General features: G+C 64.6%; 56 protein-coding genes and 1 tRNA gene (1 of these 57 cut by a window edge). 21 read left to right on the forward strand and 36 right to left on the reverse strand.

Annotation, left to right across the window (positions count from 1 at the left end):
• Window positions 1-202 precede the first annotated feature (202 nt).
• Window positions 203-1,273 (forward strand): transporter, encoded by a 1,071-nt coding sequence (locus tag ACLL97_RS20165; protein WP_411282278.1) that lies wholly within the window; start codon window positions 203-205, stop codon window positions 1,271-1,273.
• On the opposite strand, the gene ACLL97_RS20170 is transcribed toward ACLL97_RS20165, so the two are convergent.
• From ACLL97_RS20170 to ACLL97_RS20205, 8 genes are read right to left on the reverse strand one after another with little or no spacing between them, the layout of a single operon-like run.
• On the reverse strand, window positions 1,257-2,828 hold the full coding sequence (locus ACLL97_RS20170) for a Na+/H+ antiporter (RefSeq protein ID WP_411282279.1): 1,572 nt from the start codon (window positions 2,826-2,828) through the stop codon (window positions 1,257-1,259). The genes ACLL97_RS20165 and ACLL97_RS20170 overlap by 17 nt on opposite strands.
• 17 nt (window positions 2,829-2,845) lie before the next feature.
• Complete coding sequence (locus tag ACLL97_RS20175; RefSeq protein ID WP_411282280.1) at window positions 2,846-4,012, reverse strand: hypothetical protein; 1,167 nt, start codon at window positions 4,010-4,012, stop codon at window positions 2,846-2,848.
• Window positions 4,009-4,926 (reverse strand): cysteine synthase A, encoded by a 918-nt coding sequence (cysK, locus tag ACLL97_RS20180; RefSeq protein ID WP_411282281.1) that lies wholly within the window; start codon window positions 4,924-4,926, stop codon window positions 4,009-4,011. The genes ACLL97_RS20175 and cysK overlap by 4 nt, the downstream gene beginning before the upstream one ends.
• Window positions 4,927-4,970: 44 nt before the next feature.
• Window positions 4,971-5,813 carry a serine O-acetyltransferase gene (locus ACLL97_RS20185; RefSeq protein WP_411282282.1) on the reverse strand — a complete coding sequence of 281 codons (843 nt, stop codon included), beginning with the start codon at window positions 5,811-5,813 and terminating at the stop codon, window positions 4,971-4,973.
• A 10-nt stretch (window positions 5,814-5,823) separates the two neighbouring features.
• Entirely contained in the window at window positions 5,824-6,360 is a 537-nt protein-coding gene (locus ACLL97_RS20190; RefSeq protein ID WP_411282283.1) for a methyltransferase, read from the reverse strand.
• A gap of 56 nt (window positions 6,361-6,416) precedes the next feature.
• Window positions 6,417-8,597, reverse strand: a complete 2,181-nt coding sequence (locus tag ACLL97_RS20195; protein WP_411282284.1) for a hypothetical protein — start codon at window positions 8,595-8,597, stop codon at window positions 6,417-6,419.
• A 55-nt stretch (window positions 8,598-8,652) separates the two neighbouring features.
• Entirely contained in the window at window positions 8,653-9,213 is a 561-nt protein-coding gene (locus ACLL97_RS20200) for a hypothetical protein (RefSeq protein ID WP_411282285.1), read from the reverse strand.
• Window positions 9,210-10,766, reverse strand: coding sequence for a S41 family peptidase (locus ACLL97_RS20205; RefSeq protein WP_411282286.1), 1,557 nt, complete (start codon window positions 10,764-10,766; stop codon window positions 9,210-9,212). Before ACLL97_RS20205 ends, ACLL97_RS20200 begins: the two co-directional genes overlap by 4 nt.
• Before the next feature lie 196 nt (window positions 10,767-10,962).
• On the opposite strand from ACLL97_RS20205, the gene nhaA reads away from it, so the two are divergent.
• The 3 genes from nhaA (at window position 10,963) to ACLL97_RS20220 (ending at window position 14,154) form a co-directional block, all read left to right on the forward strand.
• The gene (gene nhaA, locus ACLL97_RS20210) at window positions 10,963-12,135 is read left to right on the forward strand and encodes a Na+/H+ antiporter NhaA (RefSeq protein WP_411282287.1); all 1,173 of its coding nucleotides are present in this window, start codon (window positions 10,963-10,965) and stop codon (window positions 12,133-12,135) included.
• Window positions 12,136-12,148: 13 nt separating this feature from the next.
• Entirely contained in the window at window positions 12,149-13,018 is an 870-nt protein-coding gene (locus ACLL97_RS20215) for an HAD hydrolase family protein (protein WP_411282288.1), read from the forward strand.
• Between the two features lie 71 nt (window positions 13,019-13,089).
• Window positions 13,090-14,154 carry a glycosyltransferase family 2 protein gene (locus ACLL97_RS20220; protein WP_411282289.1) on the forward strand — a complete coding sequence of 355 codons (1,065 nt, stop codon included), beginning with the start codon at window positions 13,090-13,092 and terminating at the stop codon, window positions 14,152-14,154.
• 29 nt (window positions 14,155-14,183) lie between these two features.
• On the opposite strand, the gene ACLL97_RS20225 is transcribed toward ACLL97_RS20220, so the two are convergent.
• Both ACLL97_RS20225 and ACLL97_RS20230 read right to left on the reverse strand, forming a co-directional pair.
• A complete protein-coding gene (locus ACLL97_RS20225) occupies window positions 14,184-15,461 on the reverse strand; it encodes a cation:proton antiporter (RefSeq protein WP_411282290.1) in 1,278 nt (425 codons plus the stop codon).
• Window positions 15,461-16,801: a hypothetical protein gene (locus ACLL97_RS20230; protein WP_411282291.1), complete on the reverse strand. Its 1,341-nt coding sequence runs from the start codon at window positions 16,799-16,801 to the stop codon at window positions 15,461-15,463. The genes ACLL97_RS20225 and ACLL97_RS20230 overlap by 1 nt, the downstream gene beginning before the upstream one ends.
• A 229-nt stretch (window positions 16,802-17,030) precedes the next feature.
• On the opposite strand from ACLL97_RS20230, the gene ACLL97_RS20235 reads away from it, so the two are divergent.
• The 4 genes from ACLL97_RS20235 (at window position 17,031) to ACLL97_RS20250 (ending at window position 21,135) form a co-directional block, all read left to right on the forward strand.
• Window positions 17,031-18,083, forward strand: coding sequence for a hypothetical protein (locus tag ACLL97_RS20235; RefSeq protein ID WP_411282292.1), 1,053 nt, complete (start codon window positions 17,031-17,033; stop codon window positions 18,081-18,083).
• Window positions 18,084-18,240: 157 nt separating this feature from the next.
• On the forward strand, window positions 18,241-19,773 hold the full coding sequence (locus ACLL97_RS20240; RefSeq protein ID WP_411282293.1) for a SulP family inorganic anion transporter: 1,533 nt from the start codon (window positions 18,241-18,243) through the stop codon (window positions 19,771-19,773).
• On the forward strand, window positions 19,770-20,417 hold the full coding sequence (locus tag ACLL97_RS20245; RefSeq protein ID WP_411282294.1) for a carbonic anhydrase family protein: 648 nt from the start codon (window positions 19,770-19,772) through the stop codon (window positions 20,415-20,417). The genes ACLL97_RS20240 and ACLL97_RS20245 overlap by 4 nt, the downstream gene beginning before the upstream one ends.
• Before the next feature lie 25 nt (window positions 20,418-20,442).
• On the forward strand, window positions 20,443-21,135 hold the full coding sequence (locus ACLL97_RS20250; protein WP_411282295.1) for a TetR/AcrR family transcriptional regulator: 693 nt from the start codon (window positions 20,443-20,445) through the stop codon (window positions 21,133-21,135).
• Between the two features lie 325 nt (window positions 21,136-21,460).
• Here ACLL97_RS20250 and ACLL97_RS20255 read toward each other — a convergent pair.
• Window positions 21,461-21,531: transfer RNA gene (locus ACLL97_RS20255), tRNA-Cys, on the reverse strand.
• Window positions 21,532-21,655: 124 nt separating this feature from the next.
• On the opposite strand from ACLL97_RS20255, the gene ACLL97_RS20260 reads away from it, so the two are divergent.
• From ACLL97_RS20260 to ACLL97_RS20270, 3 genes are read left to right on the forward strand one after another with little or no spacing between them, the layout of a single operon-like run.
• Window positions 21,656-22,135 (forward strand): MarR family winged helix-turn-helix transcriptional regulator, encoded by a 480-nt coding sequence (locus tag ACLL97_RS20260; protein ID WP_411282296.1) that lies wholly within the window; start codon window positions 21,656-21,658, stop codon window positions 22,133-22,135.
• 58 nt (window positions 22,136-22,193) lie between these two features.
• Window positions 22,194-22,856 carry a nitroreductase family protein gene (locus ACLL97_RS20265; protein WP_411282297.1) on the forward strand — a complete coding sequence of 221 codons (663 nt, stop codon included), beginning with the start codon at window positions 22,194-22,196 and terminating at the stop codon, window positions 22,854-22,856.
• 11 nt (window positions 22,857-22,867) lie between these two features.
• Entirely contained in the window at window positions 22,868-23,500 is a 633-nt protein-coding gene (locus ACLL97_RS20270; protein WP_411282298.1) for an LON peptidase substrate-binding domain-containing protein, read from the forward strand.
• A 59-nt stretch (window positions 23,501-23,559) separates the two neighbouring features.
• Here the strand turns inward: ACLL97_RS20270 and ACLL97_RS20275 are convergent, their stop codons facing one another.
• Genes ACLL97_RS20275 through ACLL97_RS20295 form a run of 5 tightly spaced genes read right to left on the reverse strand, consistent with a single transcriptional unit; the run spans window position 23,560 to window position 27,562 of the window.
• Window positions 23,560-24,327 carry a hypothetical protein gene (locus tag ACLL97_RS20275; protein ID WP_411282299.1) on the reverse strand — a complete coding sequence of 256 codons (768 nt, stop codon included), beginning with the start codon at window positions 24,325-24,327 and terminating at the stop codon, window positions 23,560-23,562.
• Window positions 24,324-25,247 (reverse strand): ABC transporter ATP-binding protein, encoded by a 924-nt coding sequence (locus ACLL97_RS20280; protein ID WP_411282300.1) that lies wholly within the window; start codon window positions 25,245-25,247, stop codon window positions 24,324-24,326. The genes ACLL97_RS20275 and ACLL97_RS20280 overlap by 4 nt, the downstream gene beginning before the upstream one ends.
• 11 nt (window positions 25,248-25,258) lie before the next feature.
• On the reverse strand, window positions 25,259-26,122 hold the full coding sequence (locus ACLL97_RS20285; RefSeq protein ID WP_411282301.1) for a hypothetical protein: 864 nt from the start codon (window positions 26,120-26,122) through the stop codon (window positions 25,259-25,261).
• Entirely contained in the window at window positions 26,119-27,027 is a 909-nt protein-coding gene (locus tag ACLL97_RS20290; RefSeq protein ID WP_411282302.1) for an ABC transporter ATP-binding protein, read from the reverse strand. Before ACLL97_RS20290 ends, ACLL97_RS20285 begins: the two co-directional genes overlap by 4 nt.
• A 40-nt stretch (window positions 27,028-27,067) precedes the next feature.
• On the reverse strand, window positions 27,068-27,562 hold the full coding sequence (locus tag ACLL97_RS20295) for a hypothetical protein (RefSeq protein WP_411282303.1): 495 nt from the start codon (window positions 27,560-27,562) through the stop codon (window positions 27,068-27,070).
• Window positions 27,563-27,699: 137 nt separating this feature from the next.
• Between ACLL97_RS20295 and ACLL97_RS20300 the strand changes: the two genes are divergently transcribed.
• Together ACLL97_RS20300 and ACLL97_RS20305 are read left to right on the forward strand one after the other, a co-directional pair.
• A complete protein-coding gene (locus ACLL97_RS20300; RefSeq protein ID WP_411282304.1) occupies window positions 27,700-28,935 on the forward strand; it encodes an EAL and HDOD domain-containing protein in 1,236 nt (411 codons plus the stop codon).
• A gap of 154 nt (window positions 28,936-29,089) precedes the next feature.
• Window positions 29,090-29,695 carry a hypothetical protein gene (locus ACLL97_RS20305; RefSeq protein ID WP_411282305.1) on the forward strand — a complete coding sequence of 202 codons (606 nt, stop codon included), beginning with the start codon at window positions 29,090-29,092 and terminating at the stop codon, window positions 29,693-29,695.
• A 7-nt stretch (window positions 29,696-29,702) separates the two neighbouring features.
• Here ACLL97_RS20305 and ACLL97_RS20310 read toward each other — a convergent pair whose 3' ends face one another.
• On the reverse strand, window positions 29,703-30,338 hold the full coding sequence (locus ACLL97_RS20310) for a hypothetical protein (protein ID WP_411282306.1): 636 nt from the start codon (window positions 30,336-30,338) through the stop codon (window positions 29,703-29,705).
• Window positions 30,339-30,697: 359 nt separating this feature from the next.
• On the opposite strand from ACLL97_RS20310, the gene ACLL97_RS20315 reads away from it, so the two are divergent.
• The gene (locus ACLL97_RS20315) at window positions 30,698-32,920 is read left to right on the forward strand and encodes a glutamine synthetase III (RefSeq protein WP_411282307.1); all 2,223 of its coding nucleotides are present in this window, start codon (window positions 30,698-30,700) and stop codon (window positions 32,918-32,920) included.
• A gap of 111 nt (window positions 32,921-33,031) precedes the next feature.
• Here ACLL97_RS20315 and ada read toward each other — a convergent pair whose 3' ends face one another.
• Window positions 33,032-34,120, reverse strand: a complete 1,089-nt coding sequence (gene ada / locus ACLL97_RS20320; RefSeq protein WP_411282308.1) for a bifunctional DNA-binding transcriptional regulator/O6-methylguanine-DNA methyltransferase Ada — start codon at window positions 34,118-34,120, stop codon at window positions 33,032-33,034.
• A gap of 145 nt (window positions 34,121-34,265) precedes the next feature.
• Here ada and ACLL97_RS20325 point away from each other — a divergent pair, with 145 nt between their 5' ends.
• Window positions 34,266-34,661, forward strand: a complete 396-nt coding sequence (locus tag ACLL97_RS20325; RefSeq protein ID WP_411282309.1) for a luciferase family protein — start codon at window positions 34,266-34,268, stop codon at window positions 34,659-34,661.
• A 9-nt stretch (window positions 34,662-34,670) separates the two neighbouring features.
• Here ACLL97_RS20325 and ACLL97_RS20330 read toward each other — a convergent pair whose 3' ends face one another.
• Entirely contained in the window at window positions 34,671-35,276 is a 606-nt protein-coding gene (locus ACLL97_RS20330) for a hypothetical protein (RefSeq protein WP_411282310.1), read from the reverse strand.
• Between the two features lie 140 nt (window positions 35,277-35,416).
• Between ACLL97_RS20330 and ACLL97_RS20335 the strand changes: the two genes are divergently transcribed.
• The 3 genes from ACLL97_RS20335 to ACLL97_RS20345 are packed head-to-tail and all read left to right on the forward strand — an operon-like array spanning window position 35,417 to window position 38,276.
• Complete coding sequence (locus ACLL97_RS20335; protein WP_411282311.1) at window positions 35,417-36,625, forward strand: amidohydrolase; 1,209 nt, start codon at window positions 35,417-35,419, stop codon at window positions 36,623-36,625.
• Window positions 36,622-36,810, forward strand: coding sequence for a DUF3311 domain-containing protein (locus tag ACLL97_RS20340; protein WP_411282312.1), 189 nt, complete (start codon window positions 36,622-36,624; stop codon window positions 36,808-36,810). Before ACLL97_RS20335 ends, ACLL97_RS20340 begins: the two co-directional genes overlap by 4 nt.
• The gene (locus ACLL97_RS20345; RefSeq protein ID WP_411282313.1) at window positions 36,807-38,276 is read left to right on the forward strand and encodes a sodium:solute symporter family protein; all 1,470 of its coding nucleotides are present in this window, start codon (window positions 36,807-36,809) and stop codon (window positions 38,274-38,276) included. The genes ACLL97_RS20340 and ACLL97_RS20345 overlap by 4 nt, the downstream gene beginning before the upstream one ends.
• A 22-nt stretch (window positions 38,277-38,298) precedes the next feature.
• On the opposite strand, the gene ACLL97_RS20350 is transcribed toward ACLL97_RS20345, so the two are convergent.
• The 11 genes from ACLL97_RS20350 to ACLL97_RS20400 form a co-directional block, all read right to left on the reverse strand.
• Window positions 38,299-38,706, reverse strand: coding sequence for a VOC family protein (locus tag ACLL97_RS20350; RefSeq protein ID WP_411282314.1), 408 nt, complete (start codon window positions 38,704-38,706; stop codon window positions 38,299-38,301).
• A gap of 59 nt (window positions 38,707-38,765) precedes the next feature.
• On the reverse strand, window positions 38,766-39,092 hold the full coding sequence (sugE, locus tag ACLL97_RS20355) for a quaternary ammonium compound efflux SMR transporter SugE (protein WP_411282315.1): 327 nt from the start codon (window positions 39,090-39,092) through the stop codon (window positions 38,766-38,768).
• Window positions 39,093-39,123: 31 nt separating this feature from the next.
• Window positions 39,124-40,314 carry a dipeptidase gene (locus ACLL97_RS20360; RefSeq protein ID WP_411282316.1) on the reverse strand — a complete coding sequence of 397 codons (1,191 nt, stop codon included), beginning with the start codon at window positions 40,312-40,314 and terminating at the stop codon, window positions 39,124-39,126.
• Between the two features lie 9 nt (window positions 40,315-40,323).
• Window positions 40,324-40,653, reverse strand: a complete 330-nt coding sequence (locus ACLL97_RS20365) for a hypothetical protein (protein ID WP_411282317.1) — start codon at window positions 40,651-40,653, stop codon at window positions 40,324-40,326.
• Between the two features lie 30 nt (window positions 40,654-40,683).
• Window positions 40,684-42,357 carry an amidase gene (locus ACLL97_RS20370; RefSeq protein ID WP_411282318.1) on the reverse strand — a complete coding sequence of 558 codons (1,674 nt, stop codon included), beginning with the start codon at window positions 42,355-42,357 and terminating at the stop codon, window positions 40,684-40,686.
• A gap of 10 nt (window positions 42,358-42,367) precedes the next feature.
• Entirely contained in the window at window positions 42,368-43,510 is a 1,143-nt protein-coding gene (locus ACLL97_RS20375; protein ID WP_411282319.1) for a cystathionine gamma-lyase, read from the reverse strand.
• Entirely contained in the window at window positions 43,507-43,704 is a 198-nt protein-coding gene (locus ACLL97_RS20380) for a Trm112 family protein (RefSeq protein WP_309669902.1), read from the reverse strand. The genes ACLL97_RS20375 and ACLL97_RS20380 overlap by 4 nt, the downstream gene beginning before the upstream one ends.
• Window positions 43,705-43,719: 15 nt before the next feature.
• On the reverse strand, window positions 43,720-44,247 hold the full coding sequence (mog, locus tag ACLL97_RS20385; RefSeq protein WP_411282320.1) for a molybdopterin adenylyltransferase: 528 nt from the start codon (window positions 44,245-44,247) through the stop codon (window positions 43,720-43,722).
• Window positions 44,248-44,510: 263 nt separating this feature from the next.
• Window positions 44,511-44,744, reverse strand: a complete 234-nt coding sequence (locus ACLL97_RS20390) for a GxxExxY protein (protein ID WP_411282321.1) — start codon at window positions 44,742-44,744, stop codon at window positions 44,511-44,513.
• Window positions 44,745-44,864: 120 nt separating this feature from the next.
• Window positions 44,865-45,449, reverse strand: coding sequence for a phosphoglycerate mutase family protein (locus ACLL97_RS20395; RefSeq protein ID WP_411282322.1), 585 nt, complete (start codon window positions 45,447-45,449; stop codon window positions 44,865-44,867).
• An 18-nt stretch (window positions 45,450-45,467) separates the two neighbouring features.
• Entirely contained in the window at window positions 45,468-45,695 is a 228-nt protein-coding gene (locus ACLL97_RS20400) for a hypothetical protein (protein WP_411282323.1), read from the reverse strand.
• A gap of 130 nt (window positions 45,696-45,825) precedes the next feature.
• Here ACLL97_RS20400 and ACLL97_RS20405 point away from each other — a divergent pair, with 130 nt between their 5' ends.
• The gene (locus tag ACLL97_RS20405; protein WP_411282324.1) at window positions 45,826-47,295 is read left to right on the forward strand and encodes an aminopeptidase P N-terminal domain-containing protein; all 1,470 of its coding nucleotides are present in this window, start codon (window positions 45,826-45,828) and stop codon (window positions 47,293-47,295) included.
• Window positions 47,296-47,317: 22 nt separating this feature from the next.
• Here the strand turns inward: ACLL97_RS20405 and ACLL97_RS20410 are convergent, their stop codons facing one another.
• The 6 genes from ACLL97_RS20410 to ACLL97_RS20435 form a co-directional block, all read right to left on the reverse strand.
• The gene (locus tag ACLL97_RS20410) at window positions 47,318-48,820 is read right to left on the reverse strand and encodes a L,D-transpeptidase family protein (protein ID WP_411282325.1); all 1,503 of its coding nucleotides are present in this window, start codon (window positions 48,818-48,820) and stop codon (window positions 47,318-47,320) included.
• A 20-nt stretch (window positions 48,821-48,840) separates the two neighbouring features.
• Entirely contained in the window at window positions 48,841-49,800 is a 960-nt protein-coding gene (locus ACLL97_RS20415; RefSeq protein ID WP_411282326.1) for an MBL fold metallo-hydrolase, read from the reverse strand.
• 16 nt (window positions 49,801-49,816) lie between these two features.
• The gene (locus tag ACLL97_RS20420; protein WP_411282327.1) at window positions 49,817-51,223 is read right to left on the reverse strand and encodes a M24 family metallopeptidase; all 1,407 of its coding nucleotides are present in this window, start codon (window positions 51,221-51,223) and stop codon (window positions 49,817-49,819) included.
• Window positions 51,224-51,507: 284 nt separating this feature from the next.
• Window positions 51,508-52,119, reverse strand: coding sequence for a GNAT family N-acetyltransferase (locus ACLL97_RS20425; RefSeq protein WP_411282328.1), 612 nt, complete (start codon window positions 52,117-52,119; stop codon window positions 51,508-51,510).
• A gap of 18 nt (window positions 52,120-52,137) precedes the next feature.
• The gene (locus ACLL97_RS20430; protein ID WP_411282329.1) at window positions 52,138-52,779 is read right to left on the reverse strand and encodes a superoxide dismutase; all 642 of its coding nucleotides are present in this window, start codon (window positions 52,777-52,779) and stop codon (window positions 52,138-52,140) included.
• Between the two features lie 17 nt (window positions 52,780-52,796).
• Window positions 52,797-54,164 (reverse strand): glutamine synthetase family protein, encoded by a 1,368-nt coding sequence (locus ACLL97_RS20435; RefSeq protein ID WP_411282330.1) that lies wholly within the window; start codon window positions 54,162-54,164, stop codon window positions 52,797-52,799.
• A 57-nt stretch (window positions 54,165-54,221) separates the two neighbouring features.
• Here ACLL97_RS20435 and ACLL97_RS20440 point away from each other — a divergent pair, with 57 nt between their 5' ends.
• Complete coding sequence (locus ACLL97_RS20440) at window positions 54,222-55,007, forward strand: zinc-ribbon domain-containing protein (RefSeq protein WP_411282331.1); 786 nt, start codon at window positions 54,222-54,224, stop codon at window positions 55,005-55,007.
• Window positions 55,008-55,294: 287 nt separating this feature from the next.
• On the forward strand, window positions 55,295-56,725 hold the 5' end (the start) of the coding sequence (locus ACLL97_RS20445; RefSeq protein WP_411282332.1) for a GAF domain-containing protein. The gene runs 1,653 nt beyond the window's last position; only the first 1,431 of its 3,084 coding nucleotides appear in the window; it begins with the start codon at window positions 55,295-55,297; the stop codon falls past the right edge of the window.

The raw sequence follows: 56,725 nt of genomic DNA on the forward strand, positions 1-56,725 counted from the left end.
ACCACCTTCGCGAGCGTCGCGTGGCGGTCGAGCCAGACCGGCGCCATCTGGGCGCCGGCGATGCGGAGGGAGTCGGCTGACATGAGCGAGTGGTCGGGGAGAATGGCGGCAGCCTAAACGATACCGTGCGCCGCACGGCAGGGTGAGCGGCGACCGCGTATCTTCGTGATGGACAGCCTTCGCGAACTTCAACCCGATCGCCGTGAATACTCCGTCCGCCGGCACTTTCGACGACACCGACATCGGCGGCACTGCGCCCTCGGCCGCCCCCATCGCGACTGTTGCACCGGCTGCACCGGCTGCACCACCGGCCGACGATCTGGGCTTCGGCCGCGTCGTGGCGCAGCGGTCACGCGGGCGTCTGTTCAATCGCGACGGTACTTCCACGTCCACCAAGTATGGGCTGCGCGCGCAACGCACCGAGCGCCTGTATCTCACCGCGCTCCAAGCGCCGTGGGCTGTGTTCGTGCTCTGGATGCTCGGCGCTGTGCTCTTGTTGAACGGGATCTTCGCGCTGGCCTACGCCGCGCTACCGTCCGGCTCGCTCATGGGTGGTGACGGCTTGGGCATCACCGATCCTTTTCTGCGCGCCTTCGTGTTCAGCACCGGCATTTTCACCACCACCGGTTCCGGGCCGATCCATGCCGTGGGCATTACCGCCAACTGGCTGGTGGTGATCGAGTCCTTGGCCGGCCCGCTCACGTTGGTGCTCGTGGGCGGACTCTTGCTGGCCCGGCTCATCCGCCCTCGGGCCCAGCTGCGCTTCAGCGAGTCGGCGGTGGTGGCCCCGTACAACGGCGCGCGCGGGTTGATGTTCCGGTGCGTGAATGAGCTACCGAGCCAGCTCACCGACCTACGCGCCAACGTCAGCCTCTCACTGTACGAGGTCGTGAACGGCAAACGCGAGCGCAATTTTCATCAGCTCACCCTCGAGCGCAGTCAGGTGGCGCTCTTCCCGCTGCATTGGACCGTCGTGCATCCGATCACCGATGACAGTCCGTTGCTGGGATTCACGCCGCAGTTGCTGCGGGAGGCGGAAGCGGAACTGCTTATTCTCATCACCGCGCACGAAGAAACGTTCTCCACCCACGTGTCCGTGCGCGCGTCGTACTATTGGGACGACATCACATGGGACGCCAAGTTCGCCGATATTTTCGCGCAGTCCACGGGAGAATCCATCGCCATCGACGTCGAGCGCCTCGATCGTCTCGACCGTCTGCCCGAAGGGACGACCAGTGTGCCGTCCAGTTTGGAGCTCACGAAGCGGGATTGAGCCGAAGTGTATCGAGGTCGATCTCCGACTCCAGTGTGCGCAGCACTTCGTCCGAGATCGCTCCTTCATTCCTGAGTCGAAGCAGCATGCGCCGCTCGGCGTCCAACATGCGCGAGCGCAAGCGGGACCGGCTGCCATGACTGGCGTGACTACGGTGCGGGTGGCGGTGCTGACGATCGCGCAGCTCCGTGCGAAGCCACGCCACGTCGGCCGGATCGGCCCACGGCTCGCGCGACGCGTCTTCCAATGCTTCCGCCGCCCGGCGTAACGCCTCCTGCCGCGCGATGTGTTCTTCTTCGTGGTGTTCTGCCTCGGGCGCGAATTTGAAGGCGCGAATGATCGGCGCCAGCGACAATCCCTGGACCACCAGCGTGACGAGAATGACGCACATCGTCATGATGATCAGCTCTTCGCGATATGGAAATCGCGCGCCACTGTCGAGGGTAAGCGGCAGCGCGAATGCGGTGGCCAGCGAAACGATGCCGCGCATGCTGGTCCACGACACCAAAAACATCGACTTCCAGTTCCCGGCCGTCGACTGCACCGCCCGACCGCGACGCAGCGATTGCGCACAAATTGTCGTCACCGGCACCCAGAGCAGACGGACCACCATGACCACCACACCCATCAGCACACCGTACGTCACCGCCCCGTCGACGGCGGCGATGCCCGACGGCTGCATCAGTTCCGCAAACTGCAAACCCAACAAAATGAAAATCAGGGCGTTCAGCGTAAACACGAGGAGGTCCCACACCGCGCGCGACTGAATGCGCGAGCGCGGTCCCACCGCCGTGGAGAGATGCCGGCGCGCGTAGAGTCCACCGGCCACGCAGGCCAGGACGGCTGACACATGTAGCGTCTCGGCAAGCACCCAGGCGGCATACGGCGCCGCCAGCGTCAATACTGTTTCGGCCAGCTCATCGCGTGTGCGCCGTGCCACCGCAATCGTCAGCCATCCGATCGCGAGACCGACCAACACCCCGACGCCGGCATCGAGGAAGAAGCGCACCAGCGCCTCGCCGAAACTGAACGCCCCGGTCACGGCGGCGGCCACCGCCGTCCGATAGAGTACCAGCGCCGACGCATCATTCACGAGGCTCTCGCCCTCGAGAATGACGATGACACGACTTGGTACCGGCAGCCGCGACACCACCGCCGTGGCCGCCACCGCATCGGGGGGCGACACGATCGCACCGAGCGCGACGGCCACCGCCCACGGCATATCGGGGATCAGTATGCGGGCGATCACCGCGACCGCGGCGGTCGTGGCCACGACCAGTCCGATCGCGAGGCCACCAATCGCCCGTCGGTTCGCGGTGAACTCGCGGAACGACGTGAAAAATGCGGCCGCCCACAAAATCGGCGGCAGGAATACGAAAAAGACTACGTCCGGATCGAGCGTCGGCATCGACACACCCGGCACGAATCCGACGCCAAGTCCGGCAAGCACCTGCAACAGCGGCGCGGGTACCGGCAAACGACGACCGAACGCCGTCAGTGCGACTACCATCGTCGCAAACGCCAGCGCAAACAGAATCGGTGAAAAATGCGGCACGGTGGTTCGCTGTCGGCTTAACGGGTGTGTGTTACAAGCCACGGTACCGCGCGCCGCACCCCGTGCCCGACCATCAGCAGATGCCCTTCGTGGCGGAACAGTTCGTACGTGGCGCCGGGCGACGCCGTGGCGGCGGCCTCCACCCGCGCGGCGGGAATGATGTCATCAAGCTCCGCTCCGACGAACAACGACGGCGGCGCGTTCGGCACCGTGATCGGACTGCCACCCGCCAACAATGCCACCGCGGCGATCTGCGCCGGACGCGCTTGCGCCAGGCGCGCGGCCGCGCCGGCGCCCATGGAATGTCCGATCACGTACACCCGCGAGCTGTCGATGCGAAATTCCTTCCGCAACAGTGCCATCAGCACATCGAAATGCTCCGGCGTCGTGCCGAATACATCGGTTTTTGGTGACACGAGAATGAGTCGCTGCTCGGCTGCGAGCTGGGTCGCGATGCCACGGCCGTAGGCATCGACAAACATGTTCTCGTCGCCGCCCGCACCGTGCAACACCAGCAGCACTCCCACCGGCTTTCGCACATTCGCCGACGGTGGCGCCACGATGCGCAGAGGCACCAACACATTGTTCGCGCCTCGGTACACGCGCCAGAAGTCGCCCACCAATCCGATATACGGATCCCGCCCCCGCTCGAGCACGCTCACTTCGCGGGCCAGGTCACGAGAGAGTGTGGCGGGGTCGTTGAGAAACTCCGCACTGCGCTCCGGCGACGGCACGTCGACCAACAGCTTGGCGCGCTCACGTGCCGAGAGCAGCGCTTGCGCCAGCGAACCCGTGCTATCCACCACCGCCAGCCGGGCTAGAAATTCATCGCGCGCGGCGCTGAGCGGCGCGCCGTTCAAGGAGCGAGGACCGTTCGACGACGGCGACGGCGTGATCGAGCGTCCCGAGAGCTGTGCCGCCGCCGCGTTGATCGTCGCCACGGCCATCGCGAACTGTCCACTGAAGAAACTCAATGCCGCGCGATCGACCGTGCGGTTCACTTGCGCGCGCAGCGTGTCGGTCAACGTCTTCGCATCCTCACGCTGCGTGTACGCCGCGTCGACCCGCAGGTATGCCGCCGCAAGATCGGCCCGCGTGACCTTCGGTGCCGCCGGTGCCTGTGCCCACGCCAACGCAGGCGGGCACAGCGCGGCGGCGGCAGCGAGGCGCCACAGCATCCTCACGCGGGAAACAGCCCTTCAATCGACAGATACCGTTCGCCCGTGTCGTAGCAGAACGTCAGCACGCGGGCGCCGTCAATCATCTCAGGAATTTTCTGCGCCACTGCGGCCAGCGAACCGCCGCTCGAGATGCCCACCAGAATTCCCTCTTCGCGCGCCGCGCGCTGCGTGTACTCGAAGGCGGCTTCTTCGGTAATCTGGATTACCCCGTCCAGCGTGTCGCGATGCAGGTTGTCGGGAATGAAGCCCCCACCCACACCCTGAATGCGATGCGGCCCCGGCGCGCCGCCGCTGATCACCGGCGACTTCGCCGGCTCCACCGCATACGTCTTCATCGCCGGCCAGTGCTGCTTCAGCACTTCGCTACACGCCGTGAGATGTCCGCCCGTGCCGACGCCGGTGATCAGATAGTCTACGCCGTCGGGAAAGTCGGCGAGAATCTCGCGCGCCGTCGTGGTCGCATGCGCGCGGATATTCACTTCGTTGGTGAACTGATTCGGCATCCAGGCGTTGGGGGTACTGGCAACCAGTTCGCTGGCGCGTTCGATCGCGCCCCTCATCCCCTTCTCGCGTGGCGTCAGATCGAACGTCGCGCCGTACGCCGCCATCAGCGTGCGACGTTCAATCGACATCGACTCCGGCATCACCAGCACCAACGAATAGCCTTTCACCGCCGCCACCATCGCCAGGCCGATCCCGGTGTTCCCCGACGTCGGCTCAATGATCACGCTATCCTTCGTGAGCACACCGCGCTGTTCGGCATCTTCGATCATTGCCAGCGCGATGCGATCCTTGATACTGCCGCCCGGATTCGCACGCTCCAGCTTCATCCACACTTCCACGCGCGGATCGAACAAGCGATGCAGGCGCACGTGCGGCGTGTGGCCGATGGTGTCGAGAATCGTGGAGACGCGCATGGGTTGGTGAGGTAAGAGGGACCGAAGAGTGCCGCAGTTGAATGCTAGATATGAAACTCGATTCCGTCATCGGTCGGCCGCTGCTCCACCCGACTCGAGAATTGCACCACCGACCGTGGCGGAACCGATGACGTCATCCACACGTTGCCGCCGATGATCGACCCGTCGCCGATCACGGTGGTCCCACCAAGGATGGTCGCATTGGCGTACACAACCACATCGTTGCCGAGCGTCGGATGCCGCTTCTGGTGCGCCAGCTTCTTGGCTACCGCATGCGCCCCCAGCGTCACGCCCTGATACAGTCGCACCCGATCGCCGATCATGCTCGTTTCGCCAATCACGACGCCGGTGCCGTGATCGATCGCGAAACTCGCCCCGAGCACCGCGCCCGGATGGATGTCAATACCAGTTTCTCGGTGCGACCACTCCGACAGCACCCGCGGAAAGATGGGGACGCGCAACAGATAAAGCTCGTGCGCCACCCGATGCACCGCCGTGGCGAGAAAGCCGGGATACGCCACGATTACCTCTTCCAAACTCTCCGCCGCCGGATCGCCCGACAAGATTGCCTCAGCATCGAGCTGCAGCGACGCCCGCACCGCTGGTAGCCGGTCCAGGAATGTGGTCACCACGTGCTCGGCGTCGCTCACCATCGGTGTGATCGCCGCGCGCAACAGCGCCTCGACATGGGCCGCTTCTTCATCAACGCCAGCCGCCCCCAGGCGCGACGGATGCGCGAACTGGGGAAATAGCAACGCTAGCGCACGGGTGGTAAACTCTTCCGCCAGCGCTCGCAGCGGGCGCGGGGCATCACAGGCCCGACGTTCGGCGCGCAGCTCTCCGAGAAACGTCGTCCAGCGGGCCCGTTCGGAAATCTGATCTGTCATGACGCAGAATCTACAGCCGTTCCAGCGAAGAGACCCGGTATTGCTCGGCCTCGGCTACATAGCACTGCATCCCTACCGGAACCAGCCCCGCGCGCTGCATCAGCCGGCGATACCAGGATGTCGACTTGGGCGGCGGCCAGTCGGTGTCCCCTTCGAAGTGATCGCCGTTCGTGAACAGCTCCAAGTACGCCATGCCACCCGTGCGCCGTGCCACATGGCCGATGCCGCTGGTGAGCTGGGCCGCCGACAAGTAGTTCAGCATGCCGCAGCACACCACCAGGTCGTACTGCTCGCGAAGGTCGAGCGAACCGAGATCCTCGATGCCACCTTGCTGAAGATTCCGGCGCGCCCCGAACTTGGATACGGCATACGCACTCGGATCGACACCCTGATAGGCCATGCGGGGACGAAGCGCCCGCAGCACGGGATACCAGTTCCCCTCGCCGCAGCCCACATCGAGCACGGTGCGCACCCGTCGCCCCAATACCCACTCGGCCATGTACAACACGAACGACACTTGACGGGCCAGCTCGGCCGCCGTCTTCACGCGATGCGTAGGATGACGGTACCACTTCTCGAAGTACGCGGCGTCGTAGCGTTCGGTCAGAGGATCCCCCAGAAGCCGCGATCGATGTCAATGGCGAATCGCCACTGCCCGCCCCGTAGTCCGCGCGCCACATCGGCCCGCACCAGATCGTAAAACATCAGCACACCGAGACCCACTGACGGCCGGAGCGCCGCCACTGTGGGACGATCTGGACTCCCACTGCCGGTCGCCAACAGCTGCACGAACGGCGCGAGCGTCACGTGTGGTGGTGACTTTCCCCAGCGCTTGAGCGGAATCGACGGTGCCGGTATCGGTTGCCGGAACTCGACCCGTTGCGACAGCATCGCGCGCGACGCGAACGCGTGAAAGTCGTAACCCGGCGCCGACCACGGACCACCGGCAAAGATCAACCACTGCGGCGGCACGTCGCGACCACCCGCCACACCGGCAAAGGTCTGCCAAAACAGTGCACGATCGCCGGCCAACGGCTTGGTGATCTGCACGAGTCCCTGCGCGCGCGCGACCAGCGGCTGCCGCAGCGGCTGAATCGCCGTCGGATCGGTCACCGACGACTTGCCATTCCCCTCGAAGGCACCGGCACTCACCCGCAGCGACCAATGCCCGCGAGCGCTGCGCTCATCGACCCCGACCCATCCGCCCGCGCCCTGCACCTCGGCCCGCCCACCCGCCATGTCCCACGCGGTGAGGGTTGGCGCGAACCGCCCCGATACCGACGACGCCTGCACCGACAACGGCCGGTCGCCCTCGTACGCCAGCCGCCAAGTGAACGCGCTGGTGGGCGTGCGGCGCCAGATCACACCGACAGCGCGCGTCTCGACTTGCGTGGTGTAATCACTGCCGAACAGCGCCGCCCCCAACGAGTTCGTGACCCCGGCCCGCTCGGCGAACGCGAGATCGCGATAGTCACGCTCCGCAAACAGCTGTATCAGCGGGGTGCGTCCAAACGCGGGCACGGGACCGATTGCCACCTGACCCTTCAGCTGCTCGTCGCCGAACCCGTAGCGCACCCGGCCGCCCACCTGAACGCCGATGCCGCTGCGGTGTGATGCTCCGATGCCGACCGCCAAACCTTCAGTGCGCGAGAAGCGCGCGAGATCGCTGATACCACGGCCCGTCACCGACGCCGTCGTGGGCCGTGACAACATCGAACTGCGAATCGCGGCCTCCGCCTGCACGCGGGCGCGCACCACGTCTTCGCTGCTCGCCATCTGAATTTCCGGCGGCAATGCATCGATGATACGACCGGCAAACGGATACGTCTTGGCCGAATCGCGTGGCACGGCGCTCCATCGCGGCAACAGCATGGTGCTCTGCGCGATGCGCTCATTCACCGTGTAGCCCGAGATCTCCCAGCGGCCGCGTACGATGCCGCGCACCGGAAGGTCGAACCACGTGCTGCCACGGGACACTTCCACCTCTTGACGGCGTGGCAGCCAGTAGCGCTCGCGGACCAGTGCATTTTCGAGCGTCACCACCAGCGTCTCGATGCGTTTGTCGATGATTGCCGCACGGGTGAACGTCATCGACAGCCGTACCACGGCGCCGGTTTCGCGATCGAGATACACCGAACCGACCGCCGCCGGTTGCGACGCGTCGCGCGGTCGAAACTTCACTTCATCGACCACGATCTCGCGACCGGGAATGCGAATACGTAGCGCACTACCCATCGTGTACTCGTACACGCGCGGAGCGAACCCGGCCAAGGGATGTGGGACGTCGCGGACATCCTGACCGTCGCCCAGTCGGATACGATCGGGAAGATTATCGAGCACCACACTGTAGCGATCGCGATAGTAGCCCACGTCGGCCGGCAACAGCGTCGTGTCGCGGCGACCGATCAACCGCTGCGCACTGCGCCCCGGTTGCCACCAGGCGATCGAGAGCTGCAGTTCTTCGCTTTGCACAACTTTGGGCGGAATGATCACGCCTTCGCCAAGCTGCGCCAGAAATGCGAGAAAGCCGTGTGCCGTGGCCGAGTAGCTGAGCAGCGTGCTGTCGGCGAGCTGTACACTGCGCCGCTCGATGGCACGGCGCACCAGCGAATCCGCCAGCGCATCGCGCCACGCCTGATTGCCGCGTGTCGGTGCAGCCGATGATGGCGCTACCGATGCGTGCCCTTGGGCCTTCGCCTCATGTGCTGGTGCCGCCAGGACTAGCAGGGCAACAGTCAGCGCCGCACGTATGGGTCGCGTGGATGGCGCACGGTTCGGTGTCACGTCGGGCTTTCCATGGCGACGGGCAATGTAGCGGGAATGCAGTCAGCCTGAGCGATTACCGGCCCAGCAACGCGCGCGCCGACGTAGCATCAGATGCCGCCAGCAGCAGCCACCCGCGATAGCGAGCCACCGGCACTCCCTTCGCGATCGACCCGTTGCCGTTACCCTTGGCGCGATGCGGCATCACCACGTGATAGCTCCAGCCGTACCGCCACGCGGCGTCAGCGCTGGAGGGAGCGCCGGGCCGCCGCGGTGCCCGAAATGGACGACGCGCGATCACGCGACCCGTGAGGGGCGTAATCGTGCCAGTCGGTCCGGTGAGCTGGACGATGGCGTTCACGGCCAATGCCGGTGTGCCGAGCCGCGTGCCGAAGTGTAGCGCGTAGAGCGTGTCGGCCGATCGCCCCGCACGCGTGCCCTCGACGCGCGGCAGCGCACTCTCGGCGGCCACCGACGCCGTGGTCGGCATTGAATCGGTCAGGAGCTGCGTGCCCTGAAAGCGTGACACCAACCAAGTGTCGAGCGCACTAGCCGTCTGGGCGTCCACCGACGCGGCGGCACAGGCCATTGCACCAAGAAACACCACCGCATGAATCCGGCGTATGGCCGCGATCATGGTCGCAACAGCGGGAGCGACTGGACCAACCCTTTCCGTGAGATCGCCGCCGGCAGCGTAGCGGGAAGGACGCGTGCCACCTCGGTACCCGGCGCCACGACGTCGATGCCGGCGCGAAGGGCAGCGTCTTCACGCACCGCGTAACGGAGCAACGCCTCACTTTCGCGCTCCACCTCGAGCACCCGCACCAGCGCCAGACGCGTGCTCACGGTGACCCATTCTGCGCGCGCAAGCGCGTCACGCGCCGATCGTGGCGCCATCTGCGCCAGCGTAGTGCGCAGTCGCGCTTCGAGCATCGCCAGCGGCGCGGTGGACCACCCTTCCCGCAGGGCGAACATCGCCAATGAATCGGCGGCGCGCATGGCCTGCGCGGCGGCCGACGGCTCCCACTCGCGCGGCACGGCAAACGCGTCCCGCCGAGTGGCATCGTCGAGCAGCACGTCAGGGTGCAATCCGCCCTTCGCGAAGGCGCCCGTTCCCGTCCGGCGATCGAGACTGATGCCCTTTGGCGTGAGCCACCGGGCCGTCGTGAGACGCACGGACAGGTCTTTCGACAGCGTGACCACGCGCTGCACGACCCCTTTGCCATAGGTGGTCGTGCCTACCAGTAGCGCCCGATTGTAGTCGCGCAACGCGGCAGCCGTCACTTCCGCCGCACTCGCCGTATTGCCGTCCACGAGGACGGTGAGCGGCAATGACGGCCAGCGCGAGTTCCGACTGGAATGTGGTTGCGGCGCCGCACCGCCGCGGCCGGCCAACGACGCAATCACGAGTCCGCGCGGCAGGAAGAGTCCCGCCGATTTCACGCCTTCCTCGAACAGACCGCCGGTGTTTCCACGCAGATCGAGCACCAGCGACGTGGCGCCGCGCTGCAGCAACGACTCCACTGCGTCCTCCAGTTCATCCGAGGAGTGCGACGTGAAGGTGGCCAGTCGTACGTACCCCACGGAGTCGGCCAGCAGGCCCTGCTCCGTGACCGCGGGCATGTGCCAGGCCGAACGCCGGACCGTCAATCGCAGCGTGTCACCGAACGGGGGGCGCCAAAGCGTCAGCACACTCGAGTCGCCGAACGTGCGCGTGCTATCGCCGGGCTTCCTCGTCCACGCTTCACCCACGGCGACCTCATCAACCTTCAGAAGACGATCGCCCGCTCGCACGCCGGCCGTGAAGGCCGGTGATCCCGGGGACACGCGCGCCACACCGGCGGCGTCCGACTCACGACGCAACGTGAGGCCCATCCCCTGCCCCTCACCCAGCATGGTACCGCGATAGCGCTGGAAACCATCGGGACGGAGCAGCGCCGCGTACGGGTCCTGCAATTCGCGCAACATGCCGGCTACAGCACGCCGAATGAGCTCATCGCTTCCCAGCGAGTCGATCGCATTCGCCCGCACCGAGTCGATCGCCGTGGACAGCAGCTGCGCATCGGCCCACTCGTTCATCGTACGCACCCGGTGCCCACCGTACCACGACCCCAACGCAAACGCGCCCACAAGCCCCGCGACACTCAGCGGTGCAAGCCAGTAACGACGTGTGCGGGGTGTCGTGGTCATGATGCGAGTGGGACCAGTGGGAACGCCATCGATGGGGAGAAGTCCTTTTTCATACTACAAGGCGCCACGCCGTGATCCGTCAAATGGCGATATTTCGGCGATATTTCGGGGCGGAATGTCGCGACGGCGTGCACTTGAGCATCACGCTGGGGTACGGTTGAGCATCTTCGCCTGATGAATACTGTATGCACATCACATGAATACGACCGAAAACACCGCGGATGACGCCGAGTTGATCGCCACCACGCCGCCGCCCACCGGACAGGCGCTGAGCGGTGTGCTGATGGTGGGCTGTGCGCTGCTGGCTCTCGCGTTGGCCAACTCGCCGTGGGCCCCACAGTATCACGCATGGTGGCACTTTCCCATCGGCTCGACGACGTTGCTGCACGCCGTGAACGACGGCCTTATGACGCTCTTCTTCCTCATGGTCGGTCTCGAAATCAAGCACGAGATCCAAGGCGGAGCGCTCTCCTCCCTGCGGCAGGCGGCGCTCCCGGTTGCGGGTGCCATTGGGGGCATGCTGGTGCCGGCGCTCGTCTATGTGGCGTTGGCCCGTGATTCCGACGCCATGCGCGGCTGGGGTATCCCGATGGCCACCGATATCGCCTTCGCCCTTGGCATCGTCGCCTTGCTACGCGATCGCGTTCCTACCGGACTGCGCGTCTTTCTCGCCGCCCTTGCCATCGCCGACGACATCGGTGCCGTCCTCATCATCGCCCTCTTCTACACGCCCGCGGTGAACATCGCGGCGATTGGTGCCACTGCGTTGCTCATGATTGGGTTGCTGATCATGAATAAGAAACGCGTACACGCCGTGTGGCCATATCTCGCGGCCGGCCTGCTCCTCTGGTGGACGGTGTATGTGTCGGGCATTCACGCCAGCATTGCCGGCGTACTGCTCGCCTTCACCATCCCCGCCCGCGAGAACCGTGAAGGGGCGTCCAGCGTGCAACATCGCCTCGAGCGCGGGCTGCATTGGCCCGTGTCGTATCTCATCGTGCCGATCTTCGCGTTCGCCAACGCCGGCGTGACGCTCCCCGACAACGTTGCCGCCTTCGCCAGTCAGCCCGCCGTCCTCGCCACCGCGCTCGGACTCGTGCTTGGCAAACCGCTTGGCATCACTGGTGCCGCCTGGCTCGCCGTGCGCGCCGGCTGGGCCGCCCTGCCCGATGGTGCCGACTGGCCACGCGTGACCGGCGTCGCCGCGCTCGGTGGCATCGGTTTCACGATGTCGCTGTTCATCGCCGCGCTCGCTTTCGGCCAAGGCGCGCTGCTCGATGCCGCGAAAATTGGTGTGTTGGCGGGCTCGTTCGTCGCGGGAACCAGTGGCGCGCTGCTGCTCTATGCGCGTCGTTCGAAGGCGTCATAGCTTCCACGGTCTCATGAAGCTCACCAGCGACCGTGCTCTGCTGATCGCCACCGACATCGACGGCACGCTCCTCGATCACGACGCGCAGCTGCCTTTCCCCGCCCACGCGTGGCGGATCGCGATCCAGCAGCTCGCCGCTCGCCTGGCGCGGTGTACCGTGGCATTTGCGTCCAGTCGCACGCTCGTTGAACTGCTGGTGCTCCAACGCGCGCTCGGTGTGCGCGGGCCCTGCATCGCCGAAGACGGCGCGGTGCTCGCACTCGATGTCGACGACGCGACCGACGCACGATTGGCTCATCTGCCGCCCGACGATACACTTACGTTCGGACGGCGCACCGTGCACATCTGGACGCGCGCACAGCGCACGTCATCGTTGCGGGCGATCATGAGCGACATCAACGCCGTGCAACGGGCCGACGCCTCACGACTCGACCAGGCGGCGCTATCGGCCCTTGGCTTTCGTACCACGGGAGCCATCCGGCGAGCGCTTCACGCGCGCCACCACTCGCTGCTACTCGATCCCACACGACTGTTCGGCGACGAAGCATCTGCCATTCGCCGCGCCGCCGCCGTCCGAGGGCTGCAGCTCCGTCGCGGAGGACGCTGGCTCACGCTGGCCGACACCACGGGCAAAGGAACAGCACTCGCCATGTTGCGGCACTTCCAGAACCTGTGCGGTGTATCACCATTCGTCGTCGCGATCGGCAACGAAGAGAACGACCTTTCGTTGCTGCAAAAGGCTGACCTTGCCTTCGTGATTCACAACCCCGGACGTGGTCCGCACCCCGCGCTCGCTTCGATTTCCGATGCCGTGGTGCTGGACTCGGAAGGACCAGGAGGATGGCTCGACATGCTGAATCATTTGCAGGAACTCGTCCAGTGAAGCGCGCGGAGGCTCCCGCCTCCCGGCCCGCTCCACTGGACTCCGGCACGTCGCCGCGTTGGACATTTACGATGCTCACCATTCCGTCGCGCGTCGAGTATCTCGCGCGGCTGTTGCAGTCGTTGGCCGACATGCCATCGGCCGACCGTATCGAAGTCGTCGTGATCTTCAATGCGGTCACCGATCAAGAGCCGCTCGCCATCGAGCAACGCATTCGCGCCATGGCACCTTCGCTGCCGATTCGCGTCTACGTCAATACGAACGAACCGTCTATCGGAAGCGGTCGTCGTATGCAGTTGTCGGTCTGCCGCACACCGCTCGTCGCCTTTATCGACGACGATCTCACCGTGCACGGCGACATCATCGGCACCATTGAAGACACCCTGCGTACGACCCCGCTCGGTATCGTAGGGCTGCCCTCATACGAAGAGGACACCGACACCCGCTTCAAGCCACGTGATTCCACGCCGTCCACTGACGTCGACGGCGTGCGCTACATGCCCGTGCAGGGCATGTTGGTGGCGGGCTATCGTCGCCTCTTCGCGGATATCGGTGGCTTCAATCCCCGTCGGCATTTCTGGGGCGAGTGGACCGAGTTCAATCTCCGCATGTGGCGACATGGCTTCCCCACCGGCTACGTGCTCGGCCGCGGCTTCCTGCGGCACTGGCACAAAGCGCCCGAGTCGCCCACGCGCAACATGAACGGGCGTGAGCAACATGTGCTCTGGGGCCTCATGTGCACCGCGCTCGAGTACGACGCCGTCAGCATCAATGAAGCCACCGACGCCTTTTGGCGTTTGGCGCAAGATCGCTATCTCGCCTATTCATTCGGCGAGCTGCCCAGCCCCAAGCAGTTGCTGGCCAGCGTGCTCGAACTGATGCCCAAACTCTCACGCGAATGGCCGGCCATGCATGCCTTCGCTGAGGAAGCGCGACGACATCCGTTCCAGTTCAAGCCCTTCGAACCGCTGTCCGAAAGCCAAGTGCGTATGGTGCTGGCGCACGCCCAGCAGGCCATTCATACGTATCGCCCGGACGGGTTCGCGCTACGACACGACGTGCTGGAGGCGCCGCGACTCGGGTGGATGCGGCGCATCCGCAAAGCGGTCTTCGGCACCACGGCCGCCAGCGCGTAATCACGGTGGCGGGCGGCGGGTAACGGGTATCAGCCACCGCGGGCGGCCGCCCGTCGCAGTCCAATCCGAAACAGAATCGGACCAAGGGTCTGGTTCACCGCGATCGTCGCCAGCAACAGCGCTCGTAAACTTTCACCGCGTGACGGATAGACCTCGGCCACCACCGCCGCCAGTCCAAATGCGACCCCGGCCTGCGAGACCAGCCCGTACCAGGCGTGGTCGGTCACGACCGGGTCGAGCTTCGCCCATCGGCCGCCCAACTGGATTCCGCCCCAGATGGCGAGCATGCGCACCCCGACCACCGGCACGACGATGGTCCACAACGGGAAGACCGCTGCGGGATCAAGACGCGCGCCGGAAAGTGCGAAGAACACGACGAAGATCGGCGCCGCCGCACGCTCCATCGCGTGCCTGAACGCTTCGCCGCGTCCTCCAGACGCATTCTCCGCCACAAAGCCCGCCACCAACAACGTGAGGAGCGTCTCCACGTGCATGACGCGCGCGATTTCGGCGCCGAACAGGGCCACGAGTATCGCGAAGATGAACAGCTCGCGACTGATGAAACGCAGATACATCGCCACGAACGCGCCGAGTACCGCACCCACCAGCACGGCGCCACCGATTTCCCAGATCACCGTGCCGACCTGCACACCACCACCGCCACCATTTGGCGGCACCAGCGCGCGCGCCGCCGCCAGGACCCCTGAGAAGATCAGGACGACGGCGATGTCCATTACCAGCACCACACCCAGCGTATAGCGCGCCACCGGGCCGTTCGCGCGGGTTTCCGTGAGCAGCGCAATGGTGGCCGCCGGTGAATGCACGACCGCTACGGCAGCCACCAACAAGGAGAAGGCCATAACCTCGGCCGGCGGCGCGGTCGCCAACACGGGCAGCTGACTGCGCAGCAGCGCAATCGTGACCGCCACACCCACGAAACTGAGCAGCAGCTCCGCTGACATCAGTTTCAGAATCGCGATGCCGCGCTCGCGAATCTCGGCAATCTGCAATTCGGCACCCGCGAGAAAGGCAATGAGCGCGATCGCCAGATTGCTCACCGGCGTCAGCTCTTCGAGCGCGGGACGCGACACGTAGCCAAGCGCGGGAGGCCCGAACAGCACACCGGCGAGCATATAGCCCACGATCTTCGGAAGACCGATCACTGTAACGAGCTCGCCCACGCTGTACGCCGCGAGAATCAGAAACCCGAACAACATCAACGTCGGTACGCCGGACGTAGCGCTGCTCAGGAGCAAGACGCCCTGCATCACCGCGTACAGCACGACAAGGATGATGAGACGACGCATCAGCGTTTCCCCTTATGCTCGTGTTCTTTGGCATCCGGGTCAACCTTCCGCAACGCAGGAAAACGTTGCGCCATCGTCTCCGTGACCGACTCCATCACGGCCTCGGTCGTGGCCGACAGCGTCATAGACAGCTGCTCGAGCGGAACAAGCAACGGATCGACGGCCGATCGCACAAACCGTGCGGCGAAGAACTCCGTGAACAGCACGGACACCGCCGCGCAGGTGAAAATCAGATCGCCGTACGGGAGACCTCGCCGCGAGTAGTCGAGCGCCAGTGCAAATGTGAGGCGCCCCTGTCCCATCAGGGCACGTCCCCAGTCGAGGCCCACTTCGGCCTGTGCCCGATTGATCCATGTCACGATGCCCGTGCCCCACAGCTTGGCAATCGTGCGCAAGACGACGTAGTGCATAATCACCAGCCACCAGACCACGTTCGACCCAGGTGCCCAGGCCGCACCGGCCAGCATGAGCAACACGTAGTACAGCGGCCGCTCTCCGGAGCGCAACACGTCGTCCACCGGCGCGGGCTGACGCAGTGAATTCGCCAGCACGATCCCCATCACAAACGCCGCCAGCGTCGGCGACAGCTGCAGGTACGATGCCGCGCCGCTGGTGAGAATGACGGCGCCGCCAAGCGAGATGAAGAGTCGATCCGGACTCCGCTCGCTGCCGAGAAAAAGATGAAAGAGGGCGCCGCCCACGACGCCGATGCCCAGCGTCACGACGACCCATTCGGTCGTCGTGAGGGCACGCATCATCAACGGGACCTGCGTATGAGCGGCCGCAATCAGAATGCCGAATGCGAAGATGCTCACGAAGGCGTCCATGCCGTGTGCCACTTCGATCTGTCGCAGCACGGGGGCAGCGCGACGCGCGCCGGCTCGTGCCGAGAGCCCGAAGGCCACATCGAGTCCTGCGGGAGTCGATGCGACCGCGATGGCACCCAAGGTCAGCGCGGGCAGCATTACCGCCGCGTACGACGCCTGAAAGCCGTACGCGAGGGCGCTCGTGGCGCCGGCTGCGACCAGCGCGAAGGTCGTCAGACTTTCCACCAGTGAGAGCCGGTAGGTGACTGACGGAATGCGCACCAGCCTCGGGAGTCGCAGCGAGGTCCCGGCCGAGATACCCATCCAGCCAATTCCCAACACAAGAATCGGCTCGAACGCCGCCACGGCCGACGGTGGAAACAGACCGGTCACCTGCGGACCCAGCAACACGCCGAGCACCAGATACTCGGCGCCCGACACAATCAGTAGCCGCTTCGCCAGCCACTCGTACAGCACGTGCGTGGCCAAGAAGGCCAGCGCGGCAATCAGGATCAGCAACAGCGGAGCGCTCAATGAATCGTCCTGTGGCGTTGGTGTCGACTGTCCGAATTTGGTGACAGCGTCCGCGTTCTCAAATCAGAATAGGGCCGCGACAAGGTCAGGCACAAGGCAACTCAACGGCTGTATGGACAAGCACTTGCATTCGTTGGGACGCGATTCGCCACATCGATCGCGCGCGCGGCCGCCAGGTGGCACCGCTGATGCCTACTACCGTCGTGACTACTGCTCTTTGGAGGAGCACATGACACTGCATCGTTCGATCTCATCTCGTGCCCGCCGCTCTGTCGTCACCATGCCGGTGATCGCTGGGCTCTTTGTCGCCGCGAGTCAGGCTGATGCGGCGCCGACCCCGCAGTTCGACCGCGCCAGCCCGGTGCTCGAGACGGTTGCCGCCCGTGCTGCGGTGAATGACGGTGATCGGTACGAAGATCGGGCGCGGGCCGATCGCGCGCTGTTCACGTGGACGGGCCGCGTGGATCGCGAAGTGCTTATCGTGGTCCGTGGCCGTGACGTGCGCACGAGCGGTTTCGATGCCGCGCTGCCGAATCGTACCCGCGTGAACTCCGCACTCCCGCGCACCAACGCCAATGTGGTCGTGCGAGTGAACGACGGACGTGGCGATGTAGATGTCATCGAACAGCCGTCGGCACAAAACGGGTACCAAGCCGTGCTGCGGGTCCGTGACCCACGCGCCGGTGCCGACAACTATCGCCTCACCGCGTATGTGGACGATCGCTACGGCCGCGACAGTCGCGACGACGTCTACGATCGCGGCCAGAGAAATGGGGACGAGGTCTACGATCGTCGCGATGGAGATCGCGACGAGGAGCGCGGCAACAACGGGAACGGTGGTGGATGGGGACGCGGCGGTCGACGTGACGGCGAGCCGTTTCCGGGCAAAGGCCGAGGCAAAGGCCGCGACAAAGACCGAGAGAAAGACCGCCACGACCGGGATGGCGGCCACAACGATCGCGGCCGGAACGATCAAAACGGTGGTGCGGGCTCGCTGAACTGGAGCGGACGCGTCGACGACGTGGTCGAGATCCAGATCTCCGGCCGTCGCGTGGACGCCATTACCCGCAGTGGTGTCCGCGTCAGCGAGGTGAACTCGAACATGCGCGGGGGTGGACTGCCGAACCGGAACGTAAATTTGCAGATCGAACAGCGTTCAGGCCGCGGCAGCATCGCGGTCGTCCAGCAGCCAAGTGCGTGGAACGGCTACACCGCCATCATCCGGGTCAATGATTCTCGAGCCGGAGCTGCGTACTACGATTTCGTCGCATACTGGCAGTAGTGCCGGCGCTGACGTGACGAACGGGCGGATCCCTCTGGGAGCCGCCCGTTCGTCGTCCCCACCACCGCCCATCGAAAGGCAATCATCTCTTTACTTCCGATTACAATAGTAATACTATATTAAATGTTAGCTTTACTTCCCTGTCACCCAGAGTAGCATGCGCGCACTCTTCCAAAGCTTCAAGCAGGACCTACCGGCCAGCATCGTCGTTTTCTTCGTGGCGGTACCCCTCTGCCTCGGAATCGCGCTAGCGTCCGGGGCCCCGCTTTTTTCGGGCATTATCGCGGGCATCGTGGGCGGTATCGTGGTCGGCGGCGCCAGCGGGTCCCCGCTTGGCGTCAGTGGACCCGCCGCGGGCTTGGCGGTAATTGTGCTGGGCGCGATTGCCACGCTGGGCGGGAGCTGGGAAGGCTTTTTGGTGGCCGTGGTCCTTGCCGGCGTCCTGCAACTCGCAATGGGCTTCGCCGGGTTGGGCGGGATTGCCTACTACTTCCCGTCGTCCGTCATCAAGGGCATGCTAACGGGCATCGGTCTGCTGATCATCATCAAGCAGCTGCCATTCGCGATCGGCATTGCCGGTCAGAGCAGCGAGGAGAGCGGCGGCAGTACGGCCTTTGCGCAGCTGGACCACATGCTGCAGCGGATGGCGCCAAGCGCGGTGCTCATCAGCGCGCTGTCGCTGATGCTTCTCATCGCCTGGGAGCGCTGGCTGGCGCCAAGGGCGAAAATATTCCGGCTGATTCCGGGTCCACTCGCGGCGGTGGCCACGGGGATGCTCCTCAGCGCCCTGATGACGTCAGGCGCGATACCGTTCTCGCTGGCGGCGAACCAGCTGGTCGCGATTCCCGTCGCCGGCAGCGTCAGCGAATTCCTGGGACAGTTCGCGACCCCAGACTTCAGCTTCCTCCAGCGCGCGGACGTGTATGTCATTGCGGCGGTGCTGGCCATCATTGCCAGTATTGAAACGCTGCTCTGTGTTGAAGCGACCGATCGCCTCGACCCTCTGAAGCGGATCACGCCGACGAATCGCGAACTCAAGGCGCAGGGGCTGGGCAACATCGTCTCCGGGCTGATCGGTGGGCTACCCGTGACGCAGGTCATCGTGCGGAGCTCGGCCAACATCGCATTTGGCGCAAGGAGCAAGTTGTCGGCGATGATGCACGGCGTGCTGATTCTCTTGTGCGTCATCGCCATTCCGTCGCTCCTGAACACGATCCCGTTGGCCACTCTTGCGAGCATCCTGCTCGTGGTCGGCTACAAGCTCGCCAAGCCGGCGTTGTTCAAACAGATGTACCAACACGGGTGGGAGCAGTTTGCGCCGTTCGCAGCCACGGTTGTGGGTATCGTGGCAACCGACCTGCTGCGCGGTATCGGCATTGGATTTGCCGTCGCCGTCGTGATCATTCTCCGCCACAACCTGCGCAACCCGTTTTCGCTCGCGGAGCACGCGTCGGATTCGATGGACTATCGCATTCAGCTGGCAGAGGAAGTGTCGTTCCTCAACAAGGGACAGATCCTGGCGAAGCTGCAATCCATCCCGAACGATGCCCGTGTCGTCATCGATGGCACGCACTCCAAGGTCATCGACTTCGATGTGCTGGAAATCCTCCGCGAGTTTCGTGCAAGTGCCTCTTCCCGCAACATCGCCGTGAACGTTCACGGCGCCATCCTCAATCCCAACCTCCAATGAAAACGCTATCCCGTGAGATGCGCGACGCGCTAACTCCTCACCTCGCGATCGATGTCCTGCGGCGCGGAAATGAACGGTTCGTGAACAACCTCAAGGCCAATCGCAATCTCTTGCAGCAAGTCAACGAAACCAGCGAGGGGCAGCATCCTCTCGCCATCGTACTCAGCTGCATCGATTCGCGCACGTCGGCCGAGCTGATCTTCGACCAAGGGCTGGGCGATATCTTCAGTGTACGCGTCGCCGGCAACGTGTTGAACGAAGACATTCTCGGGAGCATGGAGTTCGCCTGTAAGGTCGTAGGTGTCAAGGCGATCGTGGTGCTTGGACACACACGGTGTGGCGCCATCATGGGTGCCTGCGACGGAGTGCGATTGGGCAATCTCACGGCGCTATTGCAGAAGATTGAGCCGGCGATCGCCGAGGAAACCGAGACGCACGAAAACCGCACGTCGAGCAATGCCGAGTACGTCGAACGGGTGGCGAGTCTCAACGTGAAGCTGGTGAAGCGTCAGATCATCGAACGGAGCCCGGTGCTCGCCGAAATGTTGGACAACTCCAAGATCGCGTTGCTGGGCGGGATATACGACGTCGAGTCTGGTGCAGTGGAGTTCTACGACTCGCTCATGGTCATGGGCGTCCGCTAATGTATGTCATTCACTCCGATCCCCGATGAACAAGCTCCACGACGGCGTACCCATTCAGATTCTTGTTGATGAAAAGTTGTTCCTCAAAGATCCGAATTCTTCCGACGTGGGGCTTCGCATCATCGAGCACGGCATTCAGCTGATGGACGAAATTGGCTTTGAGAGTTTTACGTTCCGAAAGTTGGCTGACCGTATCGGCACCACCGAACCAACGATCTACCGATACTTCCGGGGAAAGCATCGGCTACTCCTGTATTTGACGTCGTGGTATTGGAGCTGGATGGAGTACCGCGTGCACGTGGCCACCAGCAATGTGACTGCGCCGGACGATCGTCTCCGGAATGCGCTCGAAGCGCTCACGCAACCCATTCACGCCGACGACGTCACGCCGCACATCGATGAGGCGGCGCTCTATCGCATTGTGGTCGCCGAGTCGTCCAAAGTCTACCTCAACAAACTCGTCGCCGCCGAGAATCGTGAGGGATTGTTCCGCAGCTATAAGCGCTTGTGTCGACGTGTTGCGGAGATGATTTCGGCGGTCAATCCGGTGTACGCCTATCCCGTGGCACTCGTGTCGACGGTGGTGGAGAGTTCACACGTGCAGAAGTACTTCGCCGAACATTTGCCATCGCTCACGGAAGTCACGCACTTGGACGCGGACCATTCGACGACAGTGTTTTTGACGGAGATGGTGTTTCGGACTATCGGCGCAACCTAGGAGTTCTTTTATCAGGCGCCGCGCAGCCGGCGGTGACGAAGCCGCCGGTATTGATCGCGATGCCGAGAAGGTCGGAGGTCAGTCCCAGACCGGCCAGAGTACGGACGGCGGAAACATGGACTGAGGGGCCACGGCCAACGCGCCACCTTCGATCAGCCTGATCAACTGTTCCCGGTCCGGCGCCGCGTCCACTACCTCACGGCGTACTCGGAGTAGCACTCGCGGCACATCCCCCAAAACACGACGAGGGCGACTCCCGAACGGGAGCCGCCCTCGTCCCCGTACCCGGAACCCAAAACTCCGCACTCGATACCGCAGTTGAAAGAGGCGCCGGTCGGAATCGAACCGACGGTGGGAGATTTGCAGTCTCCTGCCTTACCACTTGGCGACGGCGCCCTACCCGCACTCTACAGGCAGATCGGCAATGTATCGACCGAACCCCTCCAGTGGTAGCAACCTGCGCGCCTCCTAAACAATGAGTTGGTTTGACAATCATTGTTTGAACAGACATATTGCGGGTATGAGATCTGACACGACGCTCGAACACACGACGCAGGCGACCACCCCGACCGCGACGCCTTCGGAGACGGTTCACGCCCTTCGGACGGCCGCCGCCCATGTCGAGCGCGCGTTAGCGTGGGCCCTCGAACCGTTCGGCGTCACCACGGCGCAGTTCGAACTGCTTCTGGTGATCGAACGCCACCACAATAGCGGTGCCGGCTGCAGCGAACTCGCCAAGCATCTGGCCGCGCCTGGGCCCGATGTGACAAGGATGCTCGACAGGCTCGATAGTGCCGGCTTTGTGGCGCGGAAACGCGACAACAAGGACCGTCGAGTCGTGCAGACGGAGCTCACCGAGAAAGGCGGGCAACTGCTCAAGAACGCGGGTCCGTCCGTTAGCCAAGCTGAGTGTTCGGTATTCGATGGACTCGCCGACAGCGAGCGCGCACAGCTCGCCAGCCTCCTTCATGGAGTTCGCCGGAACTGTCCCGGAAACTAATTTCTTGGTCAACTGTTTGTTATAACGACAGACGTCACACCAACAGGAATTTACTAAGATGCTTTTTCTCGAAAACGCTTCCGCTGCGCTCCTCACCGCAGAGTATGCCATAACCAACGAGCGCCTCTCCGCCGCCCACGCGGCCATGACGCGTCACTCGGTGCGCTCGTATCTCGACATCCCCGTGACCGACGACGAGCTGCAGACGCTCCTCGAGCTCACCGGACGCGCCCCCTCGGCTTTCAATCTCCAGCCGTGGCGCTTCATCGTCGTACGTGATCAGGCCATCAAAAACGCGCTCAAGGAGGCGGCCTACGGTCAGAAGCAGGTCGGTGAGGCCCCGGTCGTCATCGCGATCTACGCCGACATGGATGACGCCATGGCCAACCTCGCCGAGGTCGTGCATCCCGACCTCACAACGGAAAAGCGTGCCAGCACCATCGCCATGCTCGAGAATAACTTTGGGGGTATGACCCCCGAAGCGCGCGCCAACTGGGCCAATGGCCAAGCCAACATCGCCCTCGGTTATCTGCTCCTCATCGCCAAGTCGGAAGGCTTCGACACCTCGCCGATGCTCGGCTTTGAGCCCGATCGCGTGAAAGCCATTCTCGGCATCCCGACCGGCGCCACCATTACCGCGATGGTCGCCCTCGGCCGAGGCGCTGACGACGGATTCCGTTCGCATCGTCACGCTGTGGAGCGCACGACGCGCTTTCGCTAGATATTTCCTAAGTGACCGATCTCCTGCTTCCTATCTTTCCGCTGGGTGTCGTGCTCCTCCCCGGCACCCTGATGCCGCTGCACCTCTTCGAACCACGCTATCGGCAGATGCTCGCCGATGTACGCGAAGGCGATCGGCGCTTCGGCATCATCGCCGCGATTCCCGGCGTCGCCGAACGCGACCTGCCGGCGGGACGCCTCGGTTGCGTGGCCGAGGTCACCGACGTCGAAGTCATGCCCGACGGTCGCGCCAACATCATCGTGATGGGCCGCGAACGATTCGCACTCGATGCGTTCGTCGAACACGACGCACCGTATCACGTGGCCACCGGCACCATCGTGATCGACGAGACCGGCGCGTCACCTGTCGCGCTGGCGGTCGCGGCCGACGAAGTGATCGCCAACTTCAAGCGCGTCGTGCAGGCCGTGCGCACGTTGAACGACGACACGAATCCGCTCCCCGAGCTGCCCGACGACGCCGCGCAAGTCGCGTGGAGCGTCGGCGCCATGATCGATCTGGATCTCGACAGCAGATATCGACTGCTGGCCGAGCGTTCGCCGGCCGCGCGACTCACACAGATCGACAATGTGCTACGGAAGGCGATTCCGGATCTTGAACTACAGGCAGCTATTAAAACGAAGTAGGGAGTCGGGAGTACGGAGTAATACTCCCTACCCCGTACCCCGTACCCCATACTTTGCAGTTATCGCAAGATTCGCGGCCGTTGCAATCGTCGCCCACCGACGTACACCGACACCACCACCAGCAGTGTCGCGCCGATCAATGAGGCCGCGAGCGACGGACCGTTTTGCAGCGCCTTCTCGGATGACTCCGTGAGCGCCGACGCCACCGACAGCGTCCACTGACGCACACTGAGGTAGTGTAGCGCGGGAAAGGTCGAGCTCAACGCGCCTTCCCAGAACAGCACGTACACCAGGCCGGCCACCAGCGCCCGACGCGTCAGCAACGCCAGCGCGGTGAACAGAGCGGCGTAGGTGACACCGCCGAACATCACCGCAACCGTGAACGCGGTCGTCACGTTCTCAGGATTGCTGCCATTGGCCGCGATCGCACCGGTACTCCATACTGCGAACGCTGACAGCAGGCCCGTCACGATCGACGCATACATCACGCGCACGCAGGCAATCCACCAGCGCGGGGTCGTCGTGGTGACGAGATACAGCAACGTGCCATCCTCTGTCTCGGCGCTGAACGCACTCGTACCCAGCAGCAGCCCGATCAGAGGCATCGCCAGCGCGCACACCAGTGTATCGTACCGCTGCACCAGAAACGCGACCGGATCGCCACTCAAGCTGCCGCGCGACGCAAACGCCAGCGCGAAGAGCACCGGCAGCAACAGGAGTCCGCTTACACCGGCCACCAGCGTGACCGAAAATGTGCGGGCCCACGCCAGCTGGACTAGCACCCGTGCCGTCGCCCACGGCGAGATACGACCGTACGCGACGCTCATCTGGCGACCAAGTATGCGAACACGTGTTCCAGCGATTCGTCGGTGGGCTGGACTTCGAGCAGCGTGATCGAGGCCTGCTGTGCCACGGCGCCGATGTGGTGCGCAAAGCCGGTATAATCGATGGTCCGCACGATCAGCGCGTCGGTCTCGAGATCCACTCCCATCACCGTCGGTGATGACAACAGGACCGACGCCAGCGCGCGATCGTTCGTGGAGCGGATGCGCACGGTGTGCGGTCGGTCGGTCATCATACGCCGCAGTGTGCGATGATCACCGCTCGCCGCCAGGCGTCCCGACAACATCACTAGAATGCGCGATGCCACGCCCTCGATCTCTTCAAGAATGTGCGAACTGAGCAACACGGCGGTGCCTTCGCTCGCGCGGGCTTCCAACAGGCGCATCATGTGCATGCGCTGACGCGGATCAAGACCGTTGAACGGCTCGTCCAGCAACAGCAGCGTGGGCTCGTGCACCAGCGCCGCCGCCAGCTTGGTGCGCTGCCGCATGCCCTTGCTGAAGCCGCCCACTTTGCGGTCCGCCACCGTGTCCATCTCGACAATGGTGAGTGCGCGAAGTGCGGCCGGCTTCGGATCGCGCAATCCCAGCAGCACCGCACGCGCCTCCACGAACGCGCGCGCCGACAGCATCGGCGGCAACGCTTCCCGTTCCGGCACCAACGCGACCCGGCGAAAGAGCGACGGACGGTCGAGCGGCGATTCGCCGTATACCCGCACCGTGCCGCTCGACGGTGCGAGCAGGCCCGCCGCCATCTGCAGCATCGTACTCTTGCCCGCGCCATTCGGTCCTAATAATCCGGTGATCCCGGCCTCGATGACGCAGGTCACGTCGTTCACTGCCACGACATCGCCGTACCAGTGCGACACCCGGTCGAACGCCAGGGGGATAGGCGGATCGCTCATACGCTGATCACTCATACGCGCACGCGACGCAGACGCCAGACCGTGGCCAGCACACCGGTCGCGCCGAGTGAGAGGGCCAGCGCGGCGAACATCCACAGCGGCGGCGGCGGCGCCAGCTCCATCGCGCGAGTCTTCTCGCCGAACAGCATCAACGCCATCTTGTGCAGTGAGCGCAACGGATCGATGAACCCCGACACGTCGGCCGATACGCCAGCCAGATCATCAAGTCCGATGGAGATCGCGGCTGCCACCAGAAACACGCCGATTACCGACGCCGTCGCATACGAACGGCGCGCCGTCATCGATGCCATCGCCGCACCGATCGAGCCGATCACCCAGGCGGTAAGTGTGGCCTGCATCAGCACCGGCCCGGCTTTCGTACCCATCTGGCGAAACGCCATCGCTGGATCGACCGCGATGCCGATTTCACCGATGTACAACAGCAACAGCGGCGCCGCGCACACCACCAGGAGCGCGCCGAGCACCGCGGCAATTCGCGCGCTGGCGTATACGTCGCGCGTCACGTCGCGCGTGAGAATCAGCGGCAGCACCCGGTGCTGTTGGTCGTGACTCATCACCTCCGGGGCCTGTGCAGCGGCGAACAGCACGAACAGAATGAGCTGCGATTCGATCAGGTTGCCGTACATGATCGGCAACTGCCCCTTGGTGGCCGACGACGCGGCTAACGTCGCGAGACAGGGCAGCATGGTGGCCGCCAGCGCGAACACCGGCACGGCCTTCGATTTGAGCGGACGACCGAGTCCGAACATCGCCCGGAAGCCCTGCGCGAACAGCGCCCGCCATGCCCCGCGCACCCCCTCACGTGCGCCGTCGTAGCGTCGATAGCCGAGGTCGTGAATCGTGGTGTCGTTCACGTCGCCGATCCCGCGAACAGGTCTTCGAGATGTCCGCGACGCCGCTCAATGCGCAGCAGTCCCACGCCCGTCGCGACGGCGACATCGCGCACGATATCGTGCGTGGCGAATACCCGCGCCACACTCTCCGCATCATCGCCACTCGGCAATTCCACGAGGGCGCGCAGGAGGTCGCGCTGCACCGCCAGCCCCTGCGCCACCAGCGCGGCGCAATACGCGTCCACATCGCCGTCCACTTCCACCAGCAAGGTGCCCGTTTCGCCCGTGAGCGCGCCGAGTCGCTCCGCGCGCACGAGACGCCCCTCGTCGATCAACACGACGTGATCACAGACGCGCTCGAGTTCTCCCAACAGGTGCGAGGACACCAGCACCGAGATACCGAACTCGCGTCCCGTTCGCTGAATCAATGCCAGCATCTCATCGCGGCCGGCGGGATCGAGTCCGTTCGTGGGCTCGTCGAGCACCAGAATGCGCGGATCGTGCACCAGCGCCTGCGCCAGCTTGACACGTTGCGCCATCCCGGTGGAATAGCCGCCCATGGGCCGGTACCGCTCCTCGAACAGTCCCACGTGTCGTAGCACTTCGGCCGCACGTTCTCGGGCCGCCGTGGCCGGCAGTCCCGAACACCGGGCCATGAAGGAGACAAATTCCGCCGCCGTCATCTCAGGCAGCAGACAGTCGTGTTCCGGCATATATCCGACGAGGGCGCGGATCGCGGGACGGTCGCGCTCCACATCGTGCCCCATCACGTTCGCCGATCCGCTCGAGGGTTCGAGCAGTCCAAGCAGGATTTTCACCAGCGTGCTCTTGCCGGCCCCGTTCGAGCCCACGAGGCCGGTAATCCCCGGTTCGATCGAAACCGTCAGGCCGTCGAGCGCCGTCACGTCGCCGAAGCGACGTGTCAACTCGTGGGTGGTGATGAGCGCGATAGCAGCGTCCTCGGTTCTAGGCGGTGGGCGTAAGCACCAGGTCCGGCGCCGCGACAGGCGCCAGCGGATCGACGATGACTGGCAACGTCACACCAGCCTTCGCCGCGCGCTTCTCGAGTGTCTCGCGATCGAGCAGACCGCGAATCAGCGCATCGGCGACTCGATTCTGCAGATACTTTCCCTTCTCCCACCCTTCCACGATCCCCTTCGGCGTGCCGTAGCACAGGTCCGCAAACTGCGGAATCGTGAGTCCCAGCGATTCACGCAGATGGCGGATCGCCTTCGGGGCCAGCAAATCATGGGCAAGCCGGATCTGCTCCGTCGCCGACTTCTCCGCCGCATCGCGCTGTTCGATCATCCGGTTCTCGTGCCCGCACTTCTCGCACCGATAAAACTCGCGCGATACGTCGGCCGCCATGCCGCTGATGCGCATGGTCACATTTTCCGTCTGGAGGGCGTACCGCCCACCGCAGCCGCGGTGAAGGCTCCCGTCGAGCGTGGTAATACTCATGTCTGACCGAGGGATGATGGCGAGACACGCAGAACGGGTCCGAATCCCGAAGAGTGCCTCGCGAGCAGTTGAATCGTCTTAGAGTCGCTACGACGACGCCGTCGGCGCCACCCCTGTACCGCGTTCTTCCGAGCCAAATGTCCGACTTCTGCCTCGTTCGCCAGCCCATCTTCGGTACGACCGGCGCCCTGCTTGGGTACGAAATCCGCTTCAAAGAGACGGAGATCGGGGAACATGGGTTCGTAGAGAGTTTCCTGAGCGGCACGTTCGACCTGGTGCGCAATCGCATGCCGGCTTTCGTGTCCTGCACGCGTGCGCAGCTGGTTGACGACGCGTTTCACGTCGCCGAGCCCGGCTCCGCGATTGTCATGCTCCCGCCGGATCTCGACGCCGACGAGGCCGTGACAGACGCCGTCGCCCGCTATCGCGCGCACGGCGGACTCCTCGCACTCGACGAGGTCGGTGAGATCGCCGGTCCGTCCGAGTCATTGGTCCCGTACGTGACGTGGGTTCGGATCGATGTCCGCAGTGAGAACGCCGTCACGATCGGCAAAATCTGCGACCGCATCACGCAGGGCTTCGGCAAGCACGCCCCCAAGCTGATTGCCACCCAGATCGATGAGCTCGCCCAGTATGAGGTGGTGCTCGGTCTCGGCTTCGACGCGTTTCAGGGCACATTCTTTAGCCGTCCCGAGCCGCTGCCATCGGCCAACATGCCGCAGTCTACGGTCGCCGCGATGCGACTCATGGGCATGGCGCGCGACCAGAAGATCAACGACCGCCAGCTCGAAGACGTCATTTCGACCGATCCGGTGCTCACGTTCCAGCTCCTTCGCCTCGTGAATTCCGCCGCCATCGGTATGCGGGGCGTCAGCTCAATCGGTCAAGCGCTCCGCCTGATCGGTCGAACCGCATTTCTCCGGTGGCTGGCCGTAGCGGTAGCCGCCGCCCGTCGATCGTCGAATGGCGTGGATCAGGAACTGGTACGGCAGGCCGTGGAACGCGGTCGACTGCTCGAGCAGCTGGCCGGCGGCCCTCGCGACGGCGGCACCCTGTTCCTCGTCGGCCTGTTCTCACTGCTCGATGCCGTCTTCCGCATGCCACTCCCCGAGATCCTCTCGCGGGTCGTACTCAGCGACGAAGCCAACGAAGCGCTGCTCGACCGCACCGGACCCTACGCCGACGCGATCAATTTCGCCGAATCGTACGAGCTCGGTCTCTTCGAAAACGCCACTGAAATCGCCACGGAGATGGGCATCGACCCCGCCAAAGTCGGCGACTTCTACACCAATGCCATCAGCTGGACCGCCGAAGCACTCGGCGCCGCGCTCGACACCCCAAAGCCAGCGCCCGATACAGCTGGCCGAAGATAATCAATAATGGTTCTATAGTGTCGGTATACTAGCTTATCAATGGTCGTACAATAATAGATGGCCGTCGAGTGCTGTACTCGGCGGCCATTTGCCTTGCAGCCTTCTTGCAGTGAAGTTCTGCTGGGAGCCAATCCGTTAAATTCAATCTCTCCGTATGCCCGCTTCCCCGAACTGGCGACTCGCCGCCCTGCTGATCATTGCCGCTCTCGGCGTTCCACGCGCGGCCGCTCGCGCGCAAACCGTCGCCGAGCCCGCGGTTGAGCGCGTGTCGGATAGGCCAAGTCCCATTCAACTCGTCACACCGCTCCTGTCGGCCGGATGGTCACAGACGATGGGCACGCCAGAGGCCTGGAAGCGCACGTGGGGTGGATACGGTTCTCGCGTGGGCGACCTGTACGGATTTCTTGCCGTGCGAACGAGTGTGCGGTATCTGGTCGACCGCGCCGTGCCTTGGGTGGACGATCGCTCGCCGTGCATTTCTCGGCCGGTGGCCTGGAGTCGTGAAGTCGTGGTCCGCGCCGGCTGCGCATTCGTACGCACCAGTACCCTTCGCACCACCGCTGGTAACCGGAGACCCAATCTCCCGTTGCTCGCGGGCATCACGATCGGCTCCGCCACGTCGCTCAGCTGGCGCCCCGAACGGCACGCCGCCGCCTCCGGCCGCGCCTTTGTCGCGCAGCGGTTGGCCATCAGTTACGGATCTACGGTGCTGGTGCGAATGGTGAGAGACTGGCGCGCCGACGCGAAGGCGCGCCCGTAGACCACCATTAGCGCGACGGCATCGGGGGGAGCTGCTGAGCCGAAGCGGCCGAAGCGGCCTGCGCGGCCTGCTGAGCCTGCGCGGCCTGCGCGGCCTGCGCCGCTTTACTCAGCGGCTGCGGTGCTCCCGCCGCGATGGTGAGCCGAATGCGCTCGATCTGTGTTGCCGAGGCGTTGAACAGCACCGCCACCAGATTGCTCGACCAGATCACATCACTCGGCACCGACGGCCACGCCCCGATCGTGTCGCCGCGCGGCGTCAGTCGGAAGCGGTCAAGCGCCGTGACATCCCGGGCTGCGGCCAGCGAGTCGCTATAGAAGAACGCGACCATCGACGCGGTGAGCCCGATCTTGTAGCGCACGCCCGGCACGCTCAGGTACGCCACCTTCATCGAGTCGCCGGCCGGCTTGAAGGCTAGCCCCGACTTCACCACGCGATCCTCGAGAGCACACCGCTTCCACGCGCCGTCGCGTGGGCAGGCCGAGTCACTCGGTGTCGCCGGCCGCGGCATCACCGCCACCGGGGGAGTGCTCGCGGTCGAGTCGGTCGCAGCGGTGTCCCCACCGCCGCAGGCTGCCGCCATCGCGAGCCCGGTCGCCGCGATCGTCCGTCGCGCCCCCAAAAGACAAAATGCAGTTCGCATTTTCCAGTGTACCCCGAGAAGTGGCTCGCCGCCAAACCCTCGGCGTTCTCTGCGCCTCTGCGTGCTCGGCATGATCAGTTCCGGTACGGGGCAGGCTCCGCTGCACAGATCACGCAGTGGGAACGAGGACACAGAGGCGCAGAGCACAACTTTTCTTCGGTTTTTGTTCGTAAAATCTACTATGATAGCAGACTGTACCATATTTTCCGCTAAATAGTCAATAAAATGCGAACATTTTATCACTCCGAGGTGGATTCTGGCTCTGCTTCTGACATATTTCTGCAACGAATGCACGAATCGCCGTACAGCGGACCCATGGCTGACCGGCCGTCTGACTACCACTCTCAAATCACATCGCCATGTCCTCCCTGAACGGCTCGCGCATCGCTGCCATGCGCGAAGTGACGCAGCGCCCGGTCCGCATTACGGTCCGCCCGGAAGAGAACGGCATTCTGCAGCCGACCAGCGTGTGGTTCGGCATGAACACCTTTGGGCTGCGCCAGATGCGCGCCAAGATGCCCAAGGACGTTTACAAGAAGCTCGCGGCGTCCATCCGCCTCGGCAAAAAGCTCGACTCCGAGATCGCCCCCGTCGTCGCGCAGGTCATCAAGGAATGGGCGATGTCGCGTGGCGTGACGCACTTCACGCACTGGTTCCAGCCGCAGACCGGCCTCACCGCCGAAAAGCATGACGCCTTCCTGAACTTCGACGAGAACACGATCCCCATCGAGACGTTCACCGGTGAGCAGCTCATTCAGTCGGAGCCCGATGCGTCCAGCTTCCCGTCGGGTGGATTGCGCGCCACGTGGGAAGCCCGCGGCTACACCGCGTGGAATCCAGCGTCGCCCGTGTTCATCAGCGAAACCGGTGGCGTGAAGTATCTGTGCATCCCGTCGGTCTTCATCGGCTACAATGGTGAAGCACTCGACGAGATGACGCCGCTGCTGCGGAGCTCCGACGTGCTGTCGCATCGCGCCATGGAATTGCTCGAACTGATCGGCGACAGCGATGTCCTTCGCGTGAACACCACCCTTGGTGTCGAGCAGGAATTCTTCATCATCGACCGCTCGCACTTTGCCCTCCGCCCCGACCTCGTCATGGCGGCGCGCTCACTCGTCGGCGCGCCGCCGCCGCGTGGCCAGCAGCTCGAAGACCACTACTTCGGTGGTATCCCCGAGCGCGTGCAGGCCTGTATCAGCGAAGTCGAGCATGAGCTGTACAAGCTCGGCGTGCCCATCGTGACGCGTCACAACGAAGTCGCACCGTCGCAGTTCGAAATGGCGCCGATCTTCGAAGACACCGACATCGCCGTCGATCATAACCATCTCGTGATGAGCGTGTTACGGAAGATCGCGCTGCGTCATGGGCTGCAGGCCATCGTGCACGAGAAGCCGTTCGCCGGCATCAACGGCTCTGGCAAGCACTGCAACTGGTCGCTCTCGATCACGTCCGACAACCAGCTCGACGGCACCAACCTGCTCAAGCCGGGCAAGACGCCGCATCAGAACATTCGCTTCCTCGTGTTTCTGGCCGCTGTGCTGAAGGGCGTACACAAGCACGCCGGTCTGCTCCGCGCCGGCATCGCGGTGAGCGGCAACGAACATCGGCTCGGTGCCAACGAAGCACCACCCGCGATCATTTCGGCCTTTCTCGGCTCGGGCCTCACGCAGGTCGTTGAAGACATTGCTGCCGGCAAGACGTCACCGAAGAACGCGGAGCAGGCCATGCTCAAGCTCGGCGTGGCGAAGCTTCCGGAAGTCCAACAGGACAACACCGACCGCAATCGTACATCGCCCTTTGCCTTTACGGGCGCGAAGTTCGAGTTCCGCGCGGTCGGCGCCTCGCAGAGTATCGCGTTCCCCGTCATGCTGCTACAGGCCGCCGTGGCTGAAGCGCTCGGCGAGATCATCGAACAGCTCAAAGCGGAGCTCAAGACCAGCAAGAGTACCGACGACGCCGCGCTCAAGGTTGCCGCGAAGGCATTCAAGGAATCGGCTGCCGTGCGGTTCGAGGGCAACAACTATTCCGACGAATGGGTGGTCGAAGCCAAGCAGCGTGGGTTACTCAATCTGCGTCGTACACCGGAAGCGCTCGCCCAACTGCGCACGGACACGGCCATCGCACTGTTCAAGAACACCAACATTCTCACCGCCGTCGAACTCGATAGCCGCTACCATGTGCGGCTCGAGCGCTACGTGAAGGACATCCTGATCGAGCTGCATACGATGCAGCAGATGATCGACACGCAGGTGCTGCCGGCCGCGTACGCGTATCTCGGACAGCTTGCCGCATCAGCGGGACAAGGTGCCGCCGCCGGCATCAATATGCAGCCTATCGTCGATGCCGCGAACTCGGTATCGAAGTTGGTGGCCACGTTGCAGAAGAAGCGCGCAGAACTCGCCAAGGTACTCACCAAGGCCGAGCACATGCATGATGACCTCGATGGCCAGGCCAACTATCTCACAACCACTGGCTGCGATACGATGGGCGAAGTGCGCGACGCGGCCGATGTCATCGAGCTCGCGATCGGCGACGAGTACTGGCCGCTACCGCGGTACCGGGAGATGCTGTTCCCGGTCTGATCTGGGAACCGCCAACGGCTTCGGGGACAGGGAGGAGCACAACAGGGGGAGGAGGCAGGCCGCTGTGCGCGGTGCTCTGCTTCCTCCCCCCTGACAACCTCCCCCTGCCCCCTAAGCCGTCGGCAGTTGCTCCCCCCGCAGCAAACGCTCCTTCCGTTCCACCCCCCATGCGTATCCGCCGAGGCTCCCGTCGGCACGCACCACGCGATGACATGGCACCACCATCGCCACCGGATTCGCACCGCACGCCGTGCCCACGGCCCGTACCGCTTTTGGTGAACCGATGCGTGCGGCGAGCTCCGCGTACGTAATCGTTTCGCCTCGCGGGATGCGCTGCAGCTCACGCCACACGCGCTGCTGAAAGGCGGTACCGCGGAGATCAAGTGGCAGCGCGTTGAGCAACGGTTGCGACAGCGCGGCGCCACTCGCCAGCCCGACCACAGTTGCGCTGATGTCACCGAGTGCGGCGTCGTCGCGCACGATGTCGGCCGCGTGCAGCGAAGCCCGCAGGGTCGCGTCAAGCGCCAGCGGATCGCTACCGAGCAGTACGCGATGCACACCACGCGACGTCATCGCAACTAATACGAAACCGAGTGCGCACGGAACGATCGAATAGAACACCGTCTCTCCGGAGGCGCCGCGGCGCAGTGCCCCCGGCGACATGCCGAGGTGCGCCGAGGCGGCAATGTATGCACTCGGTAACGAGTCGAACCCCGCATTGAAGGCAGCGCTCGAGACTGATGCACTCGTTGAGAGTGCGGCGCGCAATCGTTCGCTGCGTTGCGCACGCTGCCACTCGGCGGGCGTGCATCCAACGAGGCGGGTGAAGACGCGTTGCAGATGGGCTCGACTCACCTCGAGCGCGTTGGCGAGTTGGGTGACCGTCATCGCTTCATCCTCCAGCCGGTTGATCGCCCGCACCACCATCGTCGTGTGTATCGCATCGCTGCCCGCGGCCGATGCTGATTCCGGCTCGCATCGCTTGCACGAACGGAAGCCAGCCGCACGAGCGTCGTGTCCGGTCGCGTAGAATCGCACCCGCTCCGGCCGCGGACGGCGCGAAGGACAGGACGGGCGACAGAAGATCTTCGTCGACGTCACCGCAAAGACGAAACTGCCGTCCCACTGGCGGTCGCGCTCGACCACCGCCCGCCAGCGCGGATCGATCGTTGCATCAGGAGCAGCGTTTAGTGGAGCCATGTCGGACGATACGCCGCGCGCGTCCGCGCCGCGACACGATTCGTCTCCGCAAACCCGGACACTCCCGATTGCTCGCCTTTCGCGGAAACTTGGTGCATGCTCAGGCAGCGCTGCAATCGGTTCACGTCTTGCCTTGGTGACGCGCATGGGCACTATCGACCTCGGCGAACGTGTCGCCGGTATCGTCAAGCACTGGGATGGCGTAGAGACACGGCCGTATCGGTTCGGCGGCGTGGAGTTTCGTGTCGACCATCGCGAAATCGGTCACGTCCATGTGGGCGGTGTGGCCGATCTGCTCATGCCGGTGAGGCTGCGTCGCGACCTCGTGGCCGCCGGTCGCGCCGAACCGCACCGCACCCAGCCGAATTCGGGGTGGATCAGTTTTCGGATGCGAAGCGAGCACGATGTCCCCGCCGCTGTCGAACTGTTCCGGCTCAACTACCAGCGGCTCCGTGGCATCGTGCGTCCGCGTTCCATCACGTCCATCGTGACCAACCCGACATTGTTGGCCGACCGCACGGCCGACGACCTGCCGGCCTAACCACCGTCGTTACGCCGGCGACTCGGTGCGTTCAACCAGCGCCGGCACCGGTGCCCGGTTCGACATGAGCTGCGTCACGAAACGCTGTCCTTCGGAGATGCGCTCGATTTCGATCGACATGGCGTCCACCGCCTGTTCTATGCGCTCGAGACGGGCCGCGCCCTCCAGCAACTGCGGACTCGGCTTCGGCTGGTTCGCGCGCTTCATCATCATGCGCGCCGCCGCCCACGCCAGCGGTGTCCACACCATCACGATCGAGACGATCGAAATCGCCGTGAGCTGATTGGAGCTGAACGGTCCGTAACGTTGCGCGGTGGCTTCTTCGTTGACCAGTTCGCCCGGAGCGCGAGCGAGTTCACGGCCATTCGAAGCGATATCCCGCTCCAGCTGCACGATGCGCTCGTCAATCACGGCGAGACGCTGTTCCAGCCCCTTGGCGCTGGGCCCCGAGGTGCGCATTAACTCTCTCGCGGCATCGTCCCGGCGCCCTTGTACCGACGAAAGCTGACGAGATAGCTCGCTGCGCTTCGCCTTGAGCGCCTCGACGTCGGCAGCAGAGAGCGGCTTGGAGTTGAGGAGGATCAGCTCGCCACCGCTGGTGGCGCCGAGCGGCACCTGAGGAACGGGTGGCGGAGCTGGAACCGCCGGCGCGGATACGGGTTGCTGTTGGACCATAGTCTAACCTACGCAAAGAAGCGGAAAGCGGTTACATCACTAGGGACGCGTCCGAGTCCACCCGTGCCTGATCCGTGACCATGACGACTGCCACTCATTCGCCGGCGCTCGACGCCGCGGCCTTGCTCCACGAGGCGCACCAGCTGGCGCCTCAAGTGATCGACTGGCGCCGCGCGCTCCACCGGCGCCCCGAAGTCGCCTTTCAAGAGCACGAAACCGCCCGGTTCATCCGGCAGGTGCTCGAACAGATTGGCGACCTCGAGATCTCGCGTCCCACCGACACCAGCGTGATGGCGCGCCTACTCACCGGTCGTCCCGGGCCGGTGCTTGCCGTGCGGGCCGACATCGATGCCCTCCCGATCCACGAGGAGAACGATGTCGAGTACCGCTCGAAGTCCGATGGCGCCATGCACGCCTGTGGGCACGACGGGCACACGTCGATCGCGCTCGGACTCGTGACCCTCCTGGCGCGCCACCGCGATCGGCTGCGCGGCGAAGTCCGTTTCATCTTTCAGCATGCCGAAGAGCTCTCGCCCGGAGGTGCCGAAGAGATGGTGCGACAGGGGGTGATGGACGGCGTCGATCAGGTCATCGGTCTCCATGTCTGGGCGGCCATGCCAGTCGGGCAGATCGGGTTGATCTCGGGGCCGGCCATGGCGGCCCCCGACACCTTCGAGTGCACCATACTCGGCAAGGGCGGACATGCGGCGGTCCCCCACGACACGATCGATCCGATCGCCGTCGGCGCGCAGGTGGTCTCGGCGCTCCACCACGTTGTGTCGCGCACCGTCGATCCCCTCGATCCCGTGGTCGTATCGATCACGCAGTTCATCGCCGGCACCACCTTCAACGTCATTCCCAACACGGCCTATCTCGCCGGTACCGTGCGGACCTTCGATCCCACGCTGCGCACCACGGTGCCCGTCACGATCGAGCGCATCATCAAAGGGGTGACCGGCGCCTTCGGCGCCACGTACGCGTTTCGCTACGAGCCGGGATACCGTCCGGTCGTCAACGATCCGAGCCTCACCGCGCGACTCACCGACGTGGTCACGCGCACCTTCGGCGCGGCCACGCTGATCGACATGCGTCCCACCATGGGCGGAGAAGACTTCTCGGCGTACCAGCAGCGGGCGCCCGGCGTATTTGCGTTCATCGGTGCCGGCAACGTCGATGCTGGCATCGACTTCCCGCATCATCACCCGCGCTTTCAAATCGACGAGCGGTCGCTGGACATCGGCCTGCGGTATCTCACCGCCGCCACGCTCGACCTGCTCGGGTTGGCGTGACGAAACCGTATCGACTGCTGGCCCTTGTACCAGCAGTCGCGATTCTCGGCGCGCCGTGGTTTGCAAATCGCGTCGAGCCGCGCATCCTCGGCATGCCGTTCTTGCTGGGATGGATCGTGTTTTGGGTGCTCATGTCGTCTGTGACAATGGCCATCATCGGCGCCCTCGACGATCGCGACCCATGATAGTCTCGCTGGGGATTCTGTCCACCACCCTGCTGTTGGCGCTGCTGCTTAGCGTGCGCGGCGCGCGAAGCGCTGGTGGCACGACGAGTCTCGAACAGTGGAGCGTGGGCAATCGGGGATTCGGCACGGTGCTCGTGTTCATGCTGCTGGCCGGTGAGATCTACACGACGTTCACGTTTCTCGGCGGCAGTGGCTGGGCCTACGGACGCGGCGCGCCCGCATTCTACATCATCGGCTACGGCGCCGTCGCGTACATCATGTCGTACTGGCTGCTACCCGCCATCTGGAAGCGCGGCACAGCGTGGAAGGTGCTCTCACAGGCAGAGTACTTCACGCACGCGTATGGCAGTCCCGCGCTGGGCACGCTGGTGGCCGTGGTGAGCATCGCGGCACTCATGCCATATCTCGTGCTGCAGTTCAAAGGACTCGGCATCATCGTGTCGGAGACATCGTACGGTGCGATCAGCGCCAACGCCGCGATCTGGATCGGCACCATCGCAACGGTCATTTACGTAGTGCTGTCCGGCGTGAAGGGCTCGGCGATGACCGCGGCGCTCAAAGACGTGATGGTCCTGCTCTGTGTGGTCGGACTGGGCATCGTGTTGCCGTACAAGTTGCACGGCGGCATCGGCCCGATGTTCACGCGCATCGCCGCCGAGCGTCCTGGCTTCCTCACGCTACCGCTGAACGGAATGTCGCCGAGCTGGTTCGCCAGCACGGTGGCGCTCACCGTGCTGGGCTTCTACATGTGGCCGCATACGTTCGGCTCGGTGTTCACCGCCCGTGACGCGTCGGTGTTCCGCCGCAACGCTGCGCTGATGCCGCTTTATCAGCTGGTGTTGTTGTTCGTGTTTTTTATCGGGTTCGCGGCACTACTGTCCGTGCCGGGGCTCACGGGCTCAGATGTCGATCTCGCGCTGCTGCGCGTGACACGCGACACGTTCGGTCCATGGATCGTGGGACTGGTCGGCGCGGCGGGGCTGCTCACTGCGCTCGTGCCGGGGTCGCTCATTCTGATGAGCATCGCTACGACGCTCGCGCGCATCCTCCGTCCGCCGCGCGAAGGGCAGCCGGCCGACTCCGCTACGCGCGCGCGCCTGCTGGTGCCGCTGTTCGCCGGCATCGCGCTGTTGTTCACGTTCCGCGGTGGCAGCACACTCGTTACGCTGTTGCTCATGGCGTACAGCATGGTCACCCAACTCTTTCCCGCGCTGCTCGCCTCCCTGCTGCCACAGTCGCGCATCACCGCCGCCGGCGCCATCGCCGGCATCGTGGTGGGCGAGGCGGCGGTCGCCGTCACCGCGTTCGGCGGCGTGTCGATGGCCTCACTCTTTCGTGGGTGGCCGCAGAGCATCACCGACATCAACACGGGCTTCTTGGCGCTCGTCCTGAACGTGATCACGATGATCGCAATCAGCGTCGCCCTCCCGCAACGCACGACCGGACCCCAATCAGTCTCGGGCTGAGCGCGTCTGAACGTCGACCGCGCTAGTCGACCGCGAGAGGGAAGCCCGTCGCGTCATCAAGGACTTCAGCCACACAAATCCGGTGCCCTTCCGGATCTTCAAGCTCGAATTCGACCTGACCACCGGGCATCAGTTCCGGCCCGCGTACCAGCGGCGTACGACGACGGGTGTGATCGAGGAGCGCGGTCAGTTCACCACCGTCGAGCCGCAGATAAATATCCCAGTCATGGGAGGCCGGGGCGCGCACGATCGGGGTGCGCGTGCGCCGGAGCATCAGTTCGGCGGCGTCGCGACGCAGAATGCAGCCATCGTACGGTGCTACGTCGGGAGACGGATCGGCGGAAAAGCCGAGGATCTCGCTATACCAAGCCATGCAGCGTTCGACATCCGCGACGCGCAGAACCGGGACAACAGCGGTAAATCGGATCATGCTGATGTAATGCCTCGTGGCAGCGAGAAGTGCCAAACTGGTCGCGTCGTCCGGGCGCGCTAGCTGGGCGAGGTGAGCTTGAGGCCGATAATGCCGCAGACGATCAGGGCGACCGAGACGATCCGTCCGAGGTCGCGCGACTCGCCGAACACCAGCACCCCAATGATGGCCGTGCCGACCGCACCGATGCCGGTCCAGACCGCATAGCCGGTGCCGACGGGCAGCGTCTTGAGTGCTTGCGCGAGGTAGTAAAAACTCGCGACCATCGCGCTCACGGTGAGCGCCGAGGGCACCGGCTTCCGGAAACCGTCGGCGTACTTGAGTCCGATGGCCCAGACAACCTCAAGCAGTCCGGCCACGACCAGCATCCACCAGGCGCGCGTCATGCGTGCTCCGTCATGCGTTCAGCACCGCGCGTTACCGGCCAGCCGGCGGCGTGGGCGACGACGACGGCAGCTGCTGTAGCAGGAAGTCCCGCGTGTTTTCTCCCATCACGCGCGCAATGACGTCCTGTGCCATGCCCGCCTTGAGCAGTCCATCGGTGATAGCCGCCAGGCCACGGGTATCGAACGGCGTCTGCGTGGCGCCGTCGAAGTCGGACCCCAGCGCCACGTGTGTCGCACCCGCCACCTGCACGGCGTGCATGATCGCCTTCACGATAGAATTCACGGTGGGCTCGCACACCGCGCCATCCCAGTATCCAATGCCGACGAGTCCACCATTGGCGGCGATCGCCCGCAACTGATCGTCCGTAAGATTGCGCGGACCCGGGCAGGTGGCGGCCACGCCGGTATGCGAGACCACCACCGGACGTGTGGCCATGGCGAGCACTTCCTGCACCGTCTGTGACGACGAGTGCGCGAGATCGACGATGATCCCTAGCGATTCCATGCGCGTGATCACTTGGCGCCCAAGCGGGGTGAGTCCCGCATGCGTGACACCGTGCGCGCTGGCAGCCACTTCGTTGTCGAAAAAGTGCGTGAGTCCCATCATGCGAAACCCAGCGGCGTACAACGTATCGACGCTCTCCAACCTGCCGTCGAGCGCATGCAGTCCTTCGATGGCCAACAGCGCCGACACCTGTGCCGGATCACCGGCCCGACGCTCCGCAAACTGCGCCATCTCCTCACGCGTCGTGATCAGTGTAAGCGTATTCGCTGAGCGGAGCGCGGCGGCGCGCAGTTTGTCGGCCTGATACACGGCGCGAGCGCGGAGACTCGTCCAGGTGGCGAGCGGCCAATGCTCGGCAAGCGCCAACAGCAGCACGTTGTCCGTGTCGCCTGTGTTGTGATCGTAGTTCATGCCGCGAGGCGTCTTGGTCACCACCGAGAACACCTGCAATGCCACATGACCCTCCTGCAGCCGCGGAACGTCCACGTGACCGCGCGATACGCGCTCCAGCGGATCGCGTCCCCACAGCAGCTGGTCGGCATGCATGTCAGCGATGAACAGCCGGCGATGCAACGCCGCCGCCACCGGTGACACCACCGGCACTGCGGTGCTGACCACGGTATTCATCCGACCGTCGGCAATGCGCGCGCCGACGGTGAGAAAGCCGGCGACCGCCACCACCAACAATGCCAGCAACGCAACCAGTACACGCTTCATCTCGATTCCTCAGCGCAGTCCGCGTGGCATCGGATCGCCCGACATTTCGCGCGCATTCGGCAGCGAATTCGGCACGCTCTCGCCACGCAGGTCACCACATCGGTCGATCGCCTGCTCCGAACCGGTGTCGATCGTGTCCGGCAGCGCCAACCGGTCCACGCGCATCGAATCGACTTCCGTACGCGCTTGTACCCACTCGGCGGTGCACACCGAGCGCATCGCATCGATCCGTGACAACCGCTCCAATCCAGAATCGGCCGCACGATTCAGGAACTGCCACGCCCATACGCCGAGTCCCAGCGCGCCCACGAGGCTGCCGATGGCGATGAGGCGGGACATGCTCGCCGTACGCGTTGCTTCCGGCGCCACTCACGACCCCCGCTGCGGTGCGGCGATCGGCAGGGTGGCCAGAAAGCGCGGGGCGCGACGTGCCTTCGTCGCCTGCTCGAACGCATAGGCGAGGCCGATCAAACGACCTTCACTCCACGCGCGACCGATGAACGACACACCCAGCGGCAACGCGTCGGCGAATCCCATCGGCACGGTGATACTGGGATAACCCGCCACGGCGGCGACACTCGAGTTGCCGCCGCTGTAGCGATCGCCGTTGATCAAATCGGTGGGCCACGATGGGCCGTTGGACGGTGCCACGATTGCATCGAGCGAGTGCTGGGCCATGATGGCATCGAGGCCGTCATCGCGTGACAATCGCCGGCAGGTGGCCACGGCATCACGATACTTCGCGTCGGCAAGCGAACCCATGGTCTGCGCGCGTTCCATTTGTTCCTGCCCGAAGTACAGCATCTCGGCACCGGCATTCGCGCGATTGAAGGCGATCACGTCGTCCATCGTGCGCACTGAGACGGTCGCGCCGCGCTCCGCGAGATACGCGTTCACCCCCGCCTTGAACTCGTACAACAGCACGTCGAGTTCCGCTTCGTCGTACTTGCCCACCGTGGGAACGTTGGCCGGATCGACGATCACCGCACCCGCCGTGCGCAGCGATTCGATCGCCCGCTCAAACGTCGCATCGGTCATCGGATGAAAACCGGCCATGTTGCGCGCAACACCGATGCGCGCCCCCTGCAGCGACCTCGCATCCAGAAACGTGGTATAGTCGGTCGCACTCTTGCCTGCGCTCGCCGCCGTCGCGCGATCGCGCGAATCTACACCGGTCAAGGCGCCCAGCAGCGCGGCAGCATCGGACACCGTGCGTGCCATCGGCCCTGCGGTATCCTGCGACGACGAAATGGGGATGATCCCACTGCGACTCCACAAGCCGACGGTCGGCTTGATGCCGACCAGCCCGCAGATCGACGACGGGCAGATGATCGAACCATCGGTTTCCGTACCGATACCGACCGCCGCAAGGTTCGCCGAAATCGCGCTGCCGGTACCCGAACTCGAGCCGCAAGGATTACGATCGAGCACGAACGGGTGCCGCGTCTGTCCGCCGCGCCCGCTCCATCCACTCGTCGACCGCGTGGAGCGAAAGTTGGCCCACTCGCTCAGATTCGTCTTGCCCAACAGTACCGCACCCGCCTCGCGCAAACGCTGCACGATGAACGCATCGCGCGGTGCCGGCTTGCCGACCAGTGCCAGCGAACCGCCCGTCGTCTGCATGCGATCGGCGCTGTCGATGTTGTCCTTGATCAGCACGGGAATGCCGTGCAGCGGACCTCGCACGTTGCCGGCCCGACGCTCAGCGTCACGTTCTGCCGCGATCGTGAGCGCATCCGGATTGGTTTCGATTACCGAATTGAGCGTCGGACCACTGCGATCTACCGCTGCGATGCGCGACAGATACGCCATCGTGAGCGCGCGCGACGTGAGCGTGCCCTTCGTCATCCGCGACTGCAATTCCGCGACACTCAGCTCGGCAAACGGGAAAGCGTCGGGCTGCGTACTGTCAGCGTCACGCGGGCGCTCGTCAGCGCGCGCCGCCACCGTCGGTACGAGCGTCGACATCGTCCCCACGGTGGCCGCCGCGGCCGTCACCAGCGACGACGCCACAAAATCACGTCGATCCATCCGCTTCGTCATGCCATATCCTCTACACCGCGCCGAGCGCGCGCTCGAAATCGTTCAATAGATCGCGTACGTCCTCGAGCCCGATGCTCAGTCGTACGAATCCTTCCGACACCGCGTCGCCACCCCAGCGGGCGCGACGCTCGGCGCTCGTATGCACGCCGCCAAAACTCGTGGCCTCGTACACCAGTGTGGAGGCGGCGAAGAAACGCGACACGGCGTCGGCGTCTTCCAGCGCGAAGCTGATCACACCTCCAAAACGCTTCATTTGACGCGACGCGATGGCATACGACGGATCGTCGGGCAAGCCAGGATAGCGCACACCATGCACCTTCGGATGCGCCGCCAGCATCGTCGCGAGTTGCATGGCCGTATCGCATTGCCTCGCGAGTCGTACGTCGAGCGTGGCCAACGACCGATGCGCGAGCCACGCTTCCATCGGTCCTGCGATCACGCCCATGCGTGTCCGCCACGTGCGAATGACCTCGGCATGCGAGGCATCACGACACGCCACATGACCAAGCACCAAATCAGCGTGCCCCGTCATCGCTTTCGTGTCGGACACCACGGCGAAATCGGCGCCAAGGGCGAGTGGCTGCTGCAGCAGCGGCGTGGCGGTGGTGTTATCCACGACCACCAGCGCGCCCGCCGCCTGCGCCGCCTGCGCCAAGGCCGCAATGTCGCACACATCGAGGGCGGGATTGGTTGGTGACTCGAGCCAGAGCACGGCGGCGCCATCGAGCGCCTCGCGTAAACCGTCGCCGACCGTCGGCGCCATCACCACCTTGATGCCCTGCGCGGCAAACCACGCACCGGGAAAGTGCTGCGTCGCGAGTATGCGCGTCGTGTAGTAGCTCTCGGTCGGCATGACCAGCGTGCCCCCGGGCGGCACCATCGTGGCCAACACCGCCGCTGTGGCCGCCATGCCACTCGGGAAGAGCAGGCACGGGCCACCCTCGAGCGACTCGAGCGCCTGCTCGTACGCCACCCACGTGGGATTGGAGAACCGGCCGTAGGTGAACGGCGACGCCGTCGGATCGCCGGGGGCGTGATACGGAGCGGCGAACACCGGCCCGGCCATATACGGGGTACCCGGCGTCGCGTCGGGCAGACCGGCTCGCACGACCCGCGTGCCGTCGTGCCAGTCGCGGTTGGTTGAAGTGCTCACGCCGTTGGCGGGTACTTCGCGTCGTCCAACGGCTGCGCTTCGTCGATCAGCATGACGGGAATGCCGTCCTGCACCGAGTACACCAGACGGCTCTCACGGCACACCAACACCTCGGGCGGACCCGCGTAGTACTCCAACGGTGCCTTGGACTTGGGGCAGACGAGGATCTTCAGCAGTTCGGGAGACAGGCTCATGGCACGGGCTCGCGCTTACGCGCTGGTGGGGCGAAACGGGGCGGGAGCGGCCGCGCTGAACAGCAGTCGCGGCCCTCCGATCAGGTCAATGCAATATGGGACCGCCGCCCAGACCGCGCCGAGGCATTCCTCGATCGCCGCCGGCTTTCCCGGGAGATTGATGATCAACGAGCTCCCGCGGGTGCCAGCCACCTGACGCGAGAGGATGGCCGTGGGGACGGTCCGCACCGACACCGCCCGCATCTGCTCTCCGAAGCCCGGTAGCAGCCGATCACACACCGCCACCGTGGCCTCGGGTGTGACATCGCGCGGCGACGGGCCGGTGCCACCGGTGGTCACGATGAGGGCGCAATGATGCTCGTCGGCCAATTCACGGATCGCGGCCTCGATCAGCGGCTGCTCGTCGGCCACTAGGCGGTATTCAGCCTGCCATGGCGAGGCGATCCAGCGCGTGAACACGGACTGAATGGCCGGGCCGGACTTGTCGTCGTAGACGCCCGATGACGCACGGTCGGACACGGTAATGATGCCGCAGGTAATCACGGGGGCGCCGGGGCGAACGGTGGATTCAGACAGGGAAGCTGTTCGGTGGCGAACGCTCGGAGGCTGGCGGAAGCGGGGGACCACCAGCCACGGCTGCGGGGCGACCATCGCTGCCGGGTTTTCTCAGTGCGTGAACATTACACGCTTTGGCTCGGGGCAACGACCAAAGGTTATGACGAGTCCGACGTCGAAGGTCGTGGCCTTTGAGGTATCCGAGGCGCTGGCCGACGCGCTCGGGCTCGACGCCTCTCGCGACCTTGCCTTCAATACATGACCAAGTCGTCTACCACCAAGTCCAGTCGGCGGCGGCCGACAGCGTGACCGCGAAATCGCACCACCACCAACAGCTCCCGCGCCACCGAACACCCCGCGTCGGCCAACGCGATCGCCATCGCGCGCTGGTAAATCTCCTCCGGGTGCCCATGACGACGCTTGGCGTACACCTGCCGAAACCTCGCCAGAATTCCCGCCGTCAACTCGCCGTGGAGTAGTTCCATCCCAACAATTGCCCGCTGCCGCCAGCCTCCACACGTTCGCCGCCAAACAGCGTCCCCGGCGGTATCCACCGTTCGCCACCATGGCCCAGTGCGCCACCGTAGCCTCGTTTCGTCCCACCCCTATTTGGCGACCATCCTCGCACACGACGCCAGCAGCGGCCCATCCGCAGCCCCGTACTGCGCCAGCACCACTTGCGCCGCTTTCCCATCAACACCGGGCGTGAGCACGAACATCGAGGCGTAGCTCGAGTCGCAGATATCGGACAGCGCGGGCCCCCCGAGTGCGGTCACGATCGCCGGGATGGTGTTGCTATGACCGACCACGAGCACGACACCGGTCGCCTGGCGCACCGCGGCTGCGACGTCGACGATGTGCTTCGCGCCGCTAGTAATGGTGATCACGGTGGGCGCTATCCCCGTCTTCGATGACACCACGGCCGCGGTTTCCGCCGTACGCTTGAGCGACGTCACGACAATCGCGTTGGGCGCCGTCATCGCCAACGCGTCCGCCAGCGCCTGTGCGCGCGCCCGCCCGGCGTCGCTGAGCGAGGGATCACTGCCACCCGCGGTCGACTTCTCGCCGTGACGGACCAGCACGACCAACGTCGGCTGTGCCGCGAGATCGCGCGGCGCACACACACCCGTCGCGAGCAGGAAGCCAAGCGTACCGACTACGACGGTGCCCCACGACGATCTCGCTTGCATCTCGCTCCTCGATGCGCCTCAGGCGCCTAGTTTCTTTCCCGCTCCGGCTCCGGCAATGATCAGCACGAGCCCTGCGGCGACGCCAACACCGCCAACCCACGTCGGCACGCTCTTCTTCTCCGACACCGACGCCTGCAGCGGGCCAACGTCCAGCACTTGACGATTGGTGGTGACGCTGAACCCCTGAACGAGAATGTAGCCGCCGGCCAGAACTAACAGAATGCCGAGCACGAGTGTGGCGCGCATGAGATCTCCCTTGAAGGTGTGACACACCACACTGCAGAGGTCGTGCCGAAGCGTCGCGGCTTGGCCCAGCCTCGACCCGCGCGATCCCCACGACTTGACGACCAGAGCCGCAACCGCCCCTTTTCAAGGCATGCGTACATCCTTCTGCCAATTGGCCTTCGCGCTTATTGCGCTGACGCCCGCCATGCTGCTCGCCCAGTCCAACCTGGCGATCACTCCGAAAGAGACAGCCGCCCGCCGCGAGGCGATAGCCGCCCGCATCGACAGTGGCGTCGTGATCGCCTTCGGCGGACGCGAACTGGTGCACGACTTCAGCACGTTCTACCAGCTCCCGGCCTTCCGGTATCTCACGGAGCTCAACGAGCCGGACGCGGCGCTGGTCATGGTGGTGCGCAACAAACGCCCGCAAAGCACGCTTTTTCTGACCACGCTCGACGCGCGAACGGCGTTCTACTACGGCCAGCGGCTGGACTCGACCACCAGCATGGCGAACTACGGCATGCTTGGGCGCTCGTCATCAGCCCTGCCGGCGTTTCTCGATTCGCTCGCCGCCACCGGCCTGCCCTTTTACCACGTCCCCGACGTGGAAACGATGGACTTCGCGCGCAACGACACGCTCACGCGCGGCCAAGAAGCAGTAAAGGGACTCGCCAAGCGTTTTCCCACGTTGGCGGTGCGCAACGGCATGGCGCTGGTACTCGAGGCGCGCGCCAAAAAGTCCGACGCCGAGCTCGCGCTCATTCGTCAGGCCGCCGAGATCAGCGCGGAGGGACATCGCGCCGCGATGCTCACCGCGAATCCACGACACGAGTACGAGCTGCGCGCCACCCTCGAGTACGAGTTTACGCGGCGCGGCGCGGAACGTCCCGCCTATGGATCGATCGTCGGCGCCGGTATCAACGGCACCACGCTGCACTACATGAAGGACGGAGATCCCGTGAAACCCGGCGATCTTGTGGTGATGGACGCGGCGGCCGAGTATCGCGGCTACGCGGCCGACATCACGCGCACCATCCCGGTAAGCGGCACCTACACGACCGAGCAGCGTCAACTCTATAAACTGGTTCGCGATGCGCAGGACATCGCCGAACGATTCTCGAAGCCCGGCATGAGCGTACGGGCGGCCGCCGATTCGTCCGTCGCGCTGCGCGCGCGGGGACTAGCCGCCCTCGGTCTGGTGGAAAGCGTCGACGCCGCGTTCGATCCGCCGTGGAAGGTGAACTGTGCCATCAGTCCGACGCAGTGTCGACAGTCGAATCTCTGGATGATTCACGGTATCACGCACGGGATCGGACTCGCCGTGCACGATCCGATGCAGGAGAACGGTCCCGACGGAAAGTTCGCCGTTGGTGATGCGTTCACGATCGAACCGGGGATCTACGTGAGCACGAAGGCGCTCGACGTGCTGCCCGACACACCGAAGAACCGCGCGTTCATCGCCAAGGTGCGCAAGACGGTGCTTAAATATCAGAATACCGGCGTCCGCATTGAGGACGACTACATCATCACCGGCAAAGGACTCGAGCGGATCTCTCTGGTACCGCGCGAGATGGACGAGATCGAAGCGCTCATGAAGCGGCGCGCGAAGGTCCAGCCGTAGCGCCGAGCCGTCACGTACACGCTCAAGGGCGGCGATCCGGTGCAGGATACGGATACCCGCGCTTCAGCAGGTCGCGCAACCGGCGATCATGACCGTAGATGTCGTCGTGAAAGGAGGCGGAACCGTCTTCGTAGGCGACGACGGTGGCGTATACCACATGCACCGGCACCGGTGCGGTGAGCCGCACCTGCAGCGGCGTTGTGCGATGCATCTCGGTCGCGATGCGCGTGGAATCCCATCCGGCCTGATCACGTAACAGCAGCGCGGCCAAATCCGACGGCTTTGCCAGCCGGATGCAGCCGTGACTGAAATCCCGTCGCGTTGCACCGAACAATGCCTGCGCCGGTGTGTCGTGCATATACACGTTGAATTCGTTCGGGAAAATGAATTTCACGCCACCGAGCGCATTGAGGACGCCTGGGCGCTGACGAATTCGCGCACGGCTCGCTGACACCTCCTCGAGCGCACCAAATGTTGTCGGGATCACCCGCTCGTTTGAGCCGACAATCTCGAACTCGTTGCGCGTGAGATAATCGAGGTCGCGCCGCGCCTTGGGCAACACTTCTTTCCTCGCGATGCTGGACGGCACATCCCAGAAGGGTGAGAAGACCAGGTACTGCACCGCTCCGCTGAACACCGGCGTCTTGTGATTGTATGCTTTGCCGACGACTACGTTCATGCGTAGCACATCACGCTCATGCGCGGAACGAAACGCGTACAGTTCGAACGCCGGAATGTTCACGATGATCGGCGGCACCGTGAATCGATGCGGCAGCCAGCGCCAGCGCTCAAGGGTCGTCGTGATCTGCAGCACGCGCGCATCCAGTCGACGGCGCAGCGTACCGATGCTCTCCGATGAGCCTCGCTTCCGCGTGCTATCCTGAAGCAGCTGCCGCAACTGCACCGTGTCGTCGCTCAACGCGCGATAGCGCGCGAGCGCATCGACCAGCAAGCGATAGTGTTGGTACGGCGGCTCGGCCGTCGCGAACTGCTGTGCCGCGTTCGTGGATGCCGCCAATTCAACCAACGCGGCCGGCGCGTCCCAAGGCTCGTGCGAAAATCGCAGATCAGCATGTGCGACGCGCGCGGACACGCGGCCGTACTGCAGGGAGCGCAGCGATCGAAGCGCGGCCGTGCTCAACATGACGTCGAACTCGATCACTTCTGCCTCCGTCGTCGAGGGCGGACCGACGCCGAGCGCGCGCGCGAGCACACCGAGGCGTTCGACATCGTAGTCGGACGGATCGAGTCCGCGAGTGTCGATCCGTGCCAACTCGGTGATCGTCGACAGCGCCGAAGGCGTTGGTCGCCCGCCTCGGGTCCATAGCGGCGTCCAGCCGTTCGCCGTGTACACGGCGCGCAAATCAGTCGTCACGTCGCTCAGCTGCGGCCACCGCTGCGCGATATGCCGGTTCGACCGCACGATCTGCTGCAACGCCTCCCCGAACGGACTCGAGGGAGCGCCTTGAGCGCCGAGGGCGCGCGGCTCCACCAATCCGTGCGTCACGAGAAGCACGGTCAGCACGAGACGAACGAGAAGCCGGATCATTGCTCTCGCCACCACGCTGTCATCGCGCGTTCGAGACCGCTCGTGCTCGCCATCCAGTCGCCCAGCAACGCCGGCACGCGATACGTCGCAGCCGCCTCGACCGCCGTTCGACCCGCCGCGCGCTCGCGACCAGCGTGTGCACCGAGATCATTGAGCAGGTCGAGATAGCGCGCCACCCTCACCCGCCCAGCCACGCCTCCGTGTCCCGGCACAAACGCATGCCCGGCGCGCTTGGACAACTGCGTCATCGACGCAATCAGCTGCGACGGCGTGGCGTCTACGAAGTTGGGGAACATGCCGTTCCACAACAGATCTCCGGCGAACGTGATCCCCGCGTCTTCGTCGACAATGGCCAGATCGCTCGCGCTGTGCCCGCGCAGTGGCACCAACTCCACCACACGATTGCCGAGATCGATGCGGCTCGTGCGCGTGGCATCCACGATCACCACGTCGGCGAACGCCCGCTCGAGTGCCGCGTCCTTCGGCGGGGCCACCGGACCGCCGCCAAGTGCGAGCGTACGCGTGGTATCGGTCGATCGCACCATGGGCAAGGCGCTGCCGTCACGCGCATACCCCTGTACGCCGCCGGCATGATCGAGGTGGTAGTGCGTGAGCACCACGTGCGTTGGCCAGCGCCCCGTGAGCTCCCGGCAACGCTCGGCCAGCCACGTCGCGCCGGCAGGACGATAAAAGCCTTCCACCGCGATCACGCCGTCGCGACCGGCAATGATGCCGCCATTACCGAACGTCGTGCGGTCTCCGGCCAGCGGCGTGGAGATCAGCGCCCACGTCTCGGGCCCAATCGCATCGAGATGCGCGAACGGCGTGGCGCTGACCGTGGGATGCAGCGGCGAGGTCCATCGGCGGCGTGCGCTCGCCGACGCACAAGACGACGAGAGCAAGACGTGGGCGACGCAGCCGCCCGACACCCGTAGAAAGTCACGACGCGAAGTCATGCCGAATTCTCCACCCTCACATCGCGTTGCCTGACGATTTGATCAGATAGTACGATTGCTGACGGGGTCGAAAGAAGTGGAATCCCTGCTCCGTTAGAAACGCATCGTCCTCCATCATCACGAAGAGCTTCTTGCCGTTCCACTCCGGAATCGGTGTCGCGGTGTTGAGTTCGATAGAGATATACGAGCCGAGTCGCAGTCGTGAATTCTGCGCCGTGGTATCGCTGCGTAGCGGACTGCGGAAGTCGATCGACGCGCCGAGCCCGTGCCCCTGCGTGCCGATGGGATGCGAGTACACCATGGCTTCGATGCCACGCTCCCTCATCTCGGCCATCGTGTTGGTGAACACGGCGCCGCCCGTGAAGCCCGGACGCGCGTGCCGCAACATGACCGCATCCTGCAGCGTATTCGTGTTGGCCATTGCCCGATTGAAGCTCTCCGGCACATCGCGCTCACCGGGCTGCAGCACATAAGCCATTTTCTGCCAGTCGGTGTCGAAGCCCATGTAGCTGATACCGAAATCCACGTGCACCACGTCACCGGGGCGAATCACGGTGCTCTCCGGTGCGACGGCGAGAAAGCCGCGCGAAGTCGCGATGTCTTCACCCTTCCGCTGCACACGCAGATCAGGCTGGAACCACGTGCGCACGCCAGCCGCCCCGAGCATATCGAACAGGGCCCGACGCACATCGCCTACGGTCGTGCGATTCGGCGTGATCACCGCATTCGACAGCGCGCGCTTCACAATCGCTTCCGTGACCGACACCGCGGCACGGTAGTGTTCCGTCTCCTCGGGGAGACGCGTATCGAGGTACTCCTCAATCAGATCACTGGCACTCACGAACGTCTTTTCGGCGTCTTCGCCCAGCGTTTCCGCGAGGAAGCGATAGGCATCGTAGCCCAGGGAACGCGTCTGGCCACGCCGCCCGCGAATCCCGAGACCAACCGTTGTCGGCCTGTACTGTTGATAGAGGTCACGCAGCGTGGTAGCGGGCGGACGGGGCTCCGTAAACGGGGCCTCGAAGAAGCGCGCCAGATTTTCCTCGGTGTACGCGGTGATGGCGAACTTTTTGAGCCCCTGTTCACCACCATCGACAAACACGAAGAAGTCCCGATTGCCCGTATATGGTCGGGGCGGCGCGACGTACTGCGACAGCGGGTCGTCGTGGAATTCCTCGTTCACCACGATCCACATTCCGATCTTGTGGCGCCGCATCATTGGCAGCAGCAGCGCGTGCCGCTTCGTGAGCCAGTCTTCGCGAATCGCGATTTGCTGCGACCACGGGAGCAGTGCCGCCGCTTCGGCCACGGCAAACGCACGCGACGCCACCACGGGGCGGGCGGGTGACGACTGAGCCATGGCCCGCGCCGATGGTAGCACGGCGGTGGCAAACAACGTGGCAGCGAACAGGATGGGCATCATGGCGGAGCGCTGGCGATGAAACAGGATGGACTCGGGAGACTTCACAAAGGTGGCGCGCCGCGACTCACTTGGCGATGCTTCAGGGCAGAACATCCGACCTGCAACAGCAATCGCTGGAACACGGAAACGACGGGTCACACCGCATAACACTGATAAGATGGAAGTCGCAGCGCGGTTCATCGTATCCTGTGTGGTTTCCGTCAATCCGTCATCTCCGTATTCCAGCTCTTGTTTTTGCTGTTGTTTTTGCTGTTGTTTTCAGCCGTCTCATCGCCACCCGCCGCTCACACCCCAGCCGCCAACCGCTCCGTCAGCCGTCGCTTCACGCCCGGCCAGTCCACGTCGGTGATGCCGTAGTACACGCTGTCGCGCACGAAGCCGTCGCGCACCACCATGTGTCGTCGCAGCACACCTTCGCGAATCGCGCCGAGTTTCTCCAGCGCCCGCTGTGACTGCGTGTTGCGCGCGTCGGTCTTGAATTGTACACGGATGGCACCGAGTACCTCGAACAGCTGCACCAGCTGCAGATACTTGGCCTCGGTGTTCGCCAACGTGCGCTGCGCCGCCGGCGCCAGCCACGTGCCGCCGATTTCCACCCGATGGTGCGCGCGCGAGATGTCCATCCAGCGCGTCGAGCCGATCACCACGCCCGTATCGCGCGCCACAATCGCAAACGGGACCTCGTCGCCACGTGCTGCCTGCTCGGCCGCCTGCGCCAGATAGCGCGTCACGGCGTCGGCCGACACCAGCGGCGGCTGCACCGTGACGCGCCACAACTGCTCGTGGTGCCCGGCCCACAGTAATCCGTCGGCGTGCGCAACAGTGAGCGGCTCGAGACGCACCACGCGACCCGTGAGCGTCACCGCGCGCGGATCAAATCCCGCCAGCGTGGTCACCGAACCGTCATCGAATGCTCACCGCGTGAGCTGCGCGCTGGCCACGTCCCAGTTGATGCGCGCCAGCACCGCATCGAGATAGTCCGCACGACGATTCTGATACTTCAAATAGTACGCATGTTCCCAGACATCGAGGCCCACGATCGGCAGTTCACCCTCCAGCAGCGGCGAGTCCTGGTTCGCCAGCCCGCGCACCGCGAGTCGGCTCGTCGCCGTCTTCACCAGCCACGCCCACCCCGAGCCGAACTGCGCCAACCCCGCCGCCTTGAGCGCGGCCTTGCACGCCTCAACCGTCGTGAAATCGCGCGCGATCATGTCGCTCAGCGTTCCGCTTGGCGTCGACGATGTGGCGCTCCCCGGTGCCAGCAATCCCCAGTACATCGCATGATTGGCATGACCGCCACCGTTGTTGCGAATCGCCGTTCGCACCGCTGCCGGCCACCGGCGCGTTCCCATCAATAACTCGCCCAGCGCGTACTGATGCAGCTCGGGAAACTCGTCCAGCGCCGTGTTCAGACTCGTCACGTACGCCGCATGATGGCGGTCGTGATGAATGGTCATCGTCAGCGCATCAATCGCCGGCGCAATGGCCCTCGCGTCATAGCCGAGAGCGGGCAGCACGAACGGATAGCGCTGCGCCAGCACCGAAAAAACGCTCATCGCATCTCCTGAAAAAATCAGTACTTGGCCAAATACCGCTCGAGTTCCCAGGCGCTCACCTGCTGGTGGTATTCGCGCCACTCCGCACGCTTCGCAGTCAGAAACTGCTCGGTGATGTGTTCGCCCAGTGCAACACGCAGCACGTCGTTTTTCTCCAATTCGTCGCACGCCTCACTGAGATTCTGTGGCAGATCATCGAGTCGAAGTCGGCGCCGCTCGCGGAACGACATCTCCCAGATATTCGTATTGACCGGCTCGCGCCAATCCGCGCGCGTCTCGATGCCGTCCAGTCCGGCCGCCAGCATCGCGGTGAGGGCAAGATACGGGTTCGCACTCGGATCCGGCGTGCGCAGCTCCAACCGCGTGCCCGTGCCGCGACGCTCCGGCACGCGGATCATCGGCGATCGGTTGCGCATGCTCCAGGCCACATTTACCGGCGCTTCGAATCCGGGGACGAGGCGCTTGTAGGAGTTCACCAACGGATTCGTGACCGCGCACAGCGCGCGCGCATGCCTCAGCAGGCCACCGATATAATGCAGCGCCGTCAAGCTCAGCGCCCACTCGCGCTGTGGATCCCAGAACGCGTTCTGCCCGCCCGTGAACAACGACTGGTGCGTGTGCATGCCGCTGCCGTTCTGTCCGAAGACCGGCTTCGGCATGAACGACGCAATCAGGCCGAACTGACGCGCTACCTGCTTCACGACGAAGCGAAATGTCGCGATGTTGTCGGCCGTGCGTAGGGCATCGGCATAGCGAAAGTCGATTTCGTGCTGACCATGCGCTACTTCGTGGTGCGCGGCCTCCACTTCAAATCCCATCTGCTCCAGCGCGTCCACGATCGCGCGCCGGGCGTCTTCACCGAGATCCATCGGCGCGAGATCGAAGTATCCGCCCACGTCATGGGTGTCGGTCGCCGGCCGGCCATCGGCCGTGGGCTTGAACAGGAAGAACTCGGCCTCCATGCCCGCATTCATCACGAAGCCCCGCTCGGCCGCGCGGGCCACCTGACGCTTCAACACCCACCGCGGATCGCCCTCGAACGGTGTGCCATCGGGACGGTTCACATCGCAGATCACGCGGCCCACGCGCGCCGCCGGATCCCCCCACGGAAAGATCTGAAACGTGGTGAGATCCGGCGCCAGCAGCATGTCCGATTCCTCGACCCGGACGAAGCCCTCGATGCTCGAACCGTCGAACATGATGTCGCCCTGAAGCGCCTTCCTGAACTGCGACGACGGGATCTCGACGTTCTTGATGACACCCAGAATGTCCGTGAATTGCAACCGAAGAAAGCGCACTTGGTGCGCCTCCGCCAACTCGAGGATGTCGGTGGCGGTGGCGCCCGTCAGGGCGGGAGGGACGAGGGAACGACTGTGAATCGGCACGATTCGTCAAGAAAGGAGGAGTACACGCGTGACGTATTGTAGTATTTTTCTCGTCTCATGACTCCATCGAATTCGTCCGGGGGCTCGGCCCCTGCTGCCAGCGCGGGTTTCTGCGCGGCCTGTGGTGCATCGCTCTCCGCCGGCGCCCGCTTCTGCCATCGCTGTGGCACCCCGGTCGGACAGGGACTGCCCCTCACGCGCACGCCGGCTGCCTCTGGTGGCGCCGCGTCCGTCCTTCCCTGGGGCGTCGCCTTCGTCGCGTTATTGGCCCTCGTCGCCATGGTTGCTGGCAAGAACTTCGGTGCGGCCAAGGGTTCCGGCATCGACGGCTCGGCCAACTCGCTCCCCACGCAGGCGGTTGACGGCGCCAGTGCCGCGCCGTTCGCCCAGGGCGGCGGCGGGAGCGCAGCGCCGAACATCGCCAACCTGTCGCCCAGTGAGCGCGCCAATCGGCTGTACACGCGCATCATGGAGTACGCCGAGGCCGGCAAGGTCGACTCGGTCGCGTTCTTCGCGCCGATGGCGATGGCGTCACACGAGATGCTTGAAGGGGCGAGCACCGACGAGCGCTATCATTTCGGCCGCATCGCCGAGGTGACCAACGCGCCTGCCGTTACCAAGGCGCAGGCCGACACGATCCTCCAGACCGCCCCCAACAACCTGTTGGGACTGCTCTTGGCCGCCCGCGCCGCCCGTATGACCGGCGACAACGCAGGCGCGAAAGCGTTCGACCAGCGGCTGCTGAAGGCGCTCGCGCCGGAACTCGCCACTCGGCTGCCCGACTACGATATGCACCGCGCCGAGATTGAACGCGCGGCCGAAGACGCACGCAAGCCCAATTAATTGAGCGTCCGGTACCGTCATTCCCGGCGATGTCCGTGATCTGGCAATTGCCGACGCTGGAGATTCGTGGTACGCTATGACACGAGCGCCGCACTCCGGCTGGTGGAGTGAGTGATAGCGGTTCGTGGCCGAGACGCGCTGGCGCATACGATGGTGTATGTCCGCACGATCAACCCGGTGTGCATCATCCGACCGGTAGAGGTCGAGTTCGCGGACTGATCCGTGAGGAGTGGGTATCGGTCGTGAGCGTTCCCCCGCCGGTTGTTCCGCCCGGGTCGCTTGGTGACATGCTGCCTCAACGCATCCCCGACCTGCTGACGCGGCTCGTGCGGGACCTCGCCAACAGCACGCTGACCACTCGTGCGCTGTATGAGCGGTTGGCCGAAACGGCGCGCGAGCTCGTCGAAGCGTCGAGCGCCTGCGTCCTCGAGCTCACCGAGCAGGGCGTCCGTGTGGTCGCCCCCACGGGCGTCACGCCACTGGTCGACGGGTCCTCCTTCCCGATGGCCCAAGCGCCGTCGCTCTGTCGCGAGGTACTCGACAGCCGCCGTGCCCGCGGCCTCAACGACGGAGCCAATGATTTGCGCGTGGACCCGTGCTTTCGACAGTCGCTCGAGGTCCGGCAGTTAGCGCTCGCGCCGATCCTGCTGGCCGGTGACGTGACCGGACTGCTCGCCTGCATCAACACCGCCCACGACGGCTTCACCGACGCCCACCTCGCCCTGCTCGAACTCGTTGCCGCCTACGGCGCGATGGTGATGCGCAGCAGTGCGCTGGTGCGACAGGCGGAGGCGGCGGCCAACGACGCCCGCGCCCGTGCCGAGGATGCCGCCCGCGCCGCCAACGTAAATGCCATCCTGGTGAAGACCGCGCGCTCGCTGGCCGACGCCACGACACCCGCCGCGCTCTATGACGGGCTGGCCGACATCCTCGTGCAAAAGCTGCGCGCCGACGGATTTGCGGTCTATGCCGCCGATCCCCAGCTCAAAACAGCGCGCTTCGAACATCAGTGGGGGGTGGCCAGCTTTGCCCGTACCCGCATTGAGTCGGCGTTCTGGCGAACGCGCCTCGGCGACGTGGTCCTCAGCGCCACGCCGATGTTCATCGAGGACCTCACCGCCGAGTCCAACCTCGACGACATCGGCCGCGCGCTCGTGGACGCCGGCGTGTACGCGCTGGCACTGCTCCCGCTGGTGCTCGAGGAACGCGCGCAGGGCGTCCTCGCCATTCGCTATCTGGGCGCACGACGGTTCGACGACGGCGAGCGCGAGCTGCTCACCAACCTCGCCACACAGGTTGCCCTCGCCTTCCGCAACATGGTGCTGATGGGTGAGCTCGAATGCCGGGCCGATCGCTTCGCCCTGCTCGCGCGTGCGCAGCAGCAACTCACGCAGCTCACCAGCGAGGAGAGCCTACCTCAGGCGATCGCCGAAGCTGTGCATCTCGTGATCCCGTGTGATGCGATTGATGTCCTGGCGATAGGCGCCGAAGGGCTGCAGCGCGTGTTGCGCATGCAGGCTGGACAGGTGATCTCGACCGACCCGGTCACAATCACGAAAGAACGACTGGCCACGTCCACAGCGCAGACCGGCGTCCCTCGGCTAGCCTCGCATCTATCCGCCGGACCTGATGTAGCCCGCGGTACAATGGAACTCTGCGCCGCGGTACGCTTCGGCCAACGAAGTGCCGGCGTAATCCGACTCTTGGGCGCCAAGCGT

The sequence above is a fragment of the Gemmatimonas sp. genome (assembly GCF_046594945.1).
Taxonomy (GTDB): Bacteria; Gemmatimonadota; Gemmatimonadetes; order Gemmatimonadales; family Gemmatimonadaceae; genus Gemmatimonas.

Excerpts from the sequence above, each read along its gene's own strand:
- ACLL97_RS20400 (WP_411282323.1), bottom strand. The coding sequence starts at position 45,695 with ATGCGCGCCACACTCGTGCTCGGCATTCTGTTAGTTCTGGCCGGCGGC.
- ACLL97_RS20345 (WP_411282313.1), top strand. The coding sequence starts at position 36,807 with ATGATAGTCTCGCTGGGGATTCTGTCCACCACCCTGCTGTTGGCGCTG.
- ACLL97_RS20350 (WP_411282314.1), bottom strand. The coding sequence starts at position 38,706 with ATGATCCGATTTACCGCTGTTGTCCCGGTTCTGCGCGTCGCGGATGTC.
- ACLL97_RS20215 (WP_411282288.1), top strand. The coding sequence starts at position 12,149 with ATGAAGCTCACCAGCGACCGTGCTCTGCTGATCGCCACCGACATCGAC.
- ACLL97_RS20205 (WP_411282286.1), bottom strand. The coding sequence starts at position 10,766 with ATGACCACGACACCCCGCACACGTCGTTACTGGCTTGCACCGCTGAGT.
- ACLL97_RS20220 (WP_411282289.1), top strand. The coding sequence starts at position 13,090 with ATGCTCACCATTCCGTCGCGCGTCGAGTATCTCGCGCGGCTGTTGCAG.
- ACLL97_RS20200 (WP_411282285.1), bottom strand. The coding sequence starts at position 9,213 with ATGATCGCGGCCATACGCCGGATTCATGCGGTGGTGTTTCTTGGTGCA.
- ACLL97_RS20390 (WP_411282321.1), bottom strand. The coding sequence starts at position 44,744 with ATGGAACTACTCCACGGCGAGTTGACGGCGGGAATTCTGGCGAGGTTT.
- nhaA (WP_411282287.1), top strand. The coding sequence starts at position 10,963 with ATGAATACGACCGAAAACACCGCGGATGACGCCGAGTTGATCGCCACC.
- ACLL97_RS20250 (WP_411282295.1), top strand. The coding sequence starts at position 20,443 with ATGAACAAGCTCCACGACGGCGTACCCATTCAGATTCTTGTTGATGAA.
- ACLL97_RS20260 (WP_411282296.1), top strand. The coding sequence starts at position 21,656 with ATGAGATCTGACACGACGCTCGAACACACGACGCAGGCGACCACCCCG.
- ACLL97_RS20315 (WP_411282307.1), top strand. The coding sequence starts at position 30,698 with ATGTCCTCCCTGAACGGCTCGCGCATCGCTGCCATGCGCGAAGTGACG.
- ACLL97_RS20310 (WP_411282306.1), bottom strand. The coding sequence starts at position 30,338 with ATGCGAACTGCATTTTGTCTTTTGGGGGCGCGACGGACGATCGCGGCG.
- ACLL97_RS20405 (WP_411282324.1), top strand. The coding sequence starts at position 45,826 with ATGCGTACATCCTTCTGCCAATTGGCCTTCGCGCTTATTGCGCTGACG.
- ACLL97_RS20295 (WP_411282303.1), bottom strand. The coding sequence starts at position 27,562 with ATGAGTATTACCACGCTCGACGGGAGCCTTCACCGCGGCTGCGGTGGG.
- ACLL97_RS20325 (WP_411282309.1), top strand. The coding sequence starts at position 34,266 with ATGGGCACTATCGACCTCGGCGAACGTGTCGCCGGTATCGTCAAGCAC.
- ada (WP_411282308.1), bottom strand. The coding sequence starts at position 34,120 with ATGGCTCCACTAAACGCTGCTCCTGATGCAACGATCGATCCGCGCTGG.
- cysK (WP_411282281.1), bottom strand. The coding sequence starts at position 4,926 with ATGCGCGTCTCCACGATTCTCGACACCATCGGCCACACGCCGCACGTG.
- ACLL97_RS20370 (WP_411282318.1), bottom strand. The coding sequence starts at position 42,357 with ATGACGAAGCGGATGGATCGACGTGATTTTGTGGCGTCGTCGCTGGTG.
- ACLL97_RS20440 (WP_411282331.1), top strand. The coding sequence starts at position 54,222 with ATGACTCCATCGAATTCGTCCGGGGGCTCGGCCCCTGCTGCCAGCGCG.
- ACLL97_RS20415 (WP_411282326.1), bottom strand. The coding sequence starts at position 49,800 with ATGACTTCGCGTCGTGACTTTCTACGGGTGTCGGGCGGCTGCGTCGCC.
- ACLL97_RS20235 (WP_411282292.1), top strand. The coding sequence starts at position 17,031 with ATGACACTGCATCGTTCGATCTCATCTCGTGCCCGCCGCTCTGTCGTC.
- ACLL97_RS20365 (WP_411282317.1), bottom strand. The coding sequence starts at position 40,653 with ATGTCCCGCCTCATCGCCATCGGCAGCCTCGTGGGCGCGCTGGGACTC.
- ACLL97_RS20240 (WP_411282293.1), top strand. The coding sequence starts at position 18,241 with ATGCGCGCACTCTTCCAAAGCTTCAAGCAGGACCTACCGGCCAGCATC.
- ACLL97_RS20300 (WP_411282304.1), top strand. The coding sequence starts at position 27,700 with ATGTCCGACTTCTGCCTCGTTCGCCAGCCCATCTTCGGTACGACCGGC.
- ACLL97_RS20380 (WP_309669902.1), bottom strand. The coding sequence starts at position 43,704 with ATGAGCCTGTCTCCCGAACTGCTGAAGATCCTCGTCTGCCCCAAGTCC.
- ACLL97_RS20225 (WP_411282290.1), bottom strand. The coding sequence starts at position 15,461 with ATGCGTCGTCTCATCATCCTTGTCGTGCTGTACGCGGTGATGCAGGGC.
- ACLL97_RS20420 (WP_411282327.1), bottom strand. The coding sequence starts at position 51,223 with ATGATGCCCATCCTGTTCGCTGCCACGTTGTTTGCCACCGCCGTGCTA.
- sugE (WP_411282315.1), bottom strand. The coding sequence starts at position 39,092 with ATGACGCGCGCCTGGTGGATGCTGGTCGTGGCCGGACTGCTTGAGGTT.
- ACLL97_RS20360 (WP_411282316.1), bottom strand. The coding sequence starts at position 40,314 with ATGAAGCGTGTACTGGTTGCGTTGCTGGCATTGTTGGTGGTGGCGGTC.
- ACLL97_RS20280 (WP_411282300.1), bottom strand. The coding sequence starts at position 25,247 with ATGAGCGATCCGCCTATCCCCCTGGCGTTCGACCGGGTGTCGCACTGG.
- ACLL97_RS20430 (WP_411282329.1), bottom strand. The coding sequence starts at position 52,779 with ATGAGCGTTTTTTCGGTGCTGGCGCAGCGCTATCCGTTCGTGCTGCCC.
- ACLL97_RS20335 (WP_411282311.1), top strand. The coding sequence starts at position 35,417 with ATGACGACTGCCACTCATTCGCCGGCGCTCGACGCCGCGGCCTTGCTC.
- ACLL97_RS20185 (WP_411282282.1), bottom strand. The coding sequence starts at position 5,813 with ATGACAGATCAGATTTCCGAACGGGCCCGCTGGACGACGTTTCTCGGA.
- ACLL97_RS20265 (WP_411282297.1), top strand. The coding sequence starts at position 22,194 with ATGCTTTTTCTCGAAAACGCTTCCGCTGCGCTCCTCACCGCAGAGTAT.
- ACLL97_RS20245 (WP_411282294.1), top strand. The coding sequence starts at position 19,770 with ATGAAAACGCTATCCCGTGAGATGCGCGACGCGCTAACTCCTCACCTC.
- ACLL97_RS20395 (WP_411282322.1), bottom strand. The coding sequence starts at position 45,449 with ATGCAAGCGAGATCGTCGTGGGGCACCGTCGTAGTCGGTACGCTTGGC.
- ACLL97_RS20275 (WP_411282299.1), bottom strand. The coding sequence starts at position 24,327 with ATGAGCGTCGCGTACGGTCGTATCTCGCCGTGGGCGACGGCACGGGTG.
- ACLL97_RS20305 (WP_411282305.1), top strand. The coding sequence starts at position 29,090 with ATGCCCGCTTCCCCGAACTGGCGACTCGCCGCCCTGCTGATCATTGCC.